This window comes from Catellatospora vulcania, assembly GCF_009720385.1.
Classification (GTDB): Bacteria; Actinomycetota; Actinomycetes; order Mycobacteriales; family Micromonosporaceae; genus Catellatospora; species Catellatospora vulcania.
This window is the reverse complement of the sequence record NZ_WARX01000001.1, coordinates 1,192,882-1,250,552: the sequence shown is the minus strand read 5'-3', so window position 1 is coordinate 1,250,552 and position 57,671 is coordinate 1,192,882. Positions and strand designations below refer to the sequence as shown.

Sequence of the window (57,671 nt, the reverse complement as noted above, 5' to 3'; positions counted from 1 at the left end):
ACCAACGGTGTTCGCCATGATCGATCTTGGCGAACACCGTTGGGATTTAGTTGGTGTCCGAGGGGGGACTTGAACCCCCACGCCCTATACGGGCACTAGCACCTCAAGCTAGCGCGTCTGCCATTCCGCCACCCGGACCGGTGGTGTCCGACCTACCCCGGGCCACCTCCGGAGGCACATCTCCGCTGGTGTCCGGCGTCAGCCGCACGAGCCACAACGATACACGCTCCCCGTTGATCACGCACATCGGGTTACCGCCGCCGGTAGTCTGCCCACCGTGAACGCAGCCGTATGGGTCGTCGCCGGCCCTCCAGGAGCCGGCAAGAGCACCGTCTCCCGCCTACTCCTGGCAGCCCTCACCCCGGTCCCCGCCCTGCTCGACAAGGACGTCCTCTACGGCGGCTTCGTTGCCGCCACCCTCCAGGCCGCCGGCCGCCCCCACGGCGAGCGCGAGGGCCCCTGGTACGACGAGCACATCAAGATCCACGAGTACGCCGGTATGACCGCCGCGGCCCGCCTGATCCGCTCCCACGGCTGCCCGGTCCTCCTGGACGCCCCGTTCACCGGCCAAATCCATGATCCAGACCGCTGGGCTGCATGGGTGACCGAGCTCGGCGGCGACCCCGTACACCTGGTCTGGATCCGCACCGACGCCGCCACCCTGCACGCCCGCCTGACCACCCGCGCCCTGGCCCGCGACGGCCAGAAGCTGGCCGCCTTCGACACCTACCTCACAACCATCCGCGCAGGCATCGAACCGCCGGTCCCCCACCTGACCGTCGACAACCGCCTGGACGCCCCCGACCTGCCCGACCAGATCAAGACGCTCCTGCCCTGAAGCCCACCGGGCCCCAGGGCAGGAGCGAACACGTCACGAGTCGAGCAGGAACGTCCCCACGAACGTCCCCGGCGTACTCGCCGCGTCCTGCCGCACGACCGGCGTGCCCGCGGGCCACGGCAGCTCGAGGATCCCACCACCCCCGGGCAGCGTCAGCTTCACCTTGTCCGGCTGCCAGGCGCCGTCTTCACCGACATCCGCGACCAGATACGTCAGATCGACCCGGGCCCGAGCGCCCGCTGCGAGCATCACCTCGTTGGCCCCGTGCGAGTCCCCCCGCGGCCGGTACACCGGCCCGTACTGCCGATGGTCGGGACCGTTGAGCGTGACATCGGGGTCCCCGAACAGCCCGCACGCCCCATCCGACGTGTTGGTGATCTCCAGCGCGACCGTGAACTGGTGCCCCCACTGCGACTCGGTGCGCTTGCCGTACCCGAACTTGAGCTGCTCGGCCTTGCATGCACCGCCGTCTCCGCCCGGCCCGACCGAGGCCAGGTTCTCCGCCGGGACCTCGGCCGGCGCTGCGGCCCCGGCCGGGCGCGTGCACGGCGGGTCGTAGTCCAGCGTCGGCACGTACCGTTCCCAGATCTGCTCGGTGAGGTTCGCTCCGGTCGCCTCGCAGATCCGGTCGATGACCCGGCGCGGGTCCATGTCCCACATCCGTACCGTCCCGTCGACGTTCGCCGCGGCGAGCATCCGCCCGTCAGCCGACCAGCCCACGGCCTGCACACCGGCGGTGTACCGGCGCGAGGTCAGGTACCGGTCGGTGACCGACACGCTGCTGACCAGCGGGTTTCCGATGAGTGTGGGCTGGGACCTGTCGGTGACGTTCCACAGCCGGACGAAGCCGTCGTTCGCGCCGGTGGCCAGAGTGCGCCCGTCGGGGCTGAACGCCGCCGGGGCCGTCGGCGGCCCGTTGATCGCCGGGGTCTCCGGCAGGGTCGCGACCGGCTCCGGGCTGTCGACGTTCCACAGCGACACCGAGGTGCCGCCTGAGCTCGCGGCCAGGCCGGCGCCGTCGGCGGTGAACGCCAGCGAACTCGCCCCGCCGCCGCCGGTCAGGATCGTGCTGCCGCCGGCGAGGTCGCGGATCTCCAGTTCGCTGCCGCTGATCGCGAGCCGCCGCCCGTCGGGGGTGAACTTCATCGCGGTGACGTTCGCGGTGCTCTTGAATTTCAGCGGGGCGGGTTTCAGGGTGGCTGCGGGTGCGTTCAGGTCGATGAGGTAGACGGCGGCCGGGTTGGCGGCCGTCGCTGCGGCCAGGGTGGTGCCGTCGCTGTTGAGGGCGAGCGCGGTGACGGGGATCTGGGTACCGCCGGGCAGGGTCACGGTGGCGGTCTTGGTGTATCCGTCGCCGTAGCGGATCTGCACGGTCGGGGCGAGCCCATCGTGGCCGGCCGCGATGACCTTGCCGTCGGCGCTGGTCGCGACGGCGGTTCCGGCGCCGCCGGTGTCGCTGCGCAGGGTCGTCGTCTTGGGTGGGGTCGTCATCGTCCAGACGCCGGTCATCGTGCCGTCGTGCACGGATACGACGTAGTCGCCGATCCCGGCGGATTTGACGCTGCTGATCAGGCCCGCGCCGGGGAAGTACGTCGTCGGCAGGTGCCATAGCAGGGCGGGTTGGGAGCCGATGTCGGCGAGCAGGGTGCGTCCGTCGGGGCTGAACGTCAGAGTCGCCCGGTCAGGGAAGGCGGCTTCTTCGACGAATCGGGCCGGGATCGGTTTGAGGGGCGGGCCGAGCGGCAGCGGGTCGGTCGGGACGGTCATGTTCCACAGTTGCAGGGTGCCGTTGTTGGCCATGGTGGCCATGGTCGCGCCGTCGGGGCTCAGGGCGGCGGTGTAGGCGCCGCCGAGGTTGAGGTGCTGCGAGCCGGCGTACTGGATCAGGTCGGGGTCGTTGCGCAGCACCCACCGGAACGCGTTGCTGTGGCCGTCGAGGATGATGACGCTGTCGGCGTCGGGGCCGAACGCGAACCGGGAGTCGCTGGAGCCGCCGACGGGCACGGGTCTGCTGTCGTGCACCGGCTGGCTGCCCTCGAGCCGCCACAGGTCGACCGAGCCGGAGACGCTGCCGGCGGCGAGCCGCCGCCCGTCGTCGCTGAACGCGAGCGCGACCACGGCGGCGTCGCTGCGGGGGGCTTGGACCGCGTCGGCCAACGGTGTGACGGTGTCGAGGCTCCATAGCCTGAGCTGGCCTTTGTCGCCGCCGACGGCGAGGGTTTTGCCGCTGGGGTCGGCCGTCATGGCGGTGACTTTGCCGTATCCGGTGTCGATCGGCGGTAGGTCTTTGGGGTGCTGCGGGTCGGCCAGGTCCCAGCGCAGGATGGTGCCGGCGTTGGCGCGGTCGCGTCCGAGCAGGATGCGGGTGCCGCTCACGAACCGGGGCAGGTCGATGTCGGTGGCCAGGTCGGCGGCGGGGATGGACCCGGCGGCGTTCCAGATCCGGGGTTTGTGCGTCAGGCCGGTGACGGTCAGCAGTTGCCCGTCGGGGCTGAACGCGCCGCCGGTGGCGGGGATGAGGGTCTGCAGGGCCGTGTTCTGGTCGTTGATCAGGTCGGTTTCGATCGTGGGGTCGGCGTGGGTGAGCCATGCGGCGGCGTCGAACTGTGCGGCGGAGGTCGGGTCGCCGTCGGCGCGGGCGGCGTGCGCGGCGGTGCTGAGCAGTTGTGCTGCGGCCTTTTCCTGTTCGAGGAGGTAGTCGGTGTAGACCCTCCAGAGGATCGTGCCGGCGACCAGGGCGAGGACGAAGCCTGCGGCGACGGTGGCCATACGCCAGCGGTGCCTGCGGGCTTCGACGCGGCCCAGTGCGGCGGGGTCGAGGTCGAGGATCCCGGCGGCGATCTTCGCGGCGATGTGCCGGATCTCGGCGCGCCCGCGCAGCGGTCGTCGGGCCTTCGCGGGCAGTTCCTCCCAAAGGCGCTGCCGGCTGAACTTGCCGCGCAGCTCTTCGGGCAGATGCTCGACGAGGGTGGCGATGGCCTGGGTGCCGGAGGCCTTGCCGCCGGTGTACACGATGAGGATGTGCTCTGAGCGCGTCTTCAGCAGGTGCGCGATCTCCTGCTGGACGTAGGGCCGGCGGACCGACTCCTCGCTGGCGAGCAGGATCATGCGGGCGGAGCCGTCGAGGGCGTTCCGCAGCCGTCCGGGCAGGTCCGCGCCGGTCGCGATGTTCTCGCTGTCGAGGAACACCCGCAGACGTCCGCGTTGCCACCAGCGCGTGCCGGTACCGTGCAGCGCCCCGCGCAGGGCACGGGCCACGCCGAGGTCCGGGTCGCGGGCGTAGGAGATGAACGCGTGGTACTGGTGCTCCTGGCCCAGCGCCTTGATCCGGGCACGGATCTCGGCGGCCGTGACCTGCTCGACTTTCGTCGTGGCGGGAGGCTGTTCCGGTGGCGTGTTGTCGGGCACGGGTCCTCCGCGGTCAGCGACGGGTGGCGTTGATCGCGGTGAATGATTCCATCCTGTATGCCATACGGACACCGGCCGTGACGGCGAGGTTCTCCACAATGGAACCCCGCCGGTGTTTGACCAGCGTGCGGTGGCCGATTTTCACCCGTGAGCGCGACGGTCGATCAGCCGGTCGACGCCGTCCGGTAGCCGTGTCCGGTGCCGGGTCGGCGGTGTGCGAGCACCGGACGGGGCGGTGTGCGGCGTACGGCCGGGCGGCGTGTCGACGCCACCCGGCCGGGGTGGGCTCAGCAGGGACGCAGCAGCACCGTCAGGGACGCGGGGCGGGCGGTCAGGGCGTGCTGGTCGAGCACGCCGGGGCCGCAGGAGTTGCTGCCGATGCCGTGCTGGGCCAGGTCGACGTTCACCCATACGTGTTCGCCGGGGACCAGGTCGGTGAGGTGGCGGGCGGCGTCGAGCTGCTCGGACGTCCACCGGCGGGTGGTGAGCTGGAACAGCGGGTCGGTTTCGATGCGTACGCCCGCGCCCGAGGTGTCGGTGATCGTCGCCCAGCGCACGTCGAGCCGGGCGCCGTTCTCCTGCGGGTACACGTACGGGGTCTGCATGGCGTCGACGGTGGTCGTGTAGCGGCCGACGCGGGCGGCGAGCCGGGTGTCGGCGTAGGCCTCGCCGGGGCCGCGCCCGAACCAGGTGACCTGGTCGTGGGTGGCGGGCAGGCCGAACCGCAGCCCGAGGCGGGGCAGCGGGACGGTCCATACGCCGTCGGGGGTGATGTGGAGCTGCAGGCGCAGCGTGTCCCCGGCTTCGCTCCACCGGTAGGTGACCAGTAGTCCGGCGTCGACGGCCGCCGGGGCGACGCGGGTGCGCACGGTGAGCGCGTCGGCGTCGGCCGCCAGGTCGACGACCCTTTCGTGTACGCGGTGCAGCCCGGCCCATCGCCACTGCGCGGCCAGGGTGTGCGCGTCGTTGTCGGTCGGCGCCCGCCACAGGTCCACCCGTGGCGCGACCAGCCTCATCCCGGCGAATTCGACGAGCCTGCCGCGCTCGTCGAATCGCGCGGCGCGGGGCGCGGCGAACCCGGCCGGCCCGCCCGGCGCCCCGGCGGCCGAGGTCGGGACCGGCGCGAGGCTGTCCAGGGCCAGGCCCGTCGCGCCATGGCCGTTGATCGTGGTCGGCGTCGCCGTCTGCTCCGCGGTCACCGTCGGATGCGCAGGCTTCGCCGTCGTGTGCCGGGCTGTCACCGTCTGATCCGCGGATGTCGTCCCCGCCTGCGGGTCCGGCCATTGGCCCCAGGCGACCTCATGTCCGGCCGCCGCCCAGGCGGTGTCCGTCGCGAGCACGGCGCTGACCGTCCACCAGCCTTCGCCGGGTTGTCCGGGCAGGTCCAGCGCGGGCAGCGCGACGACCTCGGAGCCGCCTGCCGCGAGTTTCGGGCAGGGCAGATCGCCTCTGCCGTGTGCGACGCCGTCGATCTCATATGTCCAGCGCAGGGTCAGGCCGGACAGGTCGGTGAAGTCGTGCCGGTTCTCGATCGTGAACGCGCCGGAGCCCGCGTCGGTGATCCGGACCGGTTCGATGACCTTCTTGTATTCGAGCAGCCCCGGCGACGGCGTCCGGTCGGGGAACACCAGGCCGTCGCAGATGAAGTTGCCGTCGTGCAGCGCTTCGCCGAAGTCGCCGCCGTAGGCGTGGAACTCACGCCCGTCGTCGGTGTGGGTGCGGATGCCGTGGTCGATCCATTCCCAGATGAATCCGCCCTGGAGCCGGTCGTAGCGCTCGAACAGCTGCTGGTATTCGTGCAGGCCGCCGGGTCCGTTGCCCATGGCGTGGCCGTACTCGCACTGGATGAACGGCATGGCGCGGCGGCGGGCGTCGAGCGCGGGGTCGTCGAGCGCGGGTTCTTCGCCGCGGCCGATGAGTTCGACTTCGCCGTGGTCGGCGTACATGCGGCTGTATACGTCGGTGTGCCGGCAGCTCTGGTCGCCTTCGTAGTGCAGGGGCCGGGTGTCGTCGAGGGCCCGGATCGCGGCGGCCATGTGGCGCAGGTTGTCGCCGACGCCGGCTTCGTTGCCCAGGGACCACATGACGATCGAGGGGTGGTTGCGGTCGCGGGCGACCATGCGCTGCGCCCGGTCGACGAGCGGATCGCGCCAGGCGGGGTCGGCGGTGGGGTTGCGCCGCCAGCCGTTCTCGCCGAACCCGTGGGTCTCCAGGTCGCATTCGTCGATGACCCACATGCCGAGTTCGTCGCACAGGTCGAGCAAGCGCGGGTGCGGCGGGTAGTGGCTGGTGCGTACCGCGTTGATGTTGTGCTGTTTCATGAGCAGCAGGTCGGCGCGCATGAGTTCTTCGCTGACGACCCGGCCGTGGTCGGGGTCGAATTCGTGCCGGTTGACGCCCCGGAACAGCACCGCCCGCCCGTTGACCTTGAACAGGCCGTCCTCGACCGCGACGGTGCGGAACCCGACGGCCACCACGGCACGTTCGACGCCGGTGGCGACCTCGACCCGGTACAGGTGCGGCGTCTCCGCGGTCCACGGCGTCACCGGCAGTTCGAATGTCGTGCCCGCGGGCACTGCGGACAGGCCGAGCTCAGGGCACGTCAGCGTCGCACCCGCGACCGTGTCGACGCGCAGGGTCCCCAGGCCGGTGAAGTGGTCGTATCCGGCATGCACGCGCACGTCGGCCAGGCCGCCGTGGGGCCGGGCGAGCAGGGTGACGTCGCGGAAGATGCCGGGTAGCCACCACATGTCCTGGTCTTCGACGTACGTGCCCGCGGACCACTGGTGCACGCGCACGGCCAGGACGTTGCCGGCCGGGCGTAGCAGGTGCCCGACGGTGTACTCGCTGGGCAGGCGGCTGCCGAAGGTGACGCCGAGTTCGGCGCCGTTGAGCCAGATCCGGCCGCAGGAGTCGATGCCGTCGAAGCGCAGCAGGGCGTCGCCGCCAGAGGGCCAGCCGTCGGGCAGGTCGAAGGTGAGGCGGTGGTCGCCGGTGGGGTTGTCGGTGGGCACGTACGGCGGGTCGACGGGGATCGGGTAGCGCACGTTGGTGTAGATCGGCTTGCCGTAGGGGTGGTCGGGGCCGCCTTGCAGGGTCCAGTGCGAGGGGATGGCGATCTCGTCCCAGCCGGTGTCGTCGAAGTCCGCGGCGGCGAAGTCGTCGGGGGCGTCGGCGGTCGGTGACAGCCGGAAGCGCCAGGTGCCGTTGAGGCTCAGGTGCGGGGCGTCGGTGGCCAGGTGGGCGCGGGGTGCGGTGGCTCCGTACCCCGTAGAAATCGTTTCCAGGTATCGCACGTCGACAGATTCCAACACGACCCACCAGATGTCAACGCGGCCCGTGCCGGTGTAAAGAATATTTGACTCCAGGGTCCGCCTGCGCCTACCTTCAAGGTGTCAAACATTTTTGACAAGCGGGCACGGCGACCCGCCGCACAAACGCGCCCTGCACCACCCCACCCACCCCTGGAGCAGCGCCATGACCGGCACGAAACGCACCGCCCGCATCACCGGCCTGGCCTACCTCGGCCTCGCCCTCACCGGATTCCTCGGCTACCTGCTCATCCGCCAGCAGCTCTACGTACCCGACGACGCCACCGCCACCACCGCGAACCTGATCGCCCACGAGCCCCTGGCCCGCCTCGGCATCCTCGCCGACCTCGGCATGGTCGGCACCCAGGCCGTCACCGCCGTCTGGTTCTGGCGACTGTTCCGGCCCACCGACCCCGTCGCCGCCGGATCACTCGCACTGTTCGGCCTGGTCAACTCCGTGACGATCCTCGTCGGCACGATGTTCTCGGCCACCGCCCTCAACGTCGCCCTGCGCGCCGACGCGACCTCCGCCGGCCAGGCACAACTGCTCTACGACCTCAACGGCGCAGCATTCACCCTCGGCGCACTGTTCTTCGGCCTGTGGCTGATGCCGATGGGCTGGCTGGCCCTGCGCTCCGGCTACATGCCCCGCCCGCTGGGCTGGCTGCTGCTCGGCGGAGGCGTCGGCTACGTGCTGAGCCTCGTCGTCGCCGTGACCCTGCCCGACGCCACCGCCGCGGTCTCCGCACTCGTCATACCCGCCACCATCGGCGAGATCTGGATGGTCGGACACCTGCTGGTCAAAGGCGTGTCGGACCGGACTGCGGCCGACGTTCACCAGGACCGCAGCCCGCAACTCGCGGCGGCCTGACCGCCGACCCGCGCGGGCACAACTGCGCAGCGGCGCCGCCCGGGGCGCGGCGCCGCTGCTGGAGTGAGGCTCAATAACCCAGCCGGTCCGCCATCAGGCGGCGTACCGCGGCTGCGTCGTCGTCGCCCGCGTCAAAGCGCATCGGCGACGTGTCCGCGTACACCTCGCTGGTCTCATACGCCCGGCCCTCCAACTGCACGACCTCCGAGTCCGCGGCGAGCCGCTCGGCGACGGTGAGGCCGCGTCTGCCGGACAGGAACAGGGTCTCGCCGTCGGAGTTGGCCTGAGCTGCGGCGATCAGGCCGATGCCGGGCACGTAGGCGCGGCGTACCGGCGGGGCGAGCAGCGGGCTGAACTCTTCGACGACGAGTGCGTCGTCGTAGCAGATGGCGGGTGCGCAGACCTCGTCGGCGGAGGTGTCGACGACGAACGCGCATTGCAGCAGCCCGATGGCGGGCGCCTCGGCACGCAGGTACGGCGGCTCGTCGCGCGCCGGGTCGCCGGGCACGACCACACCGGCTCTGGCGCCCGCGACGCCCGCGATCCAGGCGTCGGGTGCGCCGTCGGGCACCTCGTTCTCGATCAGCTCGGGGTACTCCCCCAGCTGCCAGACGTTGCCGTCGTCGTCCTGGGCATGCAATACCAGCGCGGATTCGACGGCGGCGCCGTCGCGCCAGTCGCGCTGCCACAGCACGCGCGTCCATACGCCGTCGATGTTCTTGACCAGGTCGGTGGCGGTGAGCACGACGACGTGCGGCAGCAGCTCGCCGCCGTCGTTGGCGACTGCCTGCAGGGTGATCTCGGTGCCGGCGGGCAGCGGCTGGTGGGCGTTGTCGAGGTCGGTGGAGTCGCCGAAGTCGCGCTGCCGGAACCGGGTCGGCGGCGGGCACGGCCCGTCGGGTTCGGCCAGGGCCGCCGTGTCGGCCGGGGTGCGGTGTGCCGCGACCGGCGCGGCCTTCGCCGAGGGGGCGGGCACTGTCATCGCGACGGTGAACGCCGCGCAGGCCAGGGTGAAATACGCCGAGCGCAGGGAAGTGCCCATCTACCCGCCTCCGATCTCGTGCGCCTGGGGCGCTTCGGGAGATATACGGAGAATAGGGTCGTTAACGACTGGAATCCTATTCAGGTCACCCGTTAGCCGTGCGATCAGCAGTCACCCTCCAGGGCCCTGAGTAGAGTCGAACGCGTGGCCAAGGAGCGCGACCTCGCCGCCGAATGGGTGACCTTCCGCGACCTGAACTGCGCCGGCCGCTCCGCCGGCACCCTCCGCCTCGCCGACCGTGTCATCGCCGAATCCGACGACACCGGCCGCACCGCCCGCATGATCACCTACGTGGGTGCGGCCGTCCACCTCGACCAGCGCGGCGACACCCCCGGCTGCGTCAACGACCTCACCGCGCTGGCCGCATACACCCGCCCCATCACCGACGACCTCACCGTCAGCCAGCGGGTCCTGCTGCGCTACGCCGTCAAACGCCTCGCCGCCCTCGGCCACCACCTCGACCTGGACCTGCCCCACGACGACGGCATCGACCCGATCCTCGCCGACGTCAACACCCTCGCCGACGTCTGCGACGCCATCGCCGACCAGCAGCCCGACAAAGCCATCGCACAGCTCGACGACATCCCCGAGGCCATCGACGCCGTCGGCCTGGCCGAACCCGTACGCCTGCGCTCGATCGCCCTGTCCCAACGCGGCGACCATGCCGCAGCCCTCGCCGTCGAACGCGACGTGCTGCGCGTCGTCACCGCCGAGGAGGAGCAGCTGCGCAGCCTGCTCGCCAGCGGTATGAGCGCCCGGCTGGACCAGGACCGGCTGCGGCGCATCGCCGCGCACTTCGCCTGCCAGGCCACCACCGATCCCCTGACCGGGCTGCCCAACCGCCGCAAGATGGAACGGTTCACCGAAACACTCGCGCGCCGGCGTACGGCAGCCGCCGTCGGGGTCCTCGACCTCGACGGGTTCAAGTCGGTCAACGACACCCACGGCCACGACACCGGCGACGTCGTGCTCCAGCGTTTCGCCGGGGTACTGGCGCGTACGGTGCGCCACGGCGACTTCGTCGCCAGGCACGGCGGCGACGAGTTCGTGGCGGTCCTGCCCCGCACCACCATGGCCGAGGCGGCCGAGATCGGCGAGCGCATCCGTGCCGCCGTCGCCGCCGAGGACTGGTCGACGGTCGCACCCGGCACCCGATCGGAGCCACCATCGGCTGGGCCGACCTCAACGGCGACGCCCTTGCCGCTTTCCGGGCCGCCGACCACGCCCTCTACGACGCGAAGCGGTCGCGTAGCCCGCTCACCGCGTAGCAGAACGGCTTGACCCTCACCCGACGGGATGGGCGAACCTCGTGACCGTCCGATTGCTCCACCATGCAGAGGTATCGCCATGTCCCCCACCGAACCCGTATTCCGCCCCGCGCCCGGCATCGACCGCGAGATCTACCCGATGCCCGCGTTCGTGAAGTTCACCGCGAAAGACCTGCCCGCGACGACGAGGTGGTACGAGGCCGCCGGTTTCGTCGTCCTCGCCGCCATGCCCGGACCCGGCGGGTCGACAGGCCTGGTCCATCTGCGCCGCCGGCGATACCAGGACATCCTGCTCGTGCCGGCCCACGGCGCCCCGGCCGGAGCAGGACGGGTCACCATGGCAGCCGGTGGCGACGACCTGCGGCAGCGCGCCGCGGACCTGGCCACGGCCGGCGGCGGCATCGCCGAAGGGCCCGCCCCTACGCCATGGCGCAGCGACGACCTCACGCTGACCGACCCCGACGGCAACGTCGTCGTCCTGACCGAGCCCCGACGGGCCGACATCGACGCCGACACGCAGTGGTCGGCGATGGTCCGCGACAGCGTCGGCCGCAAGGTCACCTGACCGGGCCACCACACGCAGCACTGACGACCCGACACCCCGGGATGAGCACTGCGGCACGCAGACCCGGAGCCAGCAGCCGGCTCCGGGTCTGAGCTGAGACGTTCAGATGTGCACAACAACACCGTCGCGTGTGACGTGAGGGTTCCTTGATCCGCGGATCGTGGCTTGACGAGGACGTCCGAAATGGCGGCGCTGTGCTGTACTCGTCCGCGTGCCACGCCGCAGGACCATCGTCGCCGCCATCGTCGTTACCTTCGTGCTCGCGTCCGGCCTGGCGTTCAAGGTCTGGCGAGACGAGCAGGACTCGCCTCCTTACGGCCCGGAGGTATTGCACGCGACGGCCACGCTGAGGCCCATCGACTGGGAAGAAGCGAAAGCTCTGATCTACAACGCGCCGCATCCCAACGGCGGTCAACTGATACACGGCCAGGTCACCTGGGAGAACCCGCCGTCGTACGGCGGCGGGCGATTCGAGGTGCTGGTGATCGACAAGCGCAGCCACCTCAAGCCACACGCGATCGCCCGGAAGGTACCGGGCACTACACACAGCGGCAGGACACAGGCGGCCTGGTACATCCTCGACGAGGTTGAACAGAAGTATCCGTGGCTGCGCGGCGCGGCGAACCTTCGTGACGGAGACCGGGTGATGACCGGCTCGCCGTCATCACTAAGCGTCCTGCCGCACGACAACGGCGTCACCTTTGTCGCGCTTTTCATCCCGGCAACGTCGTGGCCCAGCGAACGAGCGCACAAGTATTGGGCGACCGCCCCTGTCAAGCCATCTGACCTGCTCGTCGCACTCGTCTACATCGGCGATGACGATCAGATCTACTGGGCGCAGAAACTCTACGGCTGATCTTGCAAAGGTCGGCCGCCTGCGGGCCGGACCGCGCGAACGCGAAAAGGGCGGCTCCAGCTTCCCTCCGGACCCGGCACCATGGGCGTCCACATGACCATGGAGTGGCGAGATGAGCGATGACTGGGTGCCGCCCGCGCCGAACCCACCGGACGACCCGCTGGTCCGGTTCGAGGAGTTCGTCCGCGCCCGGACGGCGTCGCTGTGGCACGCGGCATACCTGCTGACCGGCGACCGGCACCACGCCGAAGACCTGCTGCAGACGGCACTGGAACGCACCGCCGTGCGCTGGGACCGGCTGGACCGGCCGGAGGCGTACGTGCGCAAGGTCCTCTACACGCAAGCGGTGTCCTGGTGGCGCAGGCGGCAGCGGCGCGTCCCGGAGGTACTGGTCGACGCGACCCCGGAGCCGCCCGGCGGGGCAGGCGAGCCGGAGGTGCGGATCGTGCTGGCGCAGGCGCTGCGCCGCCTTACCGCCAAACAGCGCGCGGTCCTGGTGCTGCGCTTCTACGAAGACTGCACCGAGGAGGAGACCGCGCGGCTGCTCGGGGTCGCACCCGGCACGGTCAAGAGCCAGACCCGCCACGCGCTGGGACGACTACGCCAGCTCGCCCCCGAACTGGCGGGCCTGCTCGGCGACCCGGACGGCACACCCACGACCGGCCGCGACGAGAAGGTGGCGACCCGATGAGCCTGCGTGAGCACCTGCGTGCCATCGCCGAGACCGAGCCGCCGCCGGCGCTGCCGGAAGGCTTCTTCATCCGCTCACGGCGCCGGGCACGCCGCCGTCGGCTGGCAGGCACGGGCCTGCTGGCGATCACGGTCGTCGCCGCCGGCCTGGTCGTCCCGCACGGTGGCGGCCCCGCCGCGGTCGGGGCCGCTGCCGCGCCGATGCTGTCCGAACTGGTCGGCGCAGGGCTGGGCGGCCCGCTGGGCTGGGCACTGCTGGCGGTGCTGCTGGTGCTGCTGGCCGTGCTGTGGCGGGAACTGCCAGGACGGTCGCTGCTGCGACGCCTGGCCACGGCCGCAGTCGTCGGCTCGCTGCTGGTACTGGCCGCGCCGCCCGGCACCGCCCTGTGGGGCGAGCCGCGCGGCAGGGTCGGGCTGCCCGACCGGCTGGCCGCGCCGGAGTCCTGGTGGTCGGCGGCAGAACTGCAGCAGTCGCCGCCGGGTCCGGTCGCGCTGGTGTACAGCGGCCGGGCCACGCACGGCAACCTCGAAGAAGGCCGACTGGTGCTGCTGGCCGCAGACGGCGACCGCTACCGGATCCTCGACGTGTTCAGCGACCCGCTGGAACAACTGGTGCACGAGGAGCTGGCGAGCACCTGGCCGGTGCTGTCGCCCGACGGCCGTCTGCTGTCCGCGGGCGGCTACGGCGTGTACGACCTCGTCACCGGCACGCAGGTGAACGGGCCGGGCTGGGAATCCGTGCCTCGTGCCTGGTCTGCCGACGGCAAGCGCCTGGCACGCGCGACGACCGATCCGTCCGACGGCTCGCAGACCGGCTGGCAGGTGCAGGATCTGGCGTCGGGGCGGACACTGCGCACCATCGGGTATGACGAGCCGGGCGGCGGCGCCACGGTGGCCCTGTCGCCGGACGGGGCCCGTATCGCCGTCGAGCAGAGCGACCGGATCGCGGTCTATCCGGTCGCGGGAGGCGAGCCGGTCGCCTGGCCCCGTGACGGCTGGCGGCTGGGCGACAGCACCGCCTGGAGCCCCGACGGCCGTCTGCTGGTGATGGTGCGCCGTGCCGCCTGCGTCGGCTGCGGCCAGCCGACCGGCCCGAGCGAGGTACGGGTCGTCGACGTCGAGACCGGGGTCACGGTCACCGGCGGGTCGTTCGCGCCGCTTGCCGCGGACGTCGCGATCCGGGTGCAGGGCTGGCGGGCACCCGATCAGCTGGTGGTGCAGGTCGGCGGGGCGGTGGAGGTGTTCACGCTGGGCCGGGCCGCACCGTCCCGGTTGCTGACCCTGCCCGCCGGAGTGTCGGCGATCGAGATCGCCACGAGCCGGCTGGCGGCCCCGCTGCGCCCGGCGGAACCGGCGACCTACGGGCCGCCGAACCTGTTCCTGTGGCTGGCGGTCGGCGTCTGCGGGGTGCCGGTACTGCTGGCGGCCGCTACAGCCTGGTCGATCGCGCGCCGGGTGCGCGGCCGGGCCCGCCGGGGCGGAGATGCCGTTTAGCCGATGTCCCGAAGTTCGCGTGGCACCGGTTGACGCGGGAGGTGTAGGGGTGCCCTTGTCGTCGACGTCCTGCCCCGCATCCATGCTGGACGCCGACCTTGCGATGAACGCGGCCGTCGACGCGCACGGCCGCGTTGCCGCAACGGTGGACCCGTCCCGTCTTGGAGCCGCGTCTGCGCGCTCAGCGCGACGCGCGGGCGTGCGCCCAGCCGATGAGTTCGTCGACGTACTCGGCCGCGCGGGGCCGCGCGGCGAAAGCGTCGCGTAATCCGGCACAGGCAGCATCCAGTTCCGGTGACGGTCCTCGCCCGGAGAGCAAGATGACCAGGGGTGGCCAGTGGCCGATCTGCTTGTTGGGCAATGCGCTCAGCTCGGCCAGGTAGCGGCCCGGCTGCAGCAGTTCGACCAGCCGGTCCGCAGCCCGTGCCACGCCCGTGAGGAGGTCGGCCCGCAGCCGATCCACATCGGTGTCGGCTGTCACCTGCCAGCGCTCGCGGTCACGGTCGACGGGGTGGGGGCACGGCACCCGGCGTTCCATGAGGCCGATGCCGTAGATCTCGCTCGCTTTGTTCATCGGCTGGGTCTGCCCGGCCCGCCAGGCCATCCACTCCCACCAGTGCTTCGGAGCCACCGCGGTATCGATGTAGAACATTTTCGCGGTAGACCGTGACGACTTCGACGGCTCTTTGTGAATGACGGCGACACCCTCGGGCGTGATGAGCCGCCACACCGCACCGGAGCTGTGAAAGCCCCGTGGATGCAAGGTCACGCCGATGTCATGCAGCAGGCCGCGTATCACCACATCGAGTTTCGCCATGACCCGACGATACGGTCGTCCACCGGAGTCGGCGCACCGTGAGAAGCCGACAGGTCGAAAGCCACGACGCCCGAATCAAACGGCTCGGCCTCCTGCCTCGGCCTGGCTGTGCGCGCATCGCTCGAATGCACGGCGCTCGGCCGAGCCGGAAGCGGATACATCAGCCCGGCTGCGTCCTCCCGGCCCGCAGACCGGTGACCAGGATGATGGTCGCGAGGCTCAGCACGGCACGCTGGTCACCGCCGCGAGAGGTAGGGGTGGTGGTCACGGCGGGATGGCACACAGCCCGGTCCCGCCCGCCGTCCTACGGGAACTGGCCGACCGGGCCGGCCGCCACGAACCGGAACGCGGTCTGCGCCGGGCCGATCCGCTCGCGCAGCGACACCTTGCCGTCCGCGGAGACCTCGACGTTGCGACCCCCGACGATCAGGTCGAAGTCGGCGCCCCGCGGCCCGTCCATGCCCGTCGACGCGACCAGGGTCACCGCCTGTCCCCGGTCGGCGGCATCGCACGCCACCGTGTGCAGCACTCCCCCGTCGACACCGACGCACAGCGGCTCCCCGCCGGTCCGCAGCTTGGCGGTCTTCAGCAGGTACGCTTTCGCGCCCGGCGACAGCGGGGACAGCACGAACTGCTCCCGCTCGCCGGTGTCAGCCCCGCCCGGGTACGTGCCGATCCGGCCGCTCGCGGTGACGGTCAGCACCGGATCCTCGACCCGGTCGACTGCCTGGAGCATGAACGCCTGGTCCAGCTTCGGGATCCCGTCGACCGGCGGCGGCGAGGCCGGACCGCTGGCCGAAGGGCTGGTGGTCGCCGCCGAGCTCGCAGGCGTCGGAGTAGGCGTGGCAACAGGATCTGGCTGCGGGTCGCAGCCGGACAGTGCGGCCAGCACCGCCCCACCGAGCCACAGTGCCGCGACGGGACGTACACCCGCGCTGGTCATGTTCGCGCCTCCCGCACTCGGCCGTTGCTGTGCCGACCGCCTACCCGGCTCAGTGCCCCAGCACACCTGCCGCGCAAGCCTGCTCAGAAGTCGCGGTCGGTGTCGAACCAGTCTTCGGCCAGCTGCGGCGGGACTCCCGCCAGACGTGCGAGGTCGGCGAACGCGTCGCCTGCCTCCTCGCGCCGGATCGTATCGATCATGCCGTGCGTCGTGTCGATCCGGTTCAGTGCTGCGACCAGGTCCCGCAGCGGCCGCTCGGCCAGGGCCACCCGGTCCGGCGCGTCGGCGGGGATGGCGTCGACGGCTGTGCGGGCGGCGGCGTAGGCCTTGCACGCAGCCGCGCCGAACCGGGCCGAGTCGTCGGCCCAGTCCCGGAACGGGTTGGTGAAGTTGGCCGCGAGCCAGGTGTCGGACTTCGCGCCGCGGATCACCACCTTCACGCCGGTGCCGCGGTAGCGCGCCCGCAGCGGCGCAACGACGCTGCGGCGTACGCCGTCCAGCTCCAGCAGGCGCAGGGAGGGAAGCTCGGGCAGGGTGTCGGCGTCGAGCGCGTACGCATCGCGCAGGCGCAGCGCGTGCAGCTGCCGGTGGGCGGCCAGCGCCGCCGCGTCGGTCAGTGCGCCGGGCGGGCCGTCCAGCCGCACCTGGAGCTCGGCGAGTGCCGACAGCCCGGCCAGGGAAGACAGCGTGCAGGAGCCTGCGGCGCCAAGTTGGACCTGGCGGGCGCGGGCGAGCCCGGCGGGAACCATGATCCGTTCACGTGTGGTGCGCAGCGACAGCCGCAGACCACGGCCGTCTGCGTCGGCGGCGACGGACAGGTCGTCGGACGGCTCGGTCAGCTCCAGCGACCTCGCTTGGCCGGGTAGCCGAAGCATCCGTAACGCGTCGCCGGTCAGCCACAGGTCGGTGACCGCGGTGCCGGACAGGTCGACGAGGTGCGGCGCGTCGTGCCAGTACAGCGTCCGGATCAGCGGGTGTGTGGTCAGGGCCGTGCTCAGGCCGCGGTCGTCGCCGGCCCAGTACAGCGTTGTCAGCCGCGGCAACCGGCCGAGGAAGGACCAGTCGACGGGGCCGGAGGGCGGCAGGCCGTGCGCCGCGGCCCGGAGGTCGAGCTGGCTCGACCTCGCCGACATCGACATCGGTCCTGCCCCGAGGTCGATGTCCACCGGGCTTTGGGTCGCTGCCGCCCGGTATGCCGCGCGCAGGCTCTCCGGTAGGGCGTCCCAGGTCCGCTGGGCGTCCACCTGGTATGGCAGGTATTCCCACCCGGACCACGACTGTGACTCGGTCGGCATACCGGCCGTCGGCGTCATCCGTCCGAGCCAGTGCAGGTCCGCGGGGACCGCGTGATACGCGCTGACCTTGATCACCGCAGGCTCGCCGGAATGAGCGTGGTGGTCGAGCATGAGCGGTCGCGCGGACTCCAGCTCGTCGAGACGCGGCGGCTGCGCCGACATCCAGTCCAGCGCGCCGACCGTCAGGGTGCCCTGCGCGTCCCGGCCGAGCACCTGGCAGGCGACGTACCGGCCGCCCGGCAGCGGCATCGCCGCCACCTGCCCCACCGTAGGTCTGTCCGCCGTCCGCGTCGTCACGGGCAGCAGGTTACAAGTCCCGCCCGACGAAACGCTCCAACGATCGCGGAGCCCGGTAGGGCGGTCCTAGAACGTTCACGACGTCGAAGGCCGGCCCAACACTGCTACCGGGTCGCGGTAGGCGCGGGCCAACAGCGTCACCCAGTCGTAGATCGCGGTCTCGTTGGGAGCCAGCGGCCCCGGTGTGTAGTGCGGCGAGGCCAGGCCGCGCTGCACCGATTCGCATGCCGCCCAGTCCTGCCGGTTGGTGACGTCCCAGAACTCGACCGCGTACGACGGGTCGGTGACCGCTTCGTCGAACAGCCACAGGCACTCGACCGCGGTCCGGTCCGGGGCGAGGGGTGTCATCCGGTGCGCCATGACGTAGTCGGGGTGCAGCGACAGCAGCACGTTCGGGAACAGCCCGAGGTAGCGGACCGTGCGCCGGTCGGTGCCGTCGAGCATCACCCCGCGCGAACGCCCGTCCAGGGACATCGTCTCGGCGTGTTCGCGCAGTTCCATGGACCCGCCGAGCCAGTGGCCGGGTTCGTGCCAGTTGTCGCCGGAGTTCGGCGGGGTGACCGCGCACAGCTCAGGGTGGATCAGCGGGCAGTGGTAGCACTCGTGGTAGTTCTCGGCGATGACCTTCCAGTTCGCGGCGACCTCGTAGCGGTGCACGGCCTTGACGGTCAGCTTCTCCGGCGCGTACGGCGCGACGAGCCGGTCGAGGCCGCCCAGGTGCTCGTCGAACGGCATCGCGGTACCGGTGGCGTTGACGAACACCCACCCGTGCCAGTCCACCGCCGGCAACTCGACGAGCCCGAACTGTCTGGCCGGGAAGTCGTCGTCCATGCGCGGCGCGGTCTTCAGAGCGCCGTGCAGGTCGTAGGACCAGCCGTGGTACGGGCACACGATCGCCCGCCGCTCACAGTGGCCCCCGTCGGGCAGCAGCTCGTGGCCGCGGTGGCGGCACACGTTCGCAAACGCCCGTACCCCCTGGTCGGTGATCGTGACCACGACGGCGACGTCACCGACGGTCACCGCGTGCTGGTTGCCGTGCTCGACCAGCTGCGCCCGCCGTCCCAGGCACGTCCACGACCCGGCGAACAGGTGCCGCCGCTCCCACGCCAGGACCGCCGGATCGGTGTAGGCCTGCACGGGCAGCATCCGCGAACTCCCGAACGGCCGCAGCGCCGCGTCGAGACCGTCGCCGGGCAGCGGTGCGGCGGTCATCGCCGGCCCCGGCGGCCGGTGTCGTGCAGCACCTGCCGGACCACGTTGCGGCCCGGAATGCCGGTGACTCCGCCACCCCCGTGTGTGGCGGAGCCCGCTTGATACAGACCTTTGATCGGGGTACGCAGGTCCGCGTAGCCGGCCGCGGGCCGGCAGTGGAACATCTGCCCCGGCGTCAGCTCGCCGTGGAAGATGTTGCCGCCGACCAGGCCGTACTCGTGTTCCATCTCGTGCGGGCCGATGATCTGGCGGCCGATGACCGAGTCGGTGAACCCGGGTGCGACCGCCTCCATGCGCGCGACGAGGCGGTCGGCGTAGGCGTCGAGTTCGGCGGTGTGCGGCTGGGCGGCCCAGGTGTGCGGCACCCACTGGGTGAACATGCTGACCACGTGCTTGCCCTCCGGGGCCAGGGACGGGTCGAACACGGACGGGATGCACACGTCGGCGAACGGCAGCGTCGCGGCCTTGCCCGCGGCGGCCTCCTGGAACGCGGTCTCCACGTCGTCCAGGGACTCCGACAGCACGATCGTGCCGCCGTACACCGCCGGGTCGAATTCGGGGTGGCTGGTGAACGTCGGCAGCCGGTCCACCGCGAAGTTGACCTTCACGGTGCCGGAGCGGGTCTGCCACGACTCGATGTCGGCGACGAAGTCGCCGGGCAGGTCCGCGCGGTCCATCAGCCGCAGGAACGAGATCTTCGGGTGCGCCGTCGTGATGACCGTCGGGGCGGTGAGCTGCTCGCCCGACTCCAGGGTCACTCCGGTCACCCGGCCGCCGGTCGTGTCGATGCGGGCCACGGCCGCCTCGGTGCGGATGTCCGCGCCGAACGAGCGCGCCGACGCGGCCATCGCCGCGGTGACCCCGCCCATGCCGCCGCGCGGGAACCCCCACGCCGCGGACTGGCCGCCGGTCTGGTCCAGGTGATGGTGCAGGGTGACGAACGCCGTGCCGGCGCTGCGCGGCCCGCCCCAGGTGCCGATGACGCCCGACACCGACAGCAGGCCCCGCATCGCGTCGGATTCGAACCGGTCCTCGACCAGGTCGGCGACGCTGGCGGTGAACAGCCGCGTCAGGTCGAACGCGGCCCGCACGTCGACCTTGCGCAGCGTCTTGAGCAGCGCCGCCTGCCCGAGCAGGTCACCGGGGCGCTTGGAGCCGAGTTTCGGCGGGATCGCGTCCAGCAGCGGGCCGACCTTCGCGCCGAGCCCGCCCAGCCACGCCTCCCAGCGCTCGTAGGCGTCCGCGTCGGCCTTCGAGAACTTACTGATCTCCTCGTGGCGGCGCTGCGGGTCGCCGGCCAGGTGCAGGTGGCGGCCGTCGCGGCGGGGCGCGAAGTAGGGGCCCTGCTCGTAGACGTGGTAGCCGTGCTCGGCCAGGCGCAGGTCGGCGACCATGTCGGGCGGGAGCAGGCTCACCACGTACGACAGGGAGGTGACCAGGAAGTCCGGGCCGAAGGGGCGTTCGGACACGGCGGCGCCGCCGACGGTGTGCCGGCGCTCCAGCACCACCACCCGCCGCCCGGCCCGCGCGAGGTACGCCGCGGCGACGAGCCCGTTGTGCCCACCACCGATGATGATCACGTCATGCGTCACGCCCAAGAGTTTGACTGACTGACCACTCAGTTGGGAAGACCCAATTTCACCATGCGGTATTCACCGACGTCGGTATCGAATCCACGTTACCAGGAGTTGGGGAACCTGGACGAGCCCCCGACTCGACCAGCTGCAGCCGCCGAGCGAATGCCCGCCACCAGGACGACGCACGGGGCCGGATCGCGGCAGGCGCCACAACCCGGCCCCGTGTCAGCGCACCCTGCGGTGCCGCCGTGCCGTGCAGGCACTGGCGGCGCCCGCCGCTCTTCATCCGCACCGTCCCCGACCCGGCCGTGCGGCCTGGCTGACGGCACGCCGTGCCCGCCGCGGGGCCGTCCCAGAACCCGATGGCGCGCCGGTCGCACACCCAGGGCGGGGTGCGGCCTCAGCGGGTCGCTGACACCACGAGCATCTCGCACGGCCCGACAAAACCGTCCGGGCCCTCGAAGGCCGCCAGCTCCGCGGTGATCTCCGCCCAGGCCGCGTCCCGCTCCGGCTCCGGCAGCCCGGCCAGCATCTGGTGCAGGGCGCCGAACGACTCCCGCTCGAACCGGACGCAGTCGGCCGCCGACGGCAACCGCACCGGTGAGACGACCGTGTCGACGGTGATGTCGTGGAACCCGGCGCGGGCGAACGCCTCCTCCGCCACCCCAGGCGCACCCAGGCTGAACGGCCCCGGCTGGCCCGGCAGCGGCGGCGGCAGCGCAGCCCGGCGCCGGATGATCCCCACGGGCACGGAGAAGAAGCCGTTGCGGTCCGCGGTGGAGTAGACGACAGCGGAGACCCGCCCACCAGGCCGCAGCGCGGTACGCATCCCCGCCAGCGCCGCCTGCTGATCCGGGAAGTAGATCAACCCGACCCGCGAGATGACCGCGTCGAACGACGCCTCGGCGACGTCGATGCGCTCCCCGTCGAGCTCACGGATTGCCACGTTGGACAGCCCGGCATCGCGAGCAGCCCGCTCGGCGTACGCCAGGATCGCCGGCGAGATGTCGGTGGCAAGCACATGCCCGGCTGCTCCGGCACGGTGTGCGGCGGCCAGCGTCTGCCCGCCGGCGCCGGCGGCCACGTCGAGGACCCGACTGCCGTCGGTGATCCCCGCCGCGTCGAGCATCCGCCGCGTGGCGGCGCCCAGCCAGTCCTCGATGAGCGGGCCCCACCGGTGCCAGGCCTCGGCCGCGTCCTGCCACTGCCGGCGGGTGGTGGACTTGTAAAGCTGCGGGTCGAACGTGGTCGTCACGGCAACTGCCCTCCGAAGATCATCGGCCGGTCGTGTCCTGTCACCCGGATACGCGCCAGAAAGGCACCCGCACACGCCAGAAAACGCCTGGCACTTCCCGGCCAGACGCCCACGCTGCGCGACAATGCCCGGATGCCCCTCTTCGTCGGCCGCCAGGACGCGCTGTCGCAGCTTTCGGCCGCGCTCGCCGCGACCGGTGGCACCGGCTGGCGCCGCCCCGCACTGGTACTCGTCAGCGGCGAGGCCGGGATCGGCAAGACGGCGCTGCTGACCAGGTTCACCGCCGACGCCGCCACCGCAGGCGCCCGCACGGCATGGGGCACCTGCTGGAACGGCGAGCAGGCGCCCGCCTACTGGCCGTGGACCCAGGTGCTGCGCTGCCTGGACGACCCCGATCCGCAGCCGGCGCCTACCGTGGCCGCGACAGGCCTGCTCGACACGCCACCGCCGGGCGGCGACGCGGCCGCCGGCCGGCTGCGCGTCTTCGACACGGTCGCCCGCACGCTGGCCGCAGCCGTCCGCCCGGGACCCGTGGTCGTCGTCCTCGACGACCTCCAATGGACCGACGACGCCAGCCTGGAACTGCTGCGGTTCCTCACCGGCATGACCTACCCGGGCGCGCTGCTACTGCTGGCCGCCTACCGCCCCGACGAACTCGCCCGCCCGGCCGCCACCACCATGGCCGACCTGGCACTGCCCGCCGAACGCATACCGCTGCGAGGCCTGTCCCCGCAGGAGGTCAGCGACCTGGTCCACGCCGTCGCAGGCCCCACCGCAGCCGGCCGATGGGCTCCGGTGGTGCACGAACGCAGCGGCGGACACCCGTTCTTCGCCGGCGAACTCAGCCGCCTGCTGTCCGACGGCCCACCGGTCGGCGTCGTGCCCGCCGCGGTGCGCGAGGTCATCGCACGGCGCACCTCGCGGCTGTCCGCCGACTGCGCCCGCCTGGTCGAAGCCGCCGCAGTCGGCACCGGCACCCTGCTGCCCGACGTACTGGCCGAGGTCACCGGACAACCACCCGCCCGCGTCGCGGAACTGACCGAACAGGCCACCGCTGCCGGTATCCTGACCGGCACCGCCGACGGGACACGCTTCACTCACGACCTCTACCGCGAATCGATCTACTCGGGACTGTCCACCGCACAACGCCTGGACCTGCACGGCCGGCTCGCGGGAGCGTTGCAGCGCCGACACGAGCGCGGCGCGACGGTGTTCGCCGCCGAGATCGCCCACCACTGCACCGCCGCCCTACCGCACACCATCGACGCAGCCCTGCTCTGGGCCCGCCGGGCAGCACAGGCCGACGCCGACCGGTACGCGTTCACCGACGCCGCCGCCCACCTCGCCCGCGTACGCGCCGCCGCAGCGGCCACCGGCGCCGCCCTCAGCGACACCGACCACGTCGACCTGCTCACCACCGAAGCCGACCACCGCCTCCGCGCCGGCGACCCCACACCGGCACGCGACCTGCTCGACACCGCATGGCAGCGGGCCCGACACACCCGCGAACCAGAACTGATCGGGGCGGTGGCACTGGGCATCGACCGGATAGGCGCCCGGTTCGCCATGCCACGCACCGACCTGGTCAGCCGACTCGAACAGGCCCGCCACGCCCTCGACGGCACCGCCACCGCCACCGAAGCGCAGGTCACCGCCGCCCTGGCCCGCCAACTGCAACACTCCATCCCCGCCGACCGGCACCGCGCAGCCCCACTGGCCGAACACGCCATCACCGTCGCCCGCCGACTGGCCGACCCCGCCACCCTCGCCGGCTGCCTGCTCGCCCAACACGACGTCCTGTGGACACCAGGCACCGCCACCCGCCGCGCCCAGATCGCGACCGAGATCGGCGAACTGTCCCGCCAAGCCCACGACCCCGAAAGCCAGGCCCAGGCCCTGTTGCTCACCGCGACCGCGCAACTGGAGACCGCCGACCCCGCCTTCCGGGCCACCCTGCACGCCTACGACCACGCCGCCCGGCAGCTGCGCCAACCCCGCCACGACTACAACCTGCACATCCGCCGCGCAGCGCTCGCACTGCTCGACGGCGACCTGAGCGCCGGGGAACAGCTCAGCGCCCACGCAGCCGCACTCGGCGAGGCCGTCGGCGACGCCGACACCGGCAACGTCCGCATGTCGCAACGCCTCGAGATCGTCCGAGCCCGCGGCGACGCGGCGCAACTACGCGACACCGCCGCCGAAGCAGTCTCCTGGTGGATCGGCGCACCCGCCCACGCCCACGCCGTAGCCGCCGGCTTCTACGCCCGCGCCGGCGACCACGACCTCGCCAGACGCGAACTCGACACCGTACTCGCCCTGCCGGACTGGCGCACCGACCGGTCCTACCTCTGGTCGGTGTTCGTCGGCGAACTCGCCACCGCCGCCGTCGCGCTCGACGACCGCCCACTGTGCCGGCAGCTACTCGGTGACCTGCTGCCCCTGTCGCAGACCTGCGCCGTGAACGCGGCACTGGTCGCCTTCATGGGCGCGCACGCCCACCGGATCGGGTCCCTGCACGCGGCCCTCGGCGAGCACGCGCCCGCCCGGCAGTGGCTGGGCCGCGCCGCCGAACTCCACCGACGGCTGGGCGCCCGGGGCTGGCAGGCCGAGTCACACGCGGCGATCGCCGCGCTGGACACCCGGCCCGGCAAGCGGCTCCCGCCGGCGCGGCGCCATGACGGCGAGGTGGCGCTGCACCGGGTCGGCGACATGTGGCAAGCCGGATACCACGGACAGACCGCGTTCCTGCGCGACTGCAAAGGCCTGCACGACCTCGCCGCACTGCTCGCCGCGCCGGGCGTCGACCACCCCGCGCTCACCCTGGCCGGGGCCGCCACAGCCGGCGCCGACCGCGCCGATCCGGCGCTGGACCGCACCGCACTGGCCGCCTACCGGCGACGGCTGGCAGCACTCGACCAGGAACTGGCCGACGCCGACGACGACCTCGACCTCGGCCGCCGGCACGCCGCAGCCGACGAGCGCGAGCAACTGCTGACGCAACTGCGCCAGGCCACCCGCCCGGACGGCCACAGCAGGCCCCTGGGCGCGTCGGCGGCCGAGCGGGCCCGCAAAGCGGTCACCGCCCGCATCCGCGACGCGATCACCCGAATCCGGGAGGCGCTGCCCGAACTGGCCGCGCACCTGGACCGGACCGTGCGCACCGGCAACACCTGCCGCTACGACCCGCGTTGAAGGTGCGGGAATCCGAGCCGGTCTCGGTGTCGCGACCACCGGCCGACGGCTGCGGCGCAGTACGAGCACCTCTGCCGCGGCCCGCCGTCTTCAGCCGGGCAGCAGCGCCGACACGGCCGACTTGACCATGAACGGCATGTCGCCGGACTGCTCTTCGAACCAGTCCGTCTGCAGGTCGGAGATCCAGGCGAACAGGCCGATCGGGCCGAGGCATGCGGCCGCGACGATCACGGCTCGATGGCGTCGCCGCCGCCGTCGGCCAGACGCCGCAAGGCCGCCAAGACGGCGGAGCGCACGGCGCCGTGCGGGTCGGACCGGTGCGCGTCGAGCCGTTCCCGCGTCCCGACCCCGCCGAACCTGCCCAGCGCCGTCGCCGCCGCGGCGCGTACCCCGTGCGCGGGGTCGTCCAGCAACGGCGCGATCAGCGCGGCCTCGCCCCGTTCACCCAACCTGGCCAGCGCGGCGATCGCCGCCGCCCGCATGAGGGCATCCCCGTGGGCCAGCGCCTCGGTGAGCTGATGGTGCGGCCGCCATCCGGGCTGGTGACCGAGCAGCCACAGGTAGGCGCGCTGCGTCCGCAGGTCAGGCGTGTAGCCGCAATGTCCCCGCTGGCCGATCCGGGCCAGGCCGCGTCCGGCCGCGTGGCGGGTACGCCGGTCGGGGGCCGAGCGGAACAACCGCCACAGGGTGTCACCGGCGAGCGGATCGCCGATCCTGGCCAGCGCTTCGGCGGCGGCCGGGGCGTGGACGGTGTCGCAGAGCCGGATCAGCGCCGGCACCGCCCGTACGTCGCCGTGCCGGGCCAGGACCCGCGCCGCCCGGTCCCGGACGTCGGGGTGCAGGTCGTCGCAGGCCGCGACGGCGGCGTCGACGACCCGCGGGTCACCGATCCGGTCCAGCGCACGCAAGGCAAGGTCACGGACCTCAGGGCTGTTGTGGGAGATCAGCGTGAGCAGCGCGGGCACCGCCTCGGCGCTGCCGATACGACCAAGGGCATCGACATGCGGCTGGACCGCGCAGGACCGCGGGTGGGCGGCGGAGTGCGCCAGCACATACCTGCACAGGGCCGGGACCGCCTCGACCGCGCGCAGCTCGCCGAGCGCCCACGGCGCCTCGAACCACCAGCCCGGCTCGTCGACCAGGCCGATCAACTGCGGGATGACGGCCGCACGGTAGCGGTGCAGCCAGCTGCGGTCGTCGTGCCAAGGCGGATCGACCGGGTCCAGAGGCCGGTCGTCGAGCACGGCCCGCGCGTCGTCGTGGTCGATGGCGAGCAGCCGCGCCACCGCGGTCCGGCGCGTCCAGCGCCAGATCCGTTCCCGCCGTTCGACGATCTCGCGCAGTACGGCGATCTCGGCGGCGTCGCCGGGGCCGGTCAGCGCCCGGATCGCCGATGCGGCGGGCCACGGCGCGCCGTCGAGCGCACGGGCGAGCAGCGCCGGCCGGTGTGCCGGGTCGCGTGCGGCGGCGCGCGCCCGCACGGCCACGTCCTGCTCCCAGCTGTCGTCGGAGTTCCACCACCGGTCGGCGAGGGCGACGACGTGTTCGTCGGTGGCGTCGGCGCGTTTCGTGACCACGGTGTGGATGGCCGCCTTGACGGTGTTGTGGCAGCAGTGCCTGCGTTCCGGGTCGGCGCGGGTGTCGTGGTAGGCGTCGAGCAGCGGCGGCAGTTGCGCGAGATCCGGTTCGGCCTTCGCCCAGCGGGCGAACGGGCCCCAGTGCCCGCCGGCCGGCGGTGGCGTCGTGCTCAGGTTCGCCGGCGTCGGGGGTGCCGCACGTCCGAGGCGGTCGGCGAGTGCGCGGTGCTGGGCGCGCCAGCGCTCGCGGGCGTAGGGGTTGGCCAGGTGGGGCAGCCGGGCGGAGAGCACCGCGTGGCGTACGAGCGCGGCCCTGGGGTCGGCGAGCAGGCGGCGGGTGTACGCGCGTTCGTCGAAGTCTTCCTGCAGCAATGCCACCAGCCGGACCACGGCGGGCGCCACGCCCCGCGTGAGCAGTTCCGTGTCCGTGCAGCCGGTCGCGGGGACCGCGTGCAGCCAGGCTGCCTGGACCGCGATCTCGTCACCGGAGTGCTCGCCCACCAGCTGCGCGATCTCCCGCAGGTGGTCGGTGAACAGCACGCCGGCCGCCAGCAGTTGCCCGCAGTGTGCGCGAGCGGCGATCCTGCGCGCCTTGGCCGTTCCCATACGGGGATTGAATCGCATCCCGGGCCGGCACGCTGACCGCTGCCGCGAGACCGTGGCCGCCGTACCTGTTGGGCGCGAGGTCTCGTAGTGGTGGGTTGCCCGGCCGCGGTCGGCTGCTGACACGGCCCTTCCACCGCTGGGCGTGCGACATTGACAACCGCCGTCGCGTCCCGCCGCGTTCCACCACGCGACGCCGCCTCGTGCCAGGCGGACCGGCGACCAGGGAGCTGCAAACGGTGAACGGCGAGCCGACGACCGGCACGACCGCGGTGATCGACCTCGGCGTCGGCTGGCGCGAACACCATCCCCCACCCGACCGCCCGAACATACGCGCCCTGGTACGCCCCCTGGCGGCCGTGGCCGCCCTGGTGCTGCTGCTCGCGCTGGGCGGGGCGGCACCGGCACGCCGGCTGGAGGAACTGGCCACCATCACCATCACCGGGCAGGGCGACTACCAGATCGTCAACGAGACGCTGCTGGTGCGCGACGCCGACCGGCTCTCCGGATACAGCCTGATCGACGGCACGCAACGCTGGAACATCGCACTGCCGGGAACAGCCGACAGCCCCATGACGGCGGGGAGCACCGTCCCCGGTCTGATGCTGACAGCGATGACAGACAAGATCACCGGCCGCGTGACCACCTACGCCGTCGACGCCGACACCGGGGTGATCCGGTGGCAGGGCGATCGGGCCATGTACCCGCTCGCCGATGTGGCGGTCGGGATCTGGTCGCCTGATGACACCGACCGCTTCTCCACGCAGGTCAGCGTCCGGGACGTGCGCACCGGGCAGCCGCGCTGGAGCGCGCAGCAGGTGCTGGCCGCGATCGACTACCAGGCCCTCGCCCGCGACCAGGACCAGGTGCGGATCTGGACGCTGCAGAGCACCGGCGAGCTGATCGAACGTGACCTGCGCGACGGGCGGGTGCTGCGCAGCCACCGGCTGGACCTGGGCACGGCTGTGCCGGTCGACCTGAGCATCATCGGTGACGAGTTCGTGCTCGAGACCGCGCTGGGCGGCGTGAAGACGACGGCCCGGTACGCCACCGCTGATCTGGCCCCCATCCCGCTCACGGCACCGTATGTGCGCCGCGTCGACTGCGGCGGGTACTGGTGCGTTTCGTCGCAGCCGGCCGACTCGGGGCCTGCAGAGAATCCGGTCGAGCTCGTCGACAAGGCCACCGGGGTCGTGCGCCGTCGCCTTCCCGGAGGGAGCGTCGTCATACCGACCTCCCTCGGGCTGCTGGTGGCAGACGCGGATCCGCTCCCGGCCGGGTATCCGGCGAAGGCGCTGCTGGACGCGGCGACCGCGCGCCCGCTGCTCGACCTCAGGGGATGGGATCTGTACACGGACTCCGCGGCGTCGGCGACGGTGCTGGTCCGCGGCGCTGGCCACAACCCGGTGCAGGTCGCGTGGTTCACGCCCGGCGGCCTGGACCTGTCGCAGCTTCCCGTGCGGGCGGAAGGGTGTGCCTTCTCAGCGCGCGCGACCGTTTGTCCCCGCGAGCCGGGCACCCTGGGCGTATGGCGCCTGACGAGCTGAACCACCCCGCGGGGTGGGCCGGTCGGCGCTGCCCGGAAAAGCGCCGACCGGCCCGGGACCGGCTCAGCCGATGTTGGCCTGCGGCCCCGCGTACGTGCGGAGCAGGTTCGGCACGTCGGCGGCCGCGTCGAGGGTGTAGGAGTAGAAGCTGCTCGGCGTGAACGCCGACCCGAGGGTCTGCTGGGTGCCGGTGCAGTTGACGAGGATGCTGCCGCTCTGGCGCAGCTGCGCCGTCGAGTCCGGGTAGAACGGGTCCTTCACGTTCTCGAAGTAGCTGTTCTCCAGGACCATCTTCGTCGCGCCGCGGGCGTAGTTGCCGTACGAGGCGACGTTCTGCAGGTAGTTGTTGTACAGGTGGGCGTAGGCCACGTTGTCGGTGCTGGGGTTGCGCTGGTTCGTGTCCTTGATCCAGTTGTGGTGGATCGTCATGCGGGCCGTGACGTTGTCGGTCCAGCCGATGCCGAACGCCTTGTTGTTGCTCGACAGCACGTTCCAGGAGATCGTCAGGTAGCTGCTGTCCTTGCGGCTGTCGATCAGGCCGTCGTTCATCCGCGTGATGGTGTTGTGGTCGATCCACACGTGGTCGGCGGTGTCCATCTGGATGCCGTCGTAGTCGTAGACCTTGTCGTCGGGGTCGTCGTCGGCCATCTGCGTGTCACGGATGGTGAGGTTGCGGATGATGACGTTGCGGACACCGGTGCCGAGGAAGAACCCGCCGCCGACGATGTGGCCGCCGGTCCCGATGCCGACGATCGTCTTGTTGGAGGCGACCCGCAGCTCGGTGCCCTTGGGCGTGACGGTGATCGCGCCGCTGACCCGGATGACGTACGGCTCGGTGGCGGTGACGTAGCGCTGCAGGTCGGCGAAGGTGCTGACGGTGACCGTCGCACCGGCCGCGCCGCCGGTGGTGCCGCCGCCGGTCGAGGCGAACCCGTCCGGCGCGTTCGACCAGGTGCGGCCGCCGACGCCGGTGAACGCCCACTGCTTGTTGCTGTTGGCGGTGCAGGTCTCCTGGATGATCTGCGCGCCGTTGGCCGTGGACGCGTCCTTGAGGCTGACGCACAGGCCCGAGTGCACGCTGATGATCTGGTACGTGTTCGTGCCGCTGGCCACCAGACGCCACTGCTGATTCGCCTGGCTCGACACGCACCCGTACTGCTGCAGCTGCACACCCGAGGCCGTGGACCAGCCGGGGATGTCGACGCACTTGCCGCTGCTGACGTTGACGAGCTGGTAGTTCGATCCGACCGCGGTCAGGCGGAACTGCTGCCACGGCGAGTTCGCGGTGCAGCCCCACTGCTGCAGCAGCGCGCCGTTGGTCGTGGACGCGCCCGGCACGTCGATGCACTTGCCGCTCTTGGTCACCACCAGTTGGTAGGCGACGCCGGTGGCGGGTGCGGCCTGGGCGGGCGAGGACGGCAGGCCGACGAGGGTCGCGAGCAGGGTCGCGGCGAGCGCCGCGGGGGCGTACCGCCGTCTGGTTCTGTTGTTGGTCATGGTTCGTCTCCTTCGAGCGGGCTCAGCCGACCGGGTTCCAGCCGTCGGTGCCGGCCAGGTACTTCTGCGGGGTGTAGTTCGGGGCGGCGGAGTCGGACAGCTGCGGGCGGTTGCTGTTGGCGCCCGCGCCGGAGCCGGTGTTGCGGTATTCGAGGAACCGCGCGTTCTGCCACGTGTTACCGGACATGTCCGTCCACGGCTGGGCGGTGCGGATCGTCGCGGACAGGTTCGACTCGCGGAACAGCACCTGCGCGGCAGGCCCCCAGGGGCGGCCGAGCTGGGTCACGTTGTTGGCGGTCCCGGTGATCGTGCAGCGGTAGACGAGGATGCCGTAGGCGTTGGCCGGATCGGTGCGGGCCGCGGTGATCGGGCCGCCGCTGGTGCGCCTCTCGTGGATGGTGCTGGCGTTGAACACGGCGGTGCCGCCGCCGAAGATGAAGTCGACGGTCCCTTCGACGTACGAGTTCACGATGTAGGCGCGGTAGTTGTTGAGCAGCAGCGTGTCCTGGTTGCCGAGGAACCGGACGTTGTCGAACACGGCCCGGTCGCCGTTGAGGTTCGCGGCGACGGCCTGGCTGCCCTCGCCGTAGTCGTTGGCGATGGTCAGGTTGGTGGCGCGGAAGTCGCGGCCGTTGACGAACACGGTCGCGCTGCCGGAGGTGCCCCACCCGCCGGCGGAGCTGTGGTTGTTGACGATGACGGTGTTGCTCGCCGACCCGCCGAGGCCCTGCAGGGTGATGTTGGGCTTGTTCGACGGGATGGTGACGATCTCGCGGTAGGTGCCGGCCTTGATGGTGATGGTCTGGCGGGTGGTGCTGTTGGCGGGCACGGCGTCGACGGCGGCCTGCACGGTGGTGTACTGGCCGGTGCCGTCGGCGGCGACGGTCGCGTTCGCGCCGCTGCCCACGCCGGTGAACGCCCACTGCTTGTTGCTGTTGGCGGTGCAGGTCTCCTGGATGATCTGCGCGCCGTTGGCCGTGGACGCGTCCTTGAGGCTGACGCACAGGCCCGAGTGCACGCTGATGATCTGGTACGTGTTCGTGCCGCTGGCCACCAGACGCCACTGCTGGTTGGCCTGGCTCGACACGCACCCGTACTGCTGCAACTGCACCCCGGAGACGGTCGACCAGCCCGGCACGTCCACGCACTTGCCGCTGCTGACGTTGACGAGCTGATAGTTCGAGCCCACCGCGGTCAGGCGGAACTGCTGCCACGGCGAGTTCGCGGTGCAGCCCCACTGCTGCAGCAGCGCCCCGTTGGCCGTGGACGCGCCGGGCACGTCGATGCACTTGCCGCTCTTGGTCACCACCAGCTGGTACGCCACTCCGGTCGCCGGAGCCGCCTGCGCCGGGGACGCGGCCGCTGCCACGACCACCCCCGACGCGGCGACGGCGAGTGCCAGGGCGAGCCATCGCCACGCTGTTCGTAATGTTCCTGTCACGACGATCCCTCCATCTCGAACGGTCAGGCCCCCGGCGCCCGGAGTCGGGATCGGCCCTTGTTTCGATATGAAGACGGCACGGCGTCAGGCCGGATAACAGGAATCGGGGAACTATTTCTCCGGCCGCCCAACAAAGTCCGCGCACTGTGGACGACCACGCCGCGCCGCGCACGGCACAGCCCTGCCCGACCGGCTGGGTCCCGGACCGCCGCGGGCCGAGATCGCTGTTCAGGGTCGAGATCTGCGGTCTCACCCGAGTTTCTGACCGGAAACAGCGATCTTCACGGGGAGCCGAGCAGTTCGGATCACGCCGGTGGCGGGACTGGTCCTCCGTCGGCGGTCATCGACGCACCTATGGTCTTGTCCTTGCGGTTGAGCAGGAACGTCGTCGACGGCAGCCGGCCGGCGGTGCGTTCGGCGCGTGCGGTCGACGGGTCGCCGCTGCGCAGCACGGTCGTCGCCCAGCCCGGCTGGCCCCAGGAGTTGTCTGCGTCGTCGACGCCACCGCCGACCTGGACGTCACGGCCGTTGGCCAGGGCCAGGTTGTTACGCAGCCGCGCCGAGGAGAGAAGGAAGGCGAATCCGGTCGCGCCGTTGCGGTAGGCGGTGTTGTTGGTGACGGTGAGCCGCCCCGGATTGCTCGCCTCGGTGAAGCCGTACCCGGCGTTGTCCCAGGAGGCGTTGTCGACCACCACGTGCGCCACGGCCGGGGCGGGAACTCCCCCGCCGAGTTTGAGACCGTTGCCGGGGCCGTTGAACGCGGCGATGTCCCACCGGTTGTGGCCGTTGCCGTAGGCCCAGTTGCTCGCGACGGTGACCGGGTCGGTGAAGGCGCTCAGGTCCAGGCCGTCGCCGGAGTTCTCGGCGAACCGGCAACCGCGTACCAGATTGCCCGCACCGGAGCCGTTCTTGATGGCCAGGCCGTCGGCGCTGCCGCCGCGGTCGACGGTGTCGTGGTTGCGGGTGAAGTCGCTGTCGAGGACCTGGTTGCCCTGCGTGCCCGCGTCGCGCAGGGTCAGCGCGGTGTCGCCGTTGTCGTGCATCCACAGCCGCCGGAACACGTTGTCGCGGCAGGACCGGCAGACGTAGGCGTGGCTGGGCCCGTTCCTCAGCTCCAGGCCCTGCACGGTCCAGTACCCGCCGGACTGGGTGATCAGCCACTGGCTACCGGGCAGCGCGGACCCGTCGACGACGGGCCGTTCCCCGATCAGGTTGCTGACGGTGATACGCCGCTCGGCGGTGCCGCTGGTGGTGATGTCCACGGTCGCGGTCGGGCGATGTGTCCCGGCTCGCAACGCGATGACCTGCCCGGGGCGGACCGTCGACACGGCCTTGGCGAGCGTGGCGTACGGCTGCGCGGCGCTGCCCGGACCGGAGTCGTCGCCATCGGTGGCGACGTAGATGTCGGCGCTGGTGACACCGTCGGCGGTGACCACCGGACGGGGCCCCGCGGGCACCGGGGTCGGTGACGGCGTGGCCGACAGGGCCGGTGCAGCGCTCGTCGCGGGCGCGGCCAGCGGCGGTCTGCCCGGCTGGTCGGGCGGAACCGGTGGGGTCGCGCTGATGTCGACGGCCAGCACCACCGCCACGGCGGTCGCCGCGACCCCGACACCTGCCGTGCCGACGACCTTCAGGTTGAGGTAGCCGACGGCACGGCGCACCGCGTCCACGGCGACGGTCACCGCACCCACGCCGCCACCCGAGGCCGCGACGAACTCCGGGAGCCGCTCGGCCAGCACCACGGGCACCGGCAGCAACCATGGCAGGGCCAGCACCCGCACCGCGGGGACACCGCGGCGGCCCGCGAGCAGGCACTGCTCGCAGTCGGCCACGTGCCGACCGAGGCGCTTGAGCCAGCGCGGCTCGGCGCTGCGGTCCCACCCCGCGGCCGTGTCCTCCAGGCCAGGGCAGCGCGGCGCGGCCCGCAGCGCGCGCAGCACCGTCAGCGCCAGGTCGAGACGGGCCCGCATGCGCTGGACCCGTACGGCAGTGTGTGCCGGGCTCAGCGACAGCCCGGCCGCGACCTCGGCCCGGGTCATCGTCCCGGCGACCTCCTGCGACCACAGCGCGAGGGTCTGCCGCTCGGCCGGGTTCAGAAAGCCGGTCGCCTGCGCGATCAGGCGCAGCTCGCGGTCCAGGTCGACGCGGTCCTCGGCGAGGGCGGCGACGTCGGCGTCCGGGTCCGGCGGCTCGGCGGCGTCGACGCCGAACTCGACCGGCCGGGCGGCGCGGGCGCGTTGGCGCGCCAGGCGGCGGGAGCGTTCCTGGATCTGGCTGACCGCGATGGACACCAGCCAGGACTTGAACCCGTCGGCGTCGCGCAGCCCGCGCAGATGCCGGACCGCGCGCAGCATCGTCTCCTGCACGACGTCGTCGACGTCGGGGTCGGCGCCCAGGGCACGGCGGACCACCGCGTACACCAGGGGCAGGTGGTCGCCGAGCAGCGCCTCCAGGGCATGCCGGTCACCTGCGCGGGCGGCGGCCACGCGCGCGGCATCCGCCGTCGGGGACAAGACGTCAACACTCCTCGGCACGCGTATCGCAACCGGGATCGAGCCGGTCGGCACGTGCCCGACATGGTGACATCCGTGAATGTTCGTTGTAAAGCCGAACCAAGTGCCGCTGAAGGTCCCGTGGCCCGCAGGTGGTCAGCTCGGGACGTAGCCGTTCGCAGCGTGCACGGAGAGGCGGAAGCCCATCGGCACCCGCTGGTGACGAGGCAGGCCCAGCACCTCGAAGTCGACCGCAAGGCTGTCGAAGAACAACCCTGATCCGGAAGCCATCTCCACGTTCGGGATCGTGATCGTGACGAACAGCGGCAGTTCAGTGCCGGCCGCCACGGTGATTGATCGGAACGGCGCCGACGCAGTCCGGTCGAACGCTGCGTTGCCGGCAGAATCGGCGGGATTCACCGCCAGATGGGCGATCTTGAAAACGTGTTGATCCGCAGGACCGTCATTGACCGCGACGCCGGTGATCGTCACGGGCCAGAGGCCAGGATTGCGGATGGATGCGCCGAAGGTGATCTGCTTTCCGGGCTCGAAGGCGAACTGCACCACCGTCCCCGACTCCTCGGTACGGGTTTGCGCGTCAGTGCCGTGCCACCAGGAACCGCCGTGGTCGAGGCGATGGCCGATCGTGGTCGTCAGATACCCGGCGCACAGTGCGACAACCAGTGATGCCGCGATCAGGAAACGCCGGCGGCGAGGCACAGGAGGTCTTCGCGTGGGAACCGGCGCCGGCGTCAGGGTCATGCCAGCGCACGCTACAGCGCGTAGTGGCCTGGACGAAGCCCCCTGGTGCTTCTCTCAGCCGAAGTCCCACGGAACGCGGCATGTCAACCAGAAAAGGTCAACGGCAGCATCTGGCGGAGGTACTCCAGCGACGACACCCGGCCGGTGCCGCCCAGCACGTCCAGCAGCAGGTCAAGCATCCCGCCGTGGTAGCGCTCGACCGAGCGCATGGGGATGTCGGCCACCACGCAGGTCCAGGTGTCCGGATCATCGGCGGTGATCTCCCAGCACAGCTCGAACTCACCGTTGACCGAACCCCACGCGAACAGCTCCCCGGCCTTGTTGCCGAACCGGGGAAGCTCCGGGACATCGTTCGCCGGATCAGTACGCCACATGAGGTGTGCGACGTAGGCACGGATATAGCCGGCTGACGCGAACTCGGCGTCGAAGGGATGGAACACATACACGAAGCCGAATGAGCCCGGTGGAAAGAACTCGATGTAGCTCTTGAAATCCGGCGGGAAGGGCCGGCCGAAAGCAGCCTCGAGCGCCGGCCAGTCAGGTGGGTGAGGCCGGGTGCCTTTCCAGCCGGCCAGCTCAGCGAGCTGGGCGGCGCGTGCCCGGTGGGCGCGGTCCGGGGATGTCACGGCCACAATCTACGCGCGGCCCACACCGACCACAGGCCATGAACCCGGCAGCCGGGCGCGTGGGCGAACATCCGGCCCCGGCACCCACGCCAGGTGTTTGACCTGCCCCCGTCGCCATCACTAGCCTTCGATACATGACCGCGCGTCGCGACACTCCTGTCTGGTTCATCCCGGTCGCAGCCGCGGCGTTCAGCGCGGTGCTGGCCTGGGCCCAGTCACTGGCTGCTGTCGGGTTCGGTGTTCTCGGCTTCGACCGACGGTTCGACGCGGGGTCGGACAACGACTGGTTGGACAATTACCGCATCGCGTTGTGGATCTGCGCGACGGCGGTCGTCGTCGCCACGCTGCTGACCCGGTCGGTGTTCGGCGACCTCGGCTCCTGGGCGCGTTGGGCCGTCGTGGCGACGGCCGCGCCGGGCGCGGGCACCGTCGTGCCGTTCCTGATGGGGCAGGCCGCCACGGCACGGAACGTCAGCCTCGTCGACCAGACGTCGTCCTCGATCGCGCAGGCCGCCGTCGTGGGCGTGGTGCTCGGCGCGGTCACGGCCCTGATCCTCGGCGGGTACGCCGGATCGGCCCGGGCGCTGACATCGGGCGCGATAACCGGCGCGGCCGTGCTGTGGATCATGCTGTTGGTGAGCGAGAGCACGAAGCGGACCGGGCCGACGGTGCTCGGCGCGCTGGAACTCGACGGCTTTGAATACGGTGCGCGCGTCGACGCCATGCTGGTCTCGGCCCTGGTGGTGGGCGTGGTCATCGCGGCGCTGGTGTGCCTGGTCGTGCGGCGGGAAGCGACTGCGACGCTGGTCGTCGCGGGCCTGCTCACGATGGGCAGCGTAGCGGCGACGATCCTGGCGGCCGCGTTCGTCGGCCCTGCCCCGTCCGGGGACCACGCCGACCCGGGAGTCACCGCGATCGGCCCGATGCTTCTGGGCGGTGTGGCGGCGTACGGGCTCCTCGCGACGGTCGCACACCTCCGGCGGCGGAGTACGCCGTCCGACACGGTCACCCCGGCCACCGAGGTAATGCGGTGAACCGCCCGCCGAAGCCGGGCTCGGCCGGCCCGCCCGCGTACTGACGATCCCGCATGCGCCGAATGATCTTCCCCGGGCCGTAGTCGGCCTCGACTGGCCCGCTCGGGCCGACGAGCAGCTGCGCAGCGAGTTTCATCGCGTGGTCACGGCCGACGTCGGGTCGGCGACTTCCCACCACGAACAGGACTAAATCCCCCAGAATGGGCAGGGTGAGGAGTCGCCCGTGCTCGCCGTCCTGATGCTCGGCCTGGTGCTGGTCGTCTGGGCCGTGCTCGCCCGGCCGGCGCAGCGCTACAGCGTGACCGTGCCCATCGCCATGGCCGCCTCCGGCCTCATCCTCACCAACGGCACCCACCCCCTGGTCAACGTCGAGGTCAGCGGACCCATCGTCCGGCACCTGATCGAGATCACCCTCGCCCTGGTCCTGTTCACCGACGCCACCGACATCAGCGTGCGCTGGCTGCGCGAGACCGGCCGCGTGCCGATGCGCATGCTGTTCATCGCGTTCCCGTTGACGGTGCTGCTCGGGTTCGCCGCAGGTGTCCCGCTGCTGCCAGGCGCGGGCTGGTGGGTCTGCGCCATCTGCGCGGCCGTGCTGGCCGCCACCGACTCCACGCCGATCCTGCCGCTGCTGCACGACCGCCGTCTACCCTCAGGAATGCGGCACACCATCACCGTCGTCAGCGGCCTGGACGACGGCATCGCCGCACCGCTGGTACTGCTGCTGCTCGCGGGGGCGATCGGCACCGAGGACCTGGAGAGCGTCCTGCTGGAACTGCTCATCGCGTTCGTGGTGGGCCTGGTCGCCGGCTTCGGCGGGGCGAAGCTGCTCACCCTGGCCCGCGAGCGCGGCTGGAGCACCGAGGAGGCCGAACGCGTCGGCCTGCTCGCACTGGCGATCACCGCGTTCGCGATGGGTGAGGTGCTGCACGGCAACGGCTTCGTCGCCGCGTTCGTGGCGGGGCTGGCGGCCCGCGCGACCGCGCCGAACATGCCGCGCAGGTCGCTGCAGACGGTGTCCGACACGTCGCTGGTGCTGTCGGCGGCGGTGTGGTTCGTGTTCGGGTCGCTGATCGTGCCCGCGTTCACCGACGGCCTGGAGTGGCGGGTGTTCGTGTACGCGTTCCTGTCGCTGACGTTGATCCGGATGCTGCCGGTGGCGCTGTCGCTGCTGGGCAGCCACGTGCCGTGGCGGGAGCGGTGGGCGCTGGGCTTCTGGGGACCGCGCGGGCTGGACAGCATGGTGCTGGGCATCATCGCCCTGGAGCAGCTGTCGGGCCTGGACGCGGACTGGGTCGCCGACGTCGTCGTGGTCGTGATCAGCCTGAGCATCCTGATCCACGGACTGAGCGCCCGCTACTTCGCCCGCTGGTGGGACCGGCGCACACACACCCCGGTCGGCACGGCTCCGGCCGAGCACGCCTGATTCGGCAGTCCAGGCCCGGTCAGCGGTCGCCCTGCGCGGTCCGGCGTTCGGCCTCGTAACGCTGGTTGAGTTCGAGGGCCTCCTGGAGCTGGTCCTCCAGGATGATGATGCGGCAGGCGGCCTCCACCGGGGTGCCCTGGTCGGTGATCTCCCGGACCCGGGCGGCCAGCCGCAGCTGGTAGCGCGAATAGCGGCGGTGACCGCCGTCGGAGCGGGCCGCGACGAACAGGTCGCCCTCCAGCGAGCGCAGGAAGGCCTGCGTCACGCCGAGCATCTCGGAGGCCCGGCCCATCGTGTACGCGGGGTAGTCGTCGTCGTCGAACTTGTCGGCCGAAGCCTTATCCGTAGAGGTCATAGGCACCTTTCCCAGAAACGCAGGTAAGGATCCCGGCGCCTGGGGCGCCGGGATCCTTGGGAGATCGAGTTACATACCATCGCCGGTCACGTGCACCGGCTCATCGTGTTCCCGAGCCCGCCGACTTTCGCGGGTGTACGGGGATCGCGTGGATACGACCGGGGACCACCTTCCGTTCGGGGTCTGCGGCCCGCCGACGGCTACGCCGTGCGGGGATCCGATGGCACTACTCCTCTCGTCCTAACCTTCAACAACTTGATCAATTACCGGTCGTGCAGCCTTGCAACCACTGGTCCTGCGAGACCGGCTTGGCACCGGCCCTTCGCCCGACTCGCGGCCCGAAGCCCCTTTCGCTCACCTGGCCTCGCGGCCCGAACCCGTCGGGCGGTCCTGCTCCCTACGTCATGCGCCAGTTCACCTGCCGCATTCGATAGATCTTCGTTCGCAACACGTGGAACATTACCTACGCCCCGGGCAGATGTCTACTACCGCCCATGAAGATTTTCAGTAGCGGCGGGGCGTAGGTGTCGCGAGCCCGGGAGGGGTGCCCTGATCCGACCGCCGACACGCGGGGCGGGGCGGGACCGGAACTTCAGCGGACGCCTGCCCGGCGCGTGGATCCGACGGCTGGAGACCGGTGGCATAAGAGCAGTTCAGCGGCCTGCCCCGCACCCTGCCACGGAGGCGCCCGCTACTTCGCGCGCTAGCGGGACGGGCGGCGCCGCGCCGCGGCGGCATCGGTGCCGGCCAGCCCGCCTCAGTGCCTGTTGAATAACCATGCGGCAGAATCGCGGTCCATGCAGGCACGGCGGAGATCCAGGTGGGGCCGCCCCACATCGCTGATCCTTTACCGGACCCCGGCGGGATGGCGGTACGCGACCTACACGACCCAGGGGGTCATGGATGGGCGCCTCGCGGATCTATCGGCCGACGCGGACGAGTGCCAGGCGCAAGACGCTCTGATGGTTGCCACGGAGCAGTTCTTCCAAGGCCGGTGTGATGTCACCTGGGCGCCTTCTGACCGGCCCGGATGGTGGACCGGCGAGGTCCTGATCTTTACCCCGAGAGGGCAGGTGAACGCGGCTGGTCAGGTTACTGGCGCCAGCGCGATGGTAGCGGGCCAGGCACCGACTCATGACTATGACCATGGCCCACTGGACCGTCGCGGGCGTGGTGTTCGGGGTGGCGCTCGTAGTCGCGGACGGTGCGACGGCAGCGGGTGATCCCGTCACACGCGACTGATGTGATCGAGGTGGCGGATCGCATCGACGATGTCACGCCGCGGGTGGGTAACCGGGCGGCCGCCGTGGTCGCCGATCCCGCCCGCGGGCAGGTACGCGGCGACGAGCTGCCATTCGGCATCGTCGGCGTCGGAGGGATAGCGACGCGGCCGGGTCGTGGGCAGGTGGTCCGCGCCGGGCGTCGGGGGTACGGCGGCGGCCTGGCCGCAGACCAGGTAAGGCCGCAGACCAGGTAGAAAGACACGGGTGGGGCCTTCGGGATGGCATGGCTTCGACAACCACAGCCGTACTCGAAGGCCCTACCTCGTGTTCCTGCGAATCACCGAGATCGATTCGGATTCCAGACCTCTGGCGGGCCGGCTCCGCTGACCTGGCTCTTCAACGGGCACTAATTCTCAGCGCGCTTTCACATCGCAAAACGGCGGTCACCCGACACATGCGACGCGAGCCAGACCTAGGTAATCGGCAGTGCCTTACAGTGATCGAGCGCATACTGGTATGTCCGGCTGTGGTCTATCGACCAATAATAGTTCGCACAGTCGCCGCCGCGCGTGTGGACGTTTCTTCCGGTGTACGAGTCGAAGAACTTCAGCAGGCCTTGCGGACAGGAATAGTACTGAGACAGGGGAATCGTGGTGATCGTGCCCCGGATCTCATAGCACTCCAGGATTAGATAGCGCGGCTCGGCCGATGCCGGCGAGGGCATTGCCAGAACCCCTGCGGCCAGCAATGCCGCGCCTACGAGACTGACGATTCTTTTTCTCATGGTCACCCCGTTCCAGTCGATTGCCAGATAGCAATGTAGAAAGCAATCTATCTAGATCATGATGGCCAGACAATAGCAGCGCCGACAGTTGCATTAAGATGCAAAATGGATGTGACCCGGTACGCAGAAATCAAAGACGCACCTCTGGAACCGCCGATCACCTGGCATGAACCGGCCCTCCGACGCGAACTCCACCGAGTACGCGAGCGCCACCCGATCTCCGTCGTCGCGCCGTTCTTCGGCCACAGCTGCAAGGTCACCAGGTAGGCATACGTGTTCTGCACGTCCCACCGCGCGCGAGCGCCCCGCGGCTGCGGATCGGCGACACTCCACGCGACGTCGAGGCCGGCGCCGCGTCGGAGGCGCGTACGTGGTTGCCGTGGCGACTAGGAAGTTCGACGCGGAGACCTATCCGGGCTAGTAGCTGACGCGGTCCTGCCTGACTTGCGGGACACTGCGCGTGTCCTCGAAGCGGTGCCACCGGTCCATGGGTTGCCGGACGCTCGCTCAGTGTCGTTTCCGCACGGGAGAGCCCGCTTGGCGAACCCGCTCACGAAAGGTAGGCCCGGCCCCGGGGCGGTAGCCGGGCCAACCGGACATATCGTACAGCCGATGAACGAAGATTCTGACCGAATTCCGCCGCGTGTCGCACATCGGGCGCTCCGGCAGGTCCCGCAGCCCGGGGACGGCCCGGTTCGCAGACACGACATCCGCGGTCACGTACGCATCAGGGCGGCCCCTCAGCGAGAGAGCCGCCCCGGCGAGGCACCTGCCGACAGGTGCCTCGTGGACCTTGGCTACTGGAGTTCTTCGCAGATACCGCGGTTGGTCGTGTAATCCGTTCGGGTCCACCAGAAGAGATTGTCCCGGCTCTGCAGACCGTAGCCGCCGTCGGCGAGCACGGCCGAGTTCTTGTGCGCTCTGATGTAGCCCTGGACCTTCTTCAGCGCGTTGAAGGTGTTGTCGCCGAAGTCGCCGTCGGCGACCAGCCAGTCGAACTTGTACTCCGGGAAGCTCGTGGCGAGAAAGACCTGGTAACAGTGATTCAGCGACTCCTGGAGCGCGGTCACGCCGGAGTTGTTCATCACGCCGCGCTGCAGCGAGCACTGGGTGCTTGCCTTCGTCGTGCCGGTCGACGGAATCCTCGCCGGCGCATTGCCGTTCTGATAGGTCGGCAGCGACGCCCACCTGGTGCATGTCGACAGCGCGGCAGCCGGCGACTGCACGGCCAACGACCCGCCCATCACCGCAGCGGTCAACACCACCGCAGCAAGAATCCGCCTCACGACGGCACCTCCCCGTGTATGGCGGCACCGACTGCCGCCGCTTCGCAGATCCTGGCGACACGGGACTGCGGGGGGCAACGACGTTAAGGCGAGACTTAAAAAGCCAGCTAGGAGACGGTTCGACAATGGGTCCAATCCCGATGGACGAGCCCGCGTGCGTCGCCTTGCCACGTGACCGCGCCGGCCTGACCCCACCCCGTCAGCGGCGGACCCGGCGGGCCAGGGCGGCCTTGGTCGTCGCGACGCCCTTGATGATGGCCTGCTCGGCGGGGTGCATCCGGTCGAGCAGCTGCGCCGCGTTGTACGCCGCCTCGTCCGGCCCGACCGTGGGGATCGCCTCCCACATCTCGATCGCCGCGACCAGCCCCGCCAGCACCGCATAGTGCGGGTCGGCAGGCGCCGTGCGCCGGCCCGGCGGGTCGCGCAGCACACCGAGCATCAGCGAACGCGGCCGGGCGGCGACGAACGGGTTGACCGCGACGAGGCGGCTCTGCCGGCTGAGCATGCCGCGCTGCACCTCCTCGATCACGGCCTGGCGCTTGAGGCGCTCGGCGACGAGCAGGTACAGGTCCTCGCGCAGGTAGTCGATCCAGGACGCGGCCGTGTGCGTGACGGGCTCCTGCGCGGCGACCTTGCCCAGCACGTGGTCGAGGACCGGGTCGCCGGTGAAGGTGGGTGTGGTGCGCACGACGACCGCACCCTCGTCCAGGGCGATCGCGCGCTGCCAGCCGAGCTCGATCAGCACGGCGGCGGCCAGGCCGAGCCCGAACTGCTCGTCCCCCGCGTGTTTCTTGCCGGTGTACTCGTGATGGCCGATGAGGAAGAGTTCGTCGGCCACGGCGAACCGGTCGGAGACGGGGAGAGTCGACATGAAGGGGTCCTAGATATGTTCACTGCGCGCGGGGGTGTCCTGGCATGCCGCGGTGCATGCCGTGGTCTGTGCAAATTGGAAAGGCTAGTGGAGTCCGCCGATCCGTTCAACAGCGTACGCATCGACGGTGACGCACATCATTAACAATGTGTAACACGTATTGATCCATGTACCTGCACGCATTACTATGCACCGACCGTTCACCCCGAAACAGGACTAGAGGAACCATGACCACCTCTGAACAGACACGGGGAGCCGCGATCCCCTCGGGTGCGTCGTCGCCCTTACCCCCCATGCTGGCCCCCGCCGACCTCGGCCTCGCCCGCCGCCGGCTCAGCACCAGCTCGCTGGTCTTCTTCACCGTCTCGGCCAGCGCCCCGATGACCGTGCTCGCCGGCGGCGTCGTCGCGACGTTCGCCGTCACCGGCTCGGTCGGCGTGCCACTCGCGTTCCCGCTCGTCGCCGCCGCGCTCGCGCTGTTCGCCGTCGGCTACGCCGCGATGAGCCGCCACGTCGTCAACGCGGGCGTGTTCTACGCCTACGTCTCCCAGGGACTCGGCGGGGCGCTGGGGGTCGGCGCCTCGTTCGTGGCCCTACTGGCGTACAACGCCATCCAGATCGGCCTCTACGGCCTGTTCGGCGCCGCGCTCGGCGGGTTCGTCGCGGCCAACGGCGGCCCGGAACTCGCCTGGTGGGTATGGGCACTGGCCGCGCTCGCCCTGGTCGCGATCCTGGGCCTGCTGCGCGTCGACCTCAACGCCAAGGTCCTCGCCGTGCTGCTCATCGCCGAGGTCGCCGCCGTCGTCCTGTTCGACTTCGGCGCGCTCACCAACCCGGCCGGCGGCGCGATCACCTTCGACGGCCTCGACCCGGCCAACCTGTTCGGCCCCGCCATCGGCGGCGTGCTCGCCTTCACCGTGGCCGCGTTCGCGGGCTTCGAGAGCGCCGGCGACTACGCCGAGGAGGCCAAGGACCCCCGCCGCACGGTGGCCCGGGCCCTGTACATCGCCATCGCCATCACCGGTGTCCTGTACGCGCTGTCGGCGTGGGCGCTGACCGTCGGCGCGGGCCCGGACAACGTCGTCGCCCAGGCCCAGGACCCCGCCGCGGGCCTGCCGTTCTCGCTGATGGCCGCGCACTTCGGCGACACCGTCGCCAACATCGCGAACCTGCTCCTGCTCACCAGCGTGTTCGCGGCGCTGCTGTCGTTCCACAACACCGTCGCCCGGTACCTGTTCGCCGCCGGGCGCGAGAAGGTGCTGCCCGCCGTGCTGGCCCGCACCGGCCGGCGCACCTCCGCGCCGTTCGTCGGCTCGCTGCTGCAGACGGTCCTGGCCGTGATCGTCGTGGCCGTGTTCGCCGCGCTCGAGCGCGACCCGGTGCTGGAGCTGTTCACCTGGCTGTCCTACGTCTCCGCGGTCGGCCTGCTGGTGCTGATGGTCGGCACGTCGGTCGCCGTGCTGGCCTACCTCAACCGGCACCGCGGCGCCGAGACGCTGTGGCAGCGCACCATCGCCCCGGTGCTGGCCACCCTCGCCCTCGGCGCGATCACCGTCATGACGATCGTGAACTCCGACGCGATGCTGGGCGCCGAGGCGGACTCGCCGCTGCGCTACATCCTGCCGGGCCTGGTCGGCGTCGCCGTCGTGCTCGGCGCGGCCTGGGGCCTGGTGCTGCGCTCGGCACAGCCCGCCGTGTACGACCGGATCGGCAAGGGCGGCCCGGCCGAATAGCCGCGCCCCACGGGGGCCACGGTTGCGAACAGGGGCGGACGCCGAAGCGTCCGCCCCTGTTCACTGCCCGGCTCAGGAGCAGCAGCTGCTCTCGCCCTCGGCCGAGGGCGTGGCGCAGTGCGACGCCGTCGACGCGGGCACGTCCAGGGTCGGGTTGCGGTCGAAGAACCCGACCGGCTTGAGCGTGAAGCCGGCCCGGTCCACCGGCATCACCGGCCAGTCCTCGGTACGCGGGAAGTGCGTCAGGCCGAAGGTGTGCCACAGCACCACGTCGGCCGCCGTCAGGTCACGGTCCTGCGCCGTCCACGCGGGCAGCCCCGCCCCGCCGGCGTGCTGGTTCGGCAGGTCACCCGACGGGTAGCGCTCGGCCGGGTCGTACGCCGTCACCCACAGGTGGTGCGTCGCGAACGCGGCCCGCTGCGAGATCGACGCCGACGGGTCCGCGGCCAGCACCGGCTGGCCCTGCGGGTACAGCGCGTACCCGACCGGCTGGCCCAGCCGGTTGTGCTTGGCCGGGTTCACCACGTGCCACGCGCGGGCGCTGGCCGGCTCGGCCATGCGCGCCCCCTGCGACTCGCGCTCCAGCGGCGTCACCAGCTTCGTGAACGCGTTGCCGTGCGGGTTGTCCGGCCCGACCGGCAGCCGCTGCAACTGCACCTCGTTGACCGTGTTCGCGACACCGTCGACGGTCATATCCAGCCGTGCGCACCACATGTGCTGGTGGTACGGCCCGCCCAGCCCCGGCGCGACCTCGTCGGCGTACGGGCTGCCCGGCACGTACGACGAGGTGAACATGACACCGGTCGCCTTGCACTCCAGCTCGATCGTGCCGTCCAGGTACAGGTACCAGTAGAAGCCGTAGTCGTAGTTGCCGACCGTGACGAAGAACGAGATCACCAGACGGCGCTGCCGCCGCGTCTCCGACGAACCGGTGAACAGGTCGGTGTGCTTCCACAGCACCCCGAAGTCCTCCTCGTGCATGCAGATCGCGTTCGGGCGCGTCTGCGGCTCGCCCAGGTCGTCGGCGACCACCGCGTCGAAATAGTGGATCTCACCGAGGCAGTCGCAGCCCAGCTGCAACGCGTTGACCTGCGCGCCCAGGCTGTACTCGCCCGCGTCGAAGTAGTTCTGCCACCACCGCGCCGGCGACGGGTCCGCGTACGGCACCACCATCTCGGCGACACTGGCCCGGTAGACGATGTCGCGGCCGTGCAGCGACAGCTGGTGCAGCGTCAGGCCCTCGCGGGCGTCGAAGCCGATCCGGAACCGCCAGCCCTCCCAGGTCACCACGTCGTCGTCGACGGTGAAGCTCGGCCCCTCCGGCTGGGTGATCTCGATCGGCTTCAGCGTGGTACGCAGCGGCCCCACGTACTCCGCGTCGTCGTGGTTGTGCTCCTCCGACGGCACCGGCAGCAGCACATCGTCGATCAGCTCGATGACCCGGCGCTGCGTCAGGTCCACGAACGCCACGACGCCGTCGACGGGGTGCGCCCACGGGTGGTCGGCCTCGCGGTGGCGTACGAACGACAGCACCCGCACCATGCGCCGGCCCTGCTCGTCCGGCTTGGTCGCCACACCCGCCGACAGCGGGCACGGGCACACCAGGTCCAGGTCGGTGATGCCACGCCGGGCCATCGCCGCCCGCCAGCCCTCATCGGCCTTGACGATCTCGTCAGCGGCGATGTACTCCTCCAGCATGATCGCCGGCTGCCCGTCCCGGACCGGGTCCAGCAGCCGCCGGCTGTCGACCTCACCCTTGGTCAGCGACACCACCGTGTCGGTGGCGACTCCGGTCGCGACGTCGAGCAGGATCACCCGGGCCCGCCGCGGCACCACCGCGCCGCCGGTGTCGAGCACCTCGCCCTTGGCCGGCTCCTCCAGACCCACATAGGTGAACCGGGTCGACTCCCCGACCAGCCCGGCGGCGCTCAGCACGGCACGGGCCTGGCGCATCTCCTCGGCACTGAGCCGGGCCAGCGGATGGGCGGCGTCAGGCCGCGGAGCAATCTGGTGCAGCGACGAGTCACTCATCAACGTTCGCCTCTTTCAGAAACAATCTCGGACACCCGAACATCCTCATCGCAGCCAGGTCCGATGTCGAGTCCGAAGTGGCACGACGCTCACCCACCGCAGCGCGTTCTACGATTCCGACGACGTCGCCGGCACCAGGCCGATACCAGCCGGATCGCAACGACGGCGGTAACGTGACATCGGAGGTTCGGCCGTGTTCGACTTCCAGCCCACCCTGACCGGAGAACTCGTCCACGTCAGGCCGCTGCGGGCGGCGGACTTCGACGACCTGTAGGGCGGTGCCTACAACGGGGAGCTGAAGCACCTCATGCTCCGCCACGCTTTCACCTACGTCGACACGGTCGTCTTCCTGGTCGCGCCGACGAATACGCGCTCGCAGCGGGCAGTGCAGAAGATCGGCGCAGTGCCGTCGGGCACCAGACCGGATGCGAGCGGCTCGCCCAGCGTGGTCTACCGCATCGCGGCGCGCGGCTGGCGTGCGGACCCCGGCTGAGTCGTCGCAGACCTGGCAGGCCGGCCCGGCTACCTGATCCCAGACGCAGCCGGGACAGATCATCGACAGGATGCGTAACGCGGCCCGACGCCCGCCCTAACCTGGCCACACCGGCGGGTGCGATCCCGTCGCGACGTCGAGGAGGCGGACATGGGCTCGGTCTCGCGCCATCCGATCGGACGGACACTGACAGCGCTGCTGGCCGCCGTGCTGCTCGCAGCCACGTCGACGTCGGCGCAAGGGGCACCACCGCCCCCGGGATCGGACACCGACCCGTACAACCCCGGCATCGTCTACCGGACCGTGTACAGCCGCCCCGGCTCGCCCGGCGTCGTGGAGTTCGGCGCGGGCTGCCCGACCGGCTACCGCCCGTTCGGCGGCGGGGCGCAGCTGCTCGGAGCCACCAACCAGGTCTTCATCCAGCGGACCGAACCCGTGCACAACGTCACGGACAACGGCCTGTACGTCAGGGCCGTCGAACGGCCGGGAGGCTACTCCGGCACCTGGCAGCTGCGCGTCATCGTCGCGTGCGGGCCGGACTACCCGAACCTGACCTACCTGCGCACCACCACGGCGGTCAACAGCACGAACTTCAAGTCCGCGACCGTACAGTGCCCGGCCGGCCTGACCCGGGTGGGCATGGGCGCGGAGATCAACACGACCAGCAGCGCGGTGCGCTTCGACGACATCGGGTTCGGTATCTTCTCCAACGCCTGGGTGAGCTTCCCGTCGATCCCGAACTCCGCCCGGGCGATCGCCGGTGAACTGCCCTCCGGCACCTCCGCGACGTGGAGCGTCAGCGCCGTCGTCGTATGCGCCACACCCCCACCGACCGTGGCCTTCCACGGCGCGCACCACGGTTACGGGATCAGCGTCGTCGACGGCGAGTACGTCTACACCGACAACGTCGAAACCGAGGCCTGCGGCGGTTGGGAGCAGGAGAACCACTCGTACATGACCGGTGTCGGCGGCGGCCAGGACGGCGACTCCGGCGAGGTCAACCTGCAGTGGTACATCGACCCGGACGACTACGAAGTCGGCGTCATGCAGACCGGCCTCGACAGCGGCGGCTATTCCGGGGCGCCCATGAGCACCTACCTGAGCGTCATCTGCGTGACGAAGACCTGAGCAGGCCTGCACCGGCCGAAGACGACTAGAACGGCAGCGGTCCGTACCGGGTGTTCACCCGGTCGTAGATCGCGCGAACAGCCAGCTGGCCGACCTCGGGCAGCCGGGCCAGCGTAAACAGGAACAGGTCCCGGTCCGGCTGGAACATCAGGTTCGGCAGCCGCGGCGGCGGGTCATCGCGGTGGATCTCGTCGCGCAGCGCGCCGCCCCCCGGCACCGGCCGCCGCTCCCGGTGGAACGCCAGATACGCCCACACGTCCCAAGCCAGCGACACCACAGCGGCCGCCCCGGGCTCCGCCCAGTGCTCGCCGGTCTGCGGATGCTGCGGCACGAGCGCGATGGCGGCGGTGACCGCGGGCAGTCCGGGGCCGCCCAGTACCAGGGTTCTGGCTGACGGTCCCGGCGGGCACATGAAGTCGAGCGCCCGGCGGAACATGGCGGCCACGGGGCCGTCCGGGACGGTCACGCAGGCTCCGCCGGACGCGGCCAGCAAGTGGGCCAGCGCCACGCCGACGGCGGCCTCCGACCGCGGATCCCAGGACCCGTCCAGCTCGACCGGCGGTGTCTCTGGCCGGTGCCGCCGCAGGGTCTCCCAGCCGAGCGGCGGGCTCGGCGGCGAGGCCGCAGGCAGGAGCTGGATCGCCTGGGGTTCCAGCCACACGGCCTGCCAGCTCGCGCAGTCGTCGATGCGGGTCGCCACCGGTGTGCCGCAACGCTCGCAGGCCAGATTGGGCCCCTCCCGGCCGTCGACCCCGTAGCAGTAGCCGTCGAGGCGATCCGGGATGAAGGCGGTCCCCCGCACGTCGCCCGGTGCGACCGCGACGGCGCCCGGCGGCCCGTCCGACAGTGAGTACACCGGTGCGTACACGCCTCGGGCTGCCGCCTCGGTTTCACCTACCTCGTCCCAGCGCCGCCACGGCGGCCCGGCCGGATAGGGACGCACCGCGTAGGTTCCCGGCTCCATCAGCGCCCCGAGCAGCTCGTGGCTGTAGTGCTGGCCGGCGTGGGCGGGCAGGGGCACCTGAGTCAGCGGCACGGTCAGCGCGGAGCCACATGTCGCGCACGCGAACACCGTCAAGCACACCCCCGTGCCTGCCGCGGCCACCCCGGCGAGCGGTCCGCGTCGGGGCCCGCGCCCCGGGATTTTCATGATGCTCGGCGGGTCAATCGATATATCAGCCGTGTGCCTGCAGGGCGACGGCGGCGACGGCGGTGTCGACGGCGGCGAGCAGGTCGCGGTAGCCGGGCACGAGGCGTGCGGGCAGGTCGGCCAGCCGCTGGCGCACGGTCGACGGGGACAGCGTAGGGGCGACGATGTTGAGGTCGATGGCGGTGGCGATGCAGGCCAGCAGGGCCGACTGGGGGTCGAAGTCGCCGGGGCGGCCGATCAGGAAGCCCAGCCGTACGACCGGGCGGGTGGCTTCGGTGGGGTCGGTGGCGGGGAAGCGGGTCTGGGTGCGGCCGGTGAAGCTGCGGCTGGTCTCGCGCCGGATGGCGCCGTGGCCGACGAGCCGGTAGGCGACGAGTTCCTTGATGTCGCCGCGCAGGTGTTCGACCCACTGGTGCACGCGGTGGCCGGGGCCGACCTTCTGCAGCTGGGCGACGATCTGGTCGGTGACGGGGTCGCCGTTGTGTTTGGCGGTCCAGCCGGTGACGCGGCCGCCGTCGACGGTGAGCGTCTCGGCGATGAGCAGTTCGCCGAGCGCGGCGGCGGCCAGCCCGACCGACAGCACGTCGTGGTTGATGCGCGGTTTGCCGCTGTATTCGTCGTGCCCCATCACGAACAGCTCGTCCGCGAGCGCGAGTTCTGGCATCGATTCCCCCCAATGGACCCCGGAAACGCGTGGTGGGCGGCGCCCCCCCCCCCCCCCCCCCCCCACGCCTGTTCTGACCCTGTCGTTACCGGTACGCGGCGCCCAGCGCCTTGAGCCGGGCGTGTACCCCCTCGTACGCGCCCGCGCGCCCCAGGTACGCCTTGGCGACCTTGGCGACCATGGTGTAGTTGGTGTCGCAGACGTTGCCGACGGGAGCCTCACCGGCCTGGCTGACCAGTTGCAGCGAGTCGAGCAGGTCGAGCCCGGTCAGTTCGGACACCCAGGTGACCAGGTCGTGCTGGCTGATCCGGAACGCGTCCTCCAGCGGCCGGGCCGAGCCGGTCGCCATCAGGTGCGTGTCGGACTCCAGCCGCGGCCATGGCGTGCCGACGCCCTTGATCAGGTCGACGACGAGCACGGTGTCCATCGCGGCCTCGACCGCGACACCGGAGACTTCGCCCTGGCCCTGGCGGGCGTGGCCGTCACCGACGGCGAACAGGGCGCCTTCGACGTTGACGCCGAAGTACGCGGTGACGCCGGCGCGCAGTTCCGGGGTGTCCATGTTGCCGCCGTGCGCGTCGGGCGTGATCGTCATCCGGGCCTCGAACGCGCCCGGGGCGACACCGACGGTGCCGTGCATCGGGTCCAGCGGCAGGTCCACCGTGAAGTCCGAGTTGCGGGCCGAGTAGCGGGCGATGCCCGCGGCGGCGTCGATGTCGTACACCCAGACCCGCTCCTCCAGCGGCGGCTGCAGCGTCGCGGTGTGCGACGTGGAGGTCAGCGCCCCGAAGTGCGGGAAGGTGCTGGACACGGCCCAGTCGCGGGCCGGGGTGATGGACACGAAGTGCAGCGCCAGGGTGTCGCCCGGCTCGGCCCCTTCGACGAAGAAGGGGCCGGTGACCGGGTTGAGGTACGGGAACCGGCAGACCTGCGAAGGCAGGTCCCCGAAGCCGCGGACCACACCGCCGAAGCAGTCCTCGGTGCGGATCTTGAGCACGTCGCCGGGGCGGACCTTCGCCACCGGCGGGTGGGGCCCGAAGGTGTAGGCGAACTGCTCCGGAGTCGGGTTGAACTCGATGTACTCGCTCACGCGACGTCCACGCCGTCCTCGGTGCCGCCGACGCCGGACAGCTTCGGGCGACGGCCCGTCGCGTACAGCACGGCGAGCACGACCAGGCCGAGGCCGATCCAGATGAAGCCGGTGAGCTGGGTGTAGAGCTTCATGTTGATGAGCACGGCGACCAGCAGGCCCGCGCCGACCAGCGGCATGACCAGGTGCAGCAGCCAGTTGCGGCTGCCGTTGCGCACCACGTAGTGCCAGATGACGGCGGCGTGCAGCAGCAGCCAGGCGACCATCGCGCCGAAGTTCACCATGGTGGCGATGAGCGTGATGGTGTCCTCGCCCTTCTCGGTGAGGTAGTACAGCGCGGTGCCGCTGATGGCCAGCGAGACCAGCGCGGTGAACAGGACCGCGTTGACCGGGGAGGCGTGGCGGCTGGAGACCTTGGCGAGGAACCTGGGCAGCTGCTTGTCGCGGGCCATCGCGAACAGCAGGCGCGACAGCGCGGTCTGGGCGACCATCGAGTCGGGCAGGCCCCAGGCGATCGCGGTGGCGACCAGGCACAGGGTGGCCAGCCACGGGGCGCCCGCGGCGGCCTCTGCGGCGGCGTAGAAGGCGTTGCCGATGGTGGCGGCGTCGCCGTTGATCAGGCCGGCCGGGTCGGCGACGAACAGCGACGCCACCCAGGTCTGCGCGATGAAGATCAAGCCTGCGAGCAGCAGCACCACGCCCATGGCGCGGCCGACCTGGCGGGCGCCGCCCTTGCTCTCCTCGGCCAGCATCGAGATGCCGTCGAAGCCCAGGAAGCTGAGTGCGGCGACCGACACCGAGCCGAGCACGATGCCGAGGCTGAAGTTGTCGGAGCTGAAGAACGCGGAGGTCCAGTCGCCGTTGCCGCGGCCGTCGGCCAGGCCGATGACGCCCATGACCAGGAAGATGCCCAGGACGATGATCTCACCGGCGATCATGATGTTGATGGCGACCGCGGTGAGCCGGATCCCGAAGTAGTTGATCACGGCGTTGACGGCGACGAAGCCGACCAGCCAGATCCACGACGACACCGACGGCACCGCCGCCTCGATGGTCACCGACGCGACCAGGTAGAGCAGGCCCGGGACCAGGAAGTAGTCGAGCATGATGGCCCAGCCGGCAATGAAGCCGACCGGTGCGGCGATGCCGCGGCCGGCGTAGTTGTAGACCGAGCCGGCGATCGGGAACGCCTTGACCATCTGCGCGTACGACGAGGCGGTGAACAGCATCACGATCAGGCCGGCGACGTAGGCCAGCGCCACCATGCCCTGGGAGGCCGCGTACACCGAACCGAAGATCGCGAACGGGGCGATCGGCACCATGTAGATGAGGCCGTAGAACAGCAGGTCGGTGAAGGTGAGCGAGCGGCGCAGCTGCGGGGTGTACCCGAATTTGCTGAGCTCGGGGTCACCGGCCGGCGTGGCCGCGTCCCCCGTGGCCGCCGAGGCAGGCGTTAGCACGGACATAACCGGAGCCTCCAGTAGTGGTCGGATGTTCAACGGAGAGTGGCGCGTCGTGCACGCCAACGTCTCATTTGCGAGCACTACCGTTGCGCGGTACAGATGTCCGATCCGGACAGGTGCGATATCCGGCTAGTTGTCCGTGCCATCCAATGCGGCAAGCGCATCCCGGACGAACGGATGAGTCGCTGACAGGTTCGTATCGGCGAGCACCATCGACAGCAGTCGCCGCGCGTCGTCGACCGACGCGTCCCCGGCCTCCTTACGACGACGCCGCCGCCCGTCGCTGGCCTGCTGCTCGGCCCGCACCGCCGGGTAGATGCCCGACAGCAGGCCGCCGGTCTGCAGCACCTCGTCACAGCGGCGCGCCAGGTCCTCGGTCGGCCAGCGCTCGCCCGACTCGACCTTGGCGATCATCGCCTCGCTGTGCGGCATGCGCTGCGCCAGCCTGCCCTGCGAAAACCCGCGTACGCCACGCCACCAGCGCAGTTGCGCCGCGAAATCCCGGGCCGCCGACGCCTGCGCGCGGCCGGTCAAGGGCTCGGTCATGCCCCGCCTCCGAGGGGTCCGTGTCCACAAAGGACGTACCGTACCGCCCCACCCCGTGCGGCTGAAATCACGAGACAGTAAACAACACCGAATGGCAGCAGTCCATGCGTGAATGCCCGTGAACCAACAGAACTGGTCAGACCACTTGACCACCTGACCGGCTTGGTCGATGGTGGACACATGACATTCGCGAAGATCGAACGACGATCACTGCCCGGCGAGGTCTACGACCGCGTGCTCGGCCGGCTCGTCTCCGGCTCGCTCAGCCCCGGCCAGGCGCTGCCCAGCGAACGCGCCCTGGCCGAAGCACTCGGCGTCAGCCGCCCCGCCGTACGCGAGGCGATCGGGCGCATGGCCCACGCCGGGTTGGTCAAGGTCCGCCAGGGCGGCGCGACCACGGTCAGCGACTTCCGCCGCACCGGCGGCCTCGACATCCTGCCGCACCTGCTGTCACCCGGCGGCGACATCGACCTCGCGGTCGCCCGCAGCATCCTCGAAGCACGCCTGGCCATCGGCCCCGTCGTCGCCGGACTGGCCGCCGAACGCCACGGCCACACCGCCGCCGGCACCCTGGAGGCGGCCGTCGCCGCCATCGACGCCGACCCCGACCCCGTCGGCCGCCAACGCCGGGCACTGGCCTTCTGGGAACACGTCGTCGACGCCGCCGACTCCGTCGCGTTCCGGCTCATGTTCAACAGCCTGCGCGCCGCCTACGAACCCGCCCTGCAAGCCCTGTCGGCCGTCATGGCCGACGAGGTCAACCGCGTCGCCGACTACCGGGCACTGGCCACCGCGATCACCGCGGGCCACGCCGACACCGCCCGAAGCCTGGCCCACGACCTGCTCACCCACGCCACCCAGGCCCTGCTCCACGCCATCGACGTGTTGGAAGGAGAGCACCGATGACCGCAGCGGACAAGGCCGCCGCCGCCCGCGCCGCCCGCGACCGGCTCGCCGCAGACGTTGCCACCGGCCCCACCCGCACCGCCGTGACCCTGCGCCAGATCTTCGCCCGGTTCTGGCGCCACCCCAGCCCCTGGATGATCCTCGCCGTGCTGGCCGCCGCACTCGCCTGGCGCGTCGCCGAAGGCGGCTGGACCCTCGCCGACCTGCGCGCACCCGCGCTGCTCGTGGCCGCGTTCCCCGCCCTCGAATGGGTCGTGCACGTGTTCGTCCTGCACTGGCGGCCCCGCCGGATCGCCGGGCTGACCATCGACACCGAACTGGCCCGCGACCACCGCCGCCACCACGCCGACCCCCGCGACACCCCACTGGTGTTCATCCCGTGGCGCTCGCTGACGCTGGTCATCGCCGCCTACAGCACCGCCGCGCTGCTCGCGTTCCCGCGCCTGGGCGAAGCCCTCACCTTCATCGGCGCCGTCGCCGCCGCCGGCCTGCTCTACGAGTGGACCCACTACGCGATCCACAGCGACTACCGGCCCCGCGGCCGGCTCTACCGGGCCGTGTGGCGCAACCACCGGCTGCACCACTACAAGAACGAGCACTACTGGTTCACCGTGACCACCGCCGGCACCGCCGACCGGCTCCTGCGCACCTACCCCGACCCGGCGACCGTGCCGACCTCCGCCACCGCCCGCAACCTGCACGCCGCCGCCTGACCGCCGCGCAGACGAACGGGGACGGCGATCAGATGATCACCGTCCCCGTTCCGGCTTCCGGTCAGCCCAGCGGCTCGCGCCACATCGGGTACATCGGCGGACCGCCCTCAGGCAGGTGGTAGGCCTCACCCAGCAGCGCGAACCCGTGCCGCAGGTACAGATCCCGCGAACCGGCGCTCGACGCCTCCAGGTAGGCCGGCACACCCGCGGCGTCCAGCTGCGCCAGCCGCCGCCCGAGCAGCTCACTGCCCAGGCCGGTGCCCCGCTGCCCCGGCCGCACGGCCAGCAGCGCCAGGTGCCAGTGCGGGCCGCCGTGCGGGTGGTGCGCCGCGAACGTCTCGTCCAGCAGCGAGAACCGGTCCAGGTGCGGGCCCGCCGTCGCCGCCAGCCGCTCGTCGTACGCGTCGATCCACGGCGCCTCGACCGTGTTGTCGAACCAGACCGCGACCGCGTCGTCACCGACCACGTCCACGGCCCCGTACTTCAGCGCGTGCTCGACGAACCAGCCGAACTGCTCACCCATGATGCGCTCGCGCTCGACCGGCTCGTCCATCAGCCACGCCGACACGGCCAGCTCCTGGAAGGACGCGGCGATGAGCCGGCCCGCGGCCGCGGCGTCCACGGCCGAAGCCGTCGACACCGCGTCCGAGCCGGTCATACGCCGACCTTCGGGGCCTCCGCCGACGCGACCTCGGTCTTGCCGCCGTCGACGCCCTTGCCGATCGCCTCGTACAGCGCCGGCTTGGTGCTGCGCAGCACCAGCGCCCAGACCACACCGATGACCACGACCGCCAGGTACAGCCCCGGCAGGATCCAGCGCGCCGCGTGGTCGTCGCCGGTGCCCAGCATGGTGCCGTAGTCACGGACCGTCTGCTGCACCGCCCAGATCAGGAACAGCGCCGACAGCACCGGCGCGATGACCCGGGTCCACAGGCTCTCGCCGCGCTTGTCCTTGGCGAAGTACAGCACCACCGCGACGCTGGTGCCCGCGAGCAGCAGCAGCACGCCGAAGCCGCCGGTCATGCCCAGCCAGAAGAACAGGTGGGTGAACGGGTCCAGCTGCGCGACCGCGTACACGACGATGACGGCCAGGCCGATGACGCTCTGCAGGATCGAGGCGGCCACCGGGGCGCCCGAACGCGCACCGGTGCGGGCCAGCGAGCGCGGCAGCACGCCCTCACGCGCCAGGGAGAACGTGTACCGGGCCACGGTGTTGTGGTACGACAGCATCGCCGCGAAGGCGCTGGTCACCAGCAGCACGTTGCCGGCGTCGGCGAAGAACGAACCCAGGTGCTCGCCGGCCAGCACGAACATCAGGTCGGCCTGGGCCGCGTGCTCCTGCGACTGGGCGACGATGTTGTCCGGGCCGGTGGCCACGGTCAGCGCCCACGCGGTCAGCGCGTACACGAACACCATGACGGCCAGGCCGCCGAACGACGCCAGGGCGATCGTCTTGCGGGAGTCGCGCGACTCCTCGGCGAACACCGGCGGGGCCTCGAACCCGACGAACGCGGTGACGGTGATGGTGAGCACCGCGCCCAGCGCGCCGCCGATGAACAGGTTGTCCGGCGCGAACGCGGCGAAGCTGACGCCGTCGGCCGGGTTGGCGATGAACACGACGTCGTACAGCAGCACGATGGCGAGCTCGGCGACGAGCACGACCAGCAGCAGCTTGCTGTTGATCTCGACGCGGGAGATGCCGAGCACGGTGACGAACAGCCATGCGACCAGGGCCAGGATCCACCACTCGACGGTGACGTCGAACATCACGGCGAGCAGGCCGGAGCCGGCCGCGCCGAAGATGCCGTAGAGGCCGACCTGCAGCAGGTTGTAGCCCAGCACCGCCGACAGCGCGGCGGCGACGCCGGCCGGGCGGCCCAGGCCCTGGGAGATGTAGGAGTAGAACGCGCCGGCGTTGCGGATGTGCCGCGACATCGCGACGTAGCCGAACGTGAACAGCGCCAGCGCGGCGCCGATCAGCAGGATGCCCAGCGGGAAGCCGATGACCTGGACGTTGGCCCAGCCGGCGACGATGACGCCGCCGATGACCATGAGCGGCGCCGCGGCAGTCAGCGCGAACGAGGCGACGGACGCCGAGCCGAGCCGGTCGGCGGCCAGCGCCGACGACAGCGCGGAGCTAGGGGGTGCGGACACGGTGTTGCTCCTTACGGGGAGGGGTGAGGGGTGAGGGGGGTGAAGGGGGGATGGTTCAGGTGAGCTTCGCCACGGCTCTGCTCACGGCCAGTTCCGTCTCGGCGATGAGCACCCGCAACGGCTCGTCGAGCACGGCGATGATCTGCGCCAGCTTGCGGCCGCGTACGTCGTCCCAGGCGAACGTGGTGCTCAGCCCGGTCGCGAAGGCGAGACCGGCAAGGATCCTGTCCTCGACGGACATCTCCTCCTGCCGGCGCAGCCGCCCGATGAGCCGGGCGGTGGGCCAGGCCGCGTCGTTCACGGACACCGGCATGTATCGGCGCTGCACGCTTAGCAGTCGGCGCGTCTCGACCAGTTGGAGCGCCCCCGCGGCGGTCATCCTGACGGCTATGTCGGACTCGGCGCTGAGCCCGAGGAAGGTGAGCCAGTCCCGCACCGGGTGCAGCTGCGGCTCTGCCAGCAGCTGCCCGTGTACGCGGGCGGCCAGCGCGTCCGGTGGTGGCGGCGCGTTGCGCACCGCCACCCCCTCGGCGGCGGGCCGCACCAGGTCCAGCAGGCACAGCTCGGCCAGCAGCGCTGCTGCCAGACCGAATCCGACGGCTTTGGCGTGCAGCCGGGAGTCGCCGCTGACATCGTCATGCGTCATCAAGTAGAACTCGTCGGCTATCGGCACGAGAACGCACCCTACAGAATGGATCTACCCGCTGTCACCGCCGAGCACTCACTGTTTACCTTCGCAACACCGCAGGTAGCGTCCAGTTTGGACCTGCCGAGCAAGTTGCTCGGGCAATATTCCCAGCGTGATTCACGCCCGATCCGCCCCACCGGGCCTACCCCCCGTAACCGCGTGCCCCGGCTCAGGCATGCCCCCGCCTGCGGCGCACGTCGCGGGACCGCACGCCCCCGTCGATACGAGCGGCTGACCGACCGCCGCCCGACGGCACCCGCACGAACAGGGCGGCCCCGCCGCCGCACCGGCCCGCGAGGGACCGGCACGGGCGACGGGACCGCCCGACCACCGTGTGGGACCCGGCCTCAGCAGGCCAGGTGACCCGTCACGACTGCGTCACCGTGAGATTGTCCAGACCCGCCTCGACGAGGCTGGCCGTGCTCGTGTCCGCCGCCTCGACCAGGAAGCGCACGCT

Annotated in this window: 45 protein-coding genes and 1 tRNA gene (1 of these 46 running past the window's edge); 16 read left to right on the top strand and 30 right to left on the bottom strand. The window is 71.1% G+C overall.

Annotation, left to right across the window (positions count from 1 at the left end; genetic code table 11):
• Positions 1-51 precede the first annotated feature (51 nt).
• Positions 52-138, bottom strand: a tRNA-Leu gene (locus tag F6W97_RS24925).
• A 139-nt stretch (positions 139-277) separates the two neighbouring features.
• On the opposite strand from F6W97_RS24925, the gene F6W97_RS24920 reads away from it, so the two are divergent.
• Positions 278-838 carry a P-loop nucleotide/nucleoside kinase family protein gene (locus F6W97_RS24920; protein ID WP_155372810.1) on the top strand — a complete coding sequence of 187 codons (561 nt, stop codon included), beginning with the start codon at positions 278-280 and terminating at the stop codon, positions 836-838.
• A gap of 33 nt (positions 839-871) precedes the next feature.
• Here F6W97_RS24920 and F6W97_RS24915 read toward each other — a convergent pair whose 3' ends face one another.
• Together F6W97_RS24915 and F6W97_RS24910 are read right to left on the bottom strand one after the other, a co-directional pair.
• Entirely contained in the window at positions 872-4,246 is a 3,375-nt protein-coding gene (locus F6W97_RS24915; protein ID WP_196279296.1) for a DUF4232 domain-containing protein, read from the bottom strand.
• 287 nt (positions 4,247-4,533) lie between these two features.
• The gene (locus F6W97_RS24910) at positions 4,534-7,542 is read right to left on the bottom strand and encodes a glycoside hydrolase family 2 TIM barrel-domain containing protein (protein ID WP_230686937.1); all 3,009 of its coding nucleotides are present in this window, start codon (positions 7,540-7,542) and stop codon (positions 4,534-4,536) included.
• Between the two features lie 109 nt (positions 7,543-7,651).
• Between F6W97_RS24910 and F6W97_RS24905 the strand changes: the two genes are divergently transcribed.
• The gene (locus F6W97_RS24905; protein WP_230686936.1) at positions 7,652-8,428 is read left to right on the top strand and encodes a DUF4386 domain-containing protein; all 777 of its coding nucleotides are present in this window, start codon (positions 7,652-7,654) and stop codon (positions 8,426-8,428) included.
• Positions 8,429-8,498: 70 nt separating this feature from the next.
• On the opposite strand, the gene F6W97_RS24900 is transcribed toward F6W97_RS24905, so the two are convergent.
• Positions 8,499-9,470, bottom strand: a complete 972-nt coding sequence (locus F6W97_RS24900; protein ID WP_155372808.1) for a hypothetical protein — start codon at positions 9,468-9,470, stop codon at positions 8,499-8,501.
• Positions 9,471-9,614: 144 nt separating this feature from the next.
• On the opposite strand from F6W97_RS24900, the gene F6W97_RS24895 reads away from it, so the two are divergent.
• The 5 genes from F6W97_RS24895 to F6W97_RS24875 all read left to right on the top strand — a co-directional run bounded on the left by F6W97_RS24895 (position 9,615) and on the right by F6W97_RS24875 (position 14,343).
• Entirely contained in the window at positions 9,615-10,751 is a 1,137-nt protein-coding gene (locus F6W97_RS24895; RefSeq protein ID WP_155372807.1) for a GGDEF domain-containing protein, read from the top strand.
• Between the two features lie 66 nt (positions 10,752-10,817).
• The gene (locus F6W97_RS24890) at positions 10,818-11,303 is read left to right on the top strand and encodes a VOC family protein (RefSeq protein WP_155372806.1); all 486 of its coding nucleotides are present in this window, start codon (positions 10,818-10,820) and stop codon (positions 11,301-11,303) included.
• A gap of 211 nt (positions 11,304-11,514) precedes the next feature.
• Complete coding sequence (locus F6W97_RS24885; RefSeq protein ID WP_155372805.1) at positions 11,515-12,159, top strand: hypothetical protein; 645 nt, start codon at positions 11,515-11,517, stop codon at positions 12,157-12,159.
• Positions 12,160-12,271: 112 nt separating this feature from the next.
• On the top strand, positions 12,272-12,850 hold the full coding sequence (locus F6W97_RS24880; RefSeq protein ID WP_155372804.1) for a SigE family RNA polymerase sigma factor: 579 nt from the start codon (positions 12,272-12,274) through the stop codon (positions 12,848-12,850).
• The gene (locus F6W97_RS24875) at positions 12,847-14,343 is read left to right on the top strand and encodes a TolB-like translocation protein (RefSeq protein WP_155372803.1); all 1,497 of its coding nucleotides are present in this window, start codon (positions 12,847-12,849) and stop codon (positions 14,341-14,343) included. The genes F6W97_RS24880 and F6W97_RS24875 overlap by 4 nt, the downstream gene beginning before the upstream one ends.
• Positions 14,344-14,524: 181 nt before the next feature.
• Here F6W97_RS24875 and F6W97_RS24870 read toward each other — a convergent pair whose 3' ends face one another.
• The 6 genes from F6W97_RS24870 to F6W97_RS24845 form a co-directional block, all read right to left on the bottom strand.
• A complete protein-coding gene (locus F6W97_RS24870; RefSeq protein ID WP_155372802.1) occupies positions 14,525-15,160 on the bottom strand; it encodes a DUF4304 domain-containing protein in 636 nt (211 codons plus the stop codon).
• Positions 15,161-15,464: 304 nt separating this feature from the next.
• Positions 15,465-16,103, bottom strand: a complete 639-nt coding sequence (locus tag F6W97_RS24865; RefSeq protein ID WP_155372801.1) for a hypothetical protein — start codon at positions 16,101-16,103, stop codon at positions 15,465-15,467.
• Between the two features lie 83 nt (positions 16,104-16,186).
• Positions 16,187-17,695, bottom strand: coding sequence for a hypothetical protein (locus tag F6W97_RS24860; RefSeq protein ID WP_155372800.1), 1,509 nt, complete (start codon positions 17,693-17,695; stop codon positions 16,187-16,189).
• A 75-nt stretch (positions 17,696-17,770) separates the two neighbouring features.
• Positions 17,771-18,907, bottom strand: a complete 1,137-nt coding sequence (locus F6W97_RS24855) for an aromatic ring-hydroxylating oxygenase subunit alpha (protein ID WP_155372799.1) — start codon at positions 18,905-18,907, stop codon at positions 17,771-17,773.
• Positions 18,904-20,499: a phytoene desaturase family protein gene (locus F6W97_RS24850; RefSeq protein ID WP_230686935.1), complete on the bottom strand. Its 1,596-nt coding sequence runs from the start codon at positions 20,497-20,499 to the stop codon at positions 18,904-18,906. The genes F6W97_RS24855 and F6W97_RS24850 overlap by 4 nt, the downstream gene beginning before the upstream one ends.
• 385 nt (positions 20,500-20,884) lie before the next feature.
• Positions 20,885-21,739: a class I SAM-dependent methyltransferase gene (locus tag F6W97_RS24845; protein ID WP_155372797.1), complete on the bottom strand. Its 855-nt coding sequence runs from the start codon at positions 21,737-21,739 to the stop codon at positions 20,885-20,887.
• 132 nt (positions 21,740-21,871) lie between these two features.
• On the opposite strand from F6W97_RS24845, the gene F6W97_RS24840 reads away from it, so the two are divergent.
• The gene (locus tag F6W97_RS24840; RefSeq protein WP_155372796.1) at positions 21,872-24,931 is read left to right on the top strand and encodes an ATP-binding protein; all 3,060 of its coding nucleotides are present in this window, start codon (positions 21,872-21,874) and stop codon (positions 24,929-24,931) included.
• A gap of 90 nt (positions 24,932-25,021) precedes the next feature.
• Here the strand turns inward: F6W97_RS24840 and F6W97_RS24835 are convergent, their stop codons facing one another.
• Both F6W97_RS24835 and F6W97_RS24830 read right to left on the bottom strand, forming a co-directional pair.
• On the bottom strand, positions 25,022-25,162 hold the full coding sequence (locus F6W97_RS24835) for a hypothetical protein (protein WP_155372795.1): 141 nt from the start codon (positions 25,160-25,162) through the stop codon (positions 25,022-25,024).
• On the bottom strand, positions 25,159-27,114 hold the full coding sequence (locus tag F6W97_RS24830; RefSeq protein WP_196279294.1) for a HEAT repeat domain-containing protein: 1,956 nt from the start codon (positions 27,112-27,114) through the stop codon (positions 25,159-25,161). Before F6W97_RS24830 ends, F6W97_RS24835 begins: the two co-directional genes overlap by 4 nt.
• A 236-nt stretch (positions 27,115-27,350) precedes the next feature.
• Here F6W97_RS24830 and F6W97_RS24825 point away from each other — a divergent pair, with 236 nt between their 5' ends.
• Positions 27,351-28,658, top strand: coding sequence for a PQQ-like beta-propeller repeat protein (locus tag F6W97_RS24825; protein ID WP_196279293.1), 1,308 nt, complete (start codon positions 27,351-27,353; stop codon positions 28,656-28,658).
• 63 nt (positions 28,659-28,721) lie between these two features.
• Here the strand turns inward: F6W97_RS24825 and F6W97_RS24820 are convergent, their stop codons facing one another.
• The 5 genes from F6W97_RS24820 to F6W97_RS24800 all read right to left on the bottom strand — a co-directional run bounded on the left by F6W97_RS24820 (position 28,722) and on the right by F6W97_RS24800 (position 35,476).
• Positions 28,722-30,155: an RICIN domain-containing protein gene (locus tag F6W97_RS24820; RefSeq protein WP_155372792.1), complete on the bottom strand. Its 1,434-nt coding sequence runs from the start codon at positions 30,153-30,155 to the stop codon at positions 28,722-28,724.
• Positions 30,156-30,177: 22 nt separating this feature from the next.
• The gene (locus F6W97_RS24815) at positions 30,178-31,596 is read right to left on the bottom strand and encodes a pectinesterase family protein (RefSeq protein ID WP_196279292.1); all 1,419 of its coding nucleotides are present in this window, start codon (positions 31,594-31,596) and stop codon (positions 30,178-30,180) included.
• Between the two features lie 305 nt (positions 31,597-31,901).
• Positions 31,902-34,109, bottom strand: a complete 2,208-nt coding sequence (locus F6W97_RS24810) for a sigma-70 family RNA polymerase sigma factor (protein WP_155372791.1) — start codon at positions 34,107-34,109, stop codon at positions 31,902-31,904.
• A 135-nt stretch (positions 34,110-34,244) separates the two neighbouring features.
• Positions 34,245-34,850, bottom strand: coding sequence for a hypothetical protein (locus F6W97_RS24805; protein WP_155372790.1), 606 nt, complete (start codon positions 34,848-34,850; stop codon positions 34,245-34,247).
• Between the two features lie 83 nt (positions 34,851-34,933).
• Positions 34,934-35,476 (bottom strand): hypothetical protein, encoded by a 543-nt coding sequence (locus tag F6W97_RS24800; RefSeq protein ID WP_155372789.1) that lies wholly within the window; start codon positions 35,474-35,476, stop codon positions 34,934-34,936.
• Between the two features lie 134 nt (positions 35,477-35,610).
• Here F6W97_RS24800 and F6W97_RS24795 point away from each other — a divergent pair, with 134 nt between their 5' ends.
• The gene (locus tag F6W97_RS24795; protein ID WP_155372788.1) at positions 35,611-36,510 is read left to right on the top strand and encodes a hypothetical protein; all 900 of its coding nucleotides are present in this window, start codon (positions 35,611-35,613) and stop codon (positions 36,508-36,510) included.
• A gap of 223 nt (positions 36,511-36,733) precedes the next feature.
• A complete protein-coding gene (locus tag F6W97_RS24790) occupies positions 36,734-37,936 on the top strand; it encodes a cation:proton antiporter (RefSeq protein ID WP_155372787.1) in 1,203 nt (400 codons plus the stop codon).
• 19 nt (positions 37,937-37,955) lie between these two features.
• On the opposite strand, the gene F6W97_RS24785 is transcribed toward F6W97_RS24790, so the two are convergent.
• The 3 genes from F6W97_RS24785 to F6W97_RS24775 form a co-directional block, all read right to left on the bottom strand.
• The gene (locus F6W97_RS24785) at positions 37,956-38,291 is read right to left on the bottom strand and encodes a MerR family transcriptional regulator (RefSeq protein WP_155372786.1); all 336 of its coding nucleotides are present in this window, start codon (positions 38,289-38,291) and stop codon (positions 37,956-37,958) included.
• A gap of 2,804 nt (positions 38,292-41,095) precedes the next feature.
• On the bottom strand, positions 41,096-41,584 hold the full coding sequence (locus tag F6W97_RS24780) for a hypothetical protein (protein WP_155372785.1): 489 nt from the start codon (positions 41,582-41,584) through the stop codon (positions 41,096-41,098).
• A gap of 199 nt (positions 41,585-41,783) precedes the next feature.
• A complete protein-coding gene (locus F6W97_RS24775) occupies positions 41,784-42,455 on the bottom strand; it encodes a GOLPH3/VPS74 family protein (protein ID WP_155372784.1) in 672 nt (223 codons plus the stop codon).
• Between the two features lie 293 nt (positions 42,456-42,748).
• On the opposite strand from F6W97_RS24775, the gene F6W97_RS24770 reads away from it, so the two are divergent.
• Positions 42,749-44,188, top strand: coding sequence for an APC family permease (locus tag F6W97_RS24770; protein ID WP_230686934.1), 1,440 nt, complete (start codon positions 42,749-42,751; stop codon positions 44,186-44,188).
• Between the two features lie 72 nt (positions 44,189-44,260).
• Here the strand turns inward: F6W97_RS24770 and F6W97_RS24765 are convergent, their stop codons facing one another.
• Entirely contained in the window at positions 44,261-46,219 is a 1,959-nt protein-coding gene (locus tag F6W97_RS24765) for a primary-amine oxidase (protein WP_155372783.1), read from the bottom strand.
• Positions 46,220-46,526: 307 nt separating this feature from the next.
• Between F6W97_RS24765 and F6W97_RS41565 the strand changes: the two genes are divergently transcribed.
• Positions 46,527-46,712: a GNAT family N-acetyltransferase gene (locus F6W97_RS41565; RefSeq protein ID WP_407924599.1), complete on the top strand. Its 186-nt coding sequence runs from the start codon at positions 46,527-46,529 to the stop codon at positions 46,710-46,712.
• Between the two features lie 150 nt (positions 46,713-46,862).
• Entirely contained in the window at positions 46,863-47,840 is a 978-nt protein-coding gene (locus F6W97_RS24755) for a hypothetical protein (protein ID WP_155372782.1), read from the top strand.
• A gap of 25 nt (positions 47,841-47,865) precedes the next feature.
• On the opposite strand, the gene F6W97_RS24750 is transcribed toward F6W97_RS24755, so the two are convergent.
• The 5 genes from F6W97_RS24750 to F6W97_RS24730 form a co-directional block, all read right to left on the bottom strand.
• Positions 47,866-48,912 carry a hypothetical protein gene (locus F6W97_RS24750; protein WP_230686986.1) on the bottom strand — a complete coding sequence of 349 codons (1,047 nt, stop codon included), beginning with the start codon at positions 48,910-48,912 and terminating at the stop codon, positions 47,866-47,868.
• A 103-nt stretch (positions 48,913-49,015) separates the two neighbouring features.
• Positions 49,016-49,654 carry a GOLPH3/VPS74 family protein gene (locus tag F6W97_RS24745; RefSeq protein ID WP_155372780.1) on the bottom strand — a complete coding sequence of 213 codons (639 nt, stop codon included), beginning with the start codon at positions 49,652-49,654 and terminating at the stop codon, positions 49,016-49,018.
• Positions 49,655-49,739: 85 nt separating this feature from the next.
• On the bottom strand, positions 49,740-50,744 hold the full coding sequence (locus tag F6W97_RS24740) for an acetamidase/formamidase family protein (protein ID WP_155372779.1): 1,005 nt from the start codon (positions 50,742-50,744) through the stop codon (positions 49,740-49,742).
• Entirely contained in the window at positions 50,741-52,204 is a 1,464-nt protein-coding gene (locus F6W97_RS24735) for an APC family permease (protein ID WP_407924606.1), read from the bottom strand. The genes F6W97_RS24740 and F6W97_RS24735 overlap by 4 nt, the downstream gene beginning before the upstream one ends.
• A 132-nt stretch (positions 52,205-52,336) precedes the next feature.
• Positions 52,337-52,753: a helix-turn-helix domain-containing protein gene (locus tag F6W97_RS24730; RefSeq protein WP_155372777.1), complete on the bottom strand. Its 417-nt coding sequence runs from the start codon at positions 52,751-52,753 to the stop codon at positions 52,337-52,339.
• Positions 52,754-52,933: 180 nt separating this feature from the next.
• On the opposite strand from F6W97_RS24730, the gene F6W97_RS24725 reads away from it, so the two are divergent.
• Both F6W97_RS24725 and F6W97_RS24720 read left to right on the top strand, forming a co-directional pair.
• Positions 52,934-53,659: a FadR/GntR family transcriptional regulator gene (locus tag F6W97_RS24725; RefSeq protein WP_155372776.1), complete on the top strand. Its 726-nt coding sequence runs from the start codon at positions 52,934-52,936 to the stop codon at positions 53,657-53,659.
• Positions 53,656-54,372 (top strand): sterol desaturase family protein, encoded by a 717-nt coding sequence (locus F6W97_RS24720; protein ID WP_155372775.1) that lies wholly within the window; start codon positions 53,656-53,658, stop codon positions 54,370-54,372. The genes F6W97_RS24725 and F6W97_RS24720 overlap by 4 nt, the downstream gene beginning before the upstream one ends.
• A gap of 61 nt (positions 54,373-54,433) precedes the next feature.
• Here the strand turns inward: F6W97_RS24720 and F6W97_RS24715 are convergent, their stop codons facing one another.
• The 4 genes from F6W97_RS24715 to F6W97_RS24700 form a co-directional block, all read right to left on the bottom strand.
• Positions 54,434-55,030, bottom strand: coding sequence for a GNAT family N-acetyltransferase (locus F6W97_RS24715; protein ID WP_155372774.1), 597 nt, complete (start codon positions 55,028-55,030; stop codon positions 54,434-54,436).
• Positions 55,027-56,526, bottom strand: coding sequence for an APC family permease (locus F6W97_RS24710; protein ID WP_155372773.1), 1,500 nt, complete (start codon positions 56,524-56,526; stop codon positions 55,027-55,029). The genes F6W97_RS24715 and F6W97_RS24710 overlap by 4 nt, the downstream gene beginning before the upstream one ends.
• Positions 56,527-56,581: 55 nt before the next feature.
• On the bottom strand, positions 56,582-57,199 hold the full coding sequence (locus F6W97_RS24705; protein WP_269059707.1) for a GPP34 family phosphoprotein: 618 nt from the start codon (positions 57,197-57,199) through the stop codon (positions 56,582-56,584).
• Positions 57,200-57,581: 382 nt separating this feature from the next.
• Positions 57,582-57,671 carry the 3' portion of a M14 family zinc carboxypeptidase gene (locus F6W97_RS24700; RefSeq protein ID WP_155372771.1) on the bottom strand. Its footprint extends 1,755 nt past the window's final position, so only the last 90 of its 1,845 coding nucleotides appear in the window; its start codon lies beyond the right edge, outside the window; the stop codon is at positions 57,582-57,584.

Coding starts and splice junctions, on each gene's coding strand:
- F6W97_RS24900 (WP_155372808.1), bottom strand. CDS start 9,470: ATGGGCACTTCCCTGCGCTCGGCGTATTTCACCCTGGCCTGCGCGGCG.
- F6W97_RS24890 (WP_155372806.1), top strand. CDS start 10,818: ATGTCCCCCACCGAACCCGTATTCCGCCCCGCGCCCGGCATCGACCGC.
- F6W97_RS24880 (WP_155372804.1), top strand. CDS start 12,272: ATGAGCGATGACTGGGTGCCGCCCGCGCCGAACCCACCGGACGACCCG.
- F6W97_RS24875 (WP_155372803.1), top strand. CDS start 12,847: ATGAGCCTGCGTGAGCACCTGCGTGCCATCGCCGAGACCGAGCCGCCG.
- F6W97_RS24870 (WP_155372802.1), bottom strand. CDS start 15,160: ATGGCGAAACTCGATGTGGTGATACGCGGCCTGCTGCATGACATCGGC.
- F6W97_RS24865 (WP_155372801.1), bottom strand. CDS start 16,103: ATGACCAGCGCGGGTGTACGTCCCGTCGCGGCACTGTGGCTCGGTGGG.
- F6W97_RS24855 (WP_155372799.1), bottom strand. CDS start 18,907: ATGACCGCCGCACCGCTGCCCGGCGACGGTCTCGACGCGGCGCTGCGG.
- F6W97_RS24840 (WP_155372796.1), top strand. CDS start 21,872: ATGCCCCTCTTCGTCGGCCGCCAGGACGCGCTGTCGCAGCTTTCGGCC.
- F6W97_RS24830 (WP_196279294.1), bottom strand. CDS start 27,114: ATGGGAACGGCCAAGGCGCGCAGGATCGCCGCTCGCGCACACTGCGGG.
- F6W97_RS24820 (WP_155372792.1), bottom strand. CDS start 30,155: ATGACCAACAACAGAACCAGACGGCGGTACGCCCCCGCGGCGCTCGCC.
- F6W97_RS24805 (WP_155372790.1), bottom strand. CDS start 34,850: ATGACCCTGACGCCGGCGCCGGTTCCCACGCGAAGACCTCCTGTGCCT.
- F6W97_RS24795 (WP_155372788.1), top strand. CDS start 35,611: ATGACCGCGCGTCGCGACACTCCTGTCTGGTTCATCCCGGTCGCAGCC.
- F6W97_RS24785 (WP_155372786.1), bottom strand. CDS start 38,291: ATGACCTCTACGGATAAGGCTTCGGCCGACAAGTTCGACGACGACGAC.
- F6W97_RS24775 (WP_155372784.1), bottom strand. CDS start 42,455: ATGTCGACTCTCCCCGTCTCCGACCGGTTCGCCGTGGCCGACGAACTC.
- F6W97_RS24770 (WP_230686934.1), top strand. CDS start 42,749: ATGCTGGCCCCCGCCGACCTCGGCCTCGCCCGCCGCCGGCTCAGCACC.
- F6W97_RS24765 (WP_155372783.1), bottom strand. CDS start 46,219: ATGAGTGACTCGTCGCTGCACCAGATTGCTCCGCGGCCTGACGCCGCC.
- F6W97_RS41565 (WP_407924599.1), top strand. CDS start 46,527: ATGCTCCGCCACGCTTTCACCTACGTCGACACGGTCGTCTTCCTGGTC.
- F6W97_RS24755 (WP_155372782.1), top strand. CDS start 46,863: ATGGGCTCGGTCTCGCGCCATCCGATCGGACGGACACTGACAGCGCTG.
- F6W97_RS24745 (WP_155372780.1), bottom strand. CDS start 49,654: ATGCCAGAACTCGCGCTCGCGGACGAGCTGTTCGTGATGGGGCACGAC.
- F6W97_RS24730 (WP_155372777.1), bottom strand. CDS start 52,753: ATGACCGAGCCCTTGACCGGCCGCGCGCAGGCGTCGGCGGCCCGGGAT.
- F6W97_RS24725 (WP_155372776.1), top strand. CDS start 52,934: ATGACATTCGCGAAGATCGAACGACGATCACTGCCCGGCGAGGTCTAC.
- F6W97_RS24720 (WP_155372775.1), top strand. CDS start 53,656: ATGACCGCAGCGGACAAGGCCGCCGCCGCCCGCGCCGCCCGCGACCGG.
- F6W97_RS24715 (WP_155372774.1), bottom strand. CDS start 55,030: ATGACCGGCTCGGACGCGGTGTCGACGGCTTCGGCCGTGGACGCCGCG.